Source organism: Bacillus sp. Root920, from assembly GCF_001429445.1.
Lineage (GTDB): Bacteria > Bacillota > Bacilli > Bacillales > Bacillaceae > Bacillus > Bacillus safensis.
In genome coordinates, this window is sequence record NZ_LMJV01000001.1 from 403701 (window position 1) to 461371 (window position 57671).

Annotated in this window: 60 protein-coding genes, 1 pseudogene and 1 riboswitch (2 of these 62 cut by a window edge); of the genes and pseudogenes, 47 read left to right on the top strand and 14 right to left on the bottom strand. The window is 43.0% G+C overall.

Going from position 1 to position 57671, the window contains the following annotated elements; translation table 11 throughout:
* The 15 genes from ASE42_RS01700 to cydC form a co-directional block, all read left to right on the top strand.
* A protein-coding gene (locus tag ASE42_RS01700) for a winged helix-turn-helix transcriptional regulator (RefSeq protein ID WP_025093788.1) crosses the window boundary here: on the top strand, positions 1-139 show its final stretch. 194 nt of this gene lie to the left of the window's left edge; the window shows 139 of its 333 coding nt (coding positions 195-333); its start codon lies beyond the left edge, outside the window; its stop codon occupies positions 137-139.
* A gap of 369 nt (positions 140-508) precedes the next feature.
* Complete coding sequence (locus ASE42_RS01705) at positions 509-967, top strand: NEAT domain-containing protein (RefSeq protein WP_044334343.1); 459 nt, start codon at positions 509-511, stop codon at positions 965-967.
* Positions 968-987: 20 nt separating this feature from the next.
* A complete protein-coding gene (gene isdC, locus ASE42_RS01710) occupies positions 988-1641 on the top strand; it encodes a heme uptake protein IsdC (RefSeq protein ID WP_056765390.1) in 654 nt (217 codons plus the stop codon).
* A gap of 19 nt (positions 1642-1660) precedes the next feature.
* Positions 1661-3478 (top strand): NEAT domain-containing protein, encoded by a 1818-nt coding sequence (locus ASE42_RS01715; protein WP_056765393.1) that lies wholly within the window; start codon positions 1661-1663, stop codon positions 3476-3478.
* Between the two features lie 76 nt (positions 3479-3554).
* A complete protein-coding gene (isdE, locus tag ASE42_RS01720) occupies positions 3555-4442 on the top strand; it encodes a heme ABC transporter substrate-binding protein IsdE (RefSeq protein WP_056765396.1) in 888 nt (295 codons plus the stop codon).
* 33 nt (positions 4443-4475) lie between these two features.
* Positions 4476-5462 (top strand): FecCD family ABC transporter permease, encoded by a 987-nt coding sequence (locus tag ASE42_RS01725; RefSeq protein WP_024427509.1) that lies wholly within the window; start codon positions 4476-4478, stop codon positions 5460-5462.
* Entirely contained in the window at positions 5449-6219 is a 771-nt protein-coding gene (locus ASE42_RS01730) for an ABC transporter ATP-binding protein (protein ID WP_056765397.1), read from the top strand. The genes ASE42_RS01725 and ASE42_RS01730 overlap by 14 nt, the downstream gene beginning before the upstream one ends.
* A 26-nt stretch (positions 6220-6245) precedes the next feature.
* Positions 6246-6998, top strand: a complete 753-nt coding sequence (gene srtB, locus ASE42_RS01735; RefSeq protein ID WP_056765398.1) for a class B sortase — start codon at positions 6246-6248, stop codon at positions 6996-6998.
* 18 nt (positions 6999-7016) lie between these two features.
* Complete coding sequence (locus ASE42_RS01740; protein WP_041108371.1) at positions 7017-7955, top strand: ABC transporter substrate-binding protein; 939 nt, start codon at positions 7017-7019, stop codon at positions 7953-7955.
* Positions 7952-8965 carry a FecCD family ABC transporter permease gene (locus ASE42_RS01745; protein WP_056765399.1) on the top strand — a complete coding sequence of 338 codons (1014 nt, stop codon included), beginning with the start codon at positions 7952-7954 and terminating at the stop codon, positions 8963-8965. Before ASE42_RS01740 ends, ASE42_RS01745 begins: the two co-directional genes overlap by 4 nt.
* A gap of 7 nt (positions 8966-8972) precedes the next feature.
* Positions 8973-10088 carry a heme oxygenase gene (gene isdG, locus ASE42_RS19405; protein WP_414730817.1) on the top strand — a complete coding sequence of 372 codons (1116 nt, stop codon included), beginning with the start codon at positions 8973-8975 and terminating at the stop codon, positions 10086-10088.
* Positions 10089-10411: 323 nt separating this feature from the next.
* Positions 10412-11827, top strand: a complete 1416-nt coding sequence (locus ASE42_RS01755) for a cytochrome ubiquinol oxidase subunit I (protein ID WP_024423881.1) — start codon at positions 10412-10414, stop codon at positions 11825-11827.
* The gene (gene cydB / locus ASE42_RS01760; protein WP_041108365.1) at positions 11814-12830 is read left to right on the top strand and encodes a cytochrome d ubiquinol oxidase subunit II; all 1017 of its coding nucleotides are present in this window, start codon (positions 11814-11816) and stop codon (positions 12828-12830) included. Before ASE42_RS01755 ends, cydB begins: the two co-directional genes overlap by 14 nt.
* The gene (cydD, locus tag ASE42_RS01765) at positions 12830-14566 is read left to right on the top strand and encodes a thiol reductant ABC exporter subunit CydD (RefSeq protein ID WP_056765402.1); all 1737 of its coding nucleotides are present in this window, start codon (positions 12830-12832) and stop codon (positions 14564-14566) included. Before cydB ends, cydD begins: the two co-directional genes overlap by 1 nt.
* Positions 14556-16289: a thiol reductant ABC exporter subunit CydC gene (cydC, locus tag ASE42_RS01770; protein ID WP_056765403.1), complete on the top strand. Its 1734-nt coding sequence runs from the start codon at positions 14556-14558 to the stop codon at positions 16287-16289. The genes cydD and cydC overlap by 11 nt, the downstream gene beginning before the upstream one ends.
* A 57-nt stretch (positions 16290-16346) precedes the next feature.
* Here the strand turns inward: cydC and ASE42_RS01775 are convergent, their stop codons facing one another.
* On the bottom strand, positions 16347-17357 hold the full coding sequence (locus tag ASE42_RS01775) for a pectate lyase family protein (RefSeq protein WP_414730818.1): 1011 nt from the start codon (positions 17355-17357) through the stop codon (positions 16347-16349).
* Positions 17358-17845: 488 nt separating this feature from the next.
* Here ASE42_RS01775 and sigY point away from each other — a divergent pair, with 488 nt between their 5' ends.
* From sigY to ASE42_RS01830, 12 genes and pseudogenes are all read left to right on the top strand, one after another.
* Positions 17846-18379, top strand: coding sequence for an RNA polymerase sigma factor SigY (sigY, locus tag ASE42_RS01780; protein ID WP_056765404.1), 534 nt, complete (start codon positions 17846-17848; stop codon positions 18377-18379).
* Positions 18376-18687, top strand: a complete 312-nt coding sequence (locus ASE42_RS01785; protein WP_056765405.1) for a YxlC family protein — start codon at positions 18376-18378, stop codon at positions 18685-18687. Before sigY ends, ASE42_RS01785 begins: the two co-directional genes overlap by 4 nt.
* Positions 18684-18896: a hypothetical protein gene (locus tag ASE42_RS01790; RefSeq protein ID WP_041108354.1), complete on the top strand. Its 213-nt coding sequence runs from the start codon at positions 18684-18686 to the stop codon at positions 18894-18896. The genes ASE42_RS01785 and ASE42_RS01790 overlap by 4 nt, the downstream gene beginning before the upstream one ends.
* 311 nt (positions 18897-19207) lie before the next feature.
* Entirely contained in the window at positions 19208-20578 is a 1371-nt protein-coding gene (gene gdhA, locus ASE42_RS01795) for an NADP-specific glutamate dehydrogenase (RefSeq protein WP_056765406.1), read from the top strand.
* A gap of 82 nt (positions 20579-20660) precedes the next feature.
* Positions 20661-20774 (top strand): hypothetical protein, encoded by a 114-nt coding sequence (locus ASE42_RS19160; protein WP_226015292.1) that lies wholly within the window; start codon positions 20661-20663, stop codon positions 20772-20774.
* A gap of 125 nt (positions 20775-20899) precedes the next feature.
* Positions 20900-21370 (top strand): annotated as a pseudogene (locus tag ASE42_RS01800) (copper amine oxidase); the annotation flags it as partial.
* A 208-nt stretch (positions 21371-21578) separates the two neighbouring features.
* Complete coding sequence (locus ASE42_RS01805; protein ID WP_056765417.1) at positions 21579-23522, top strand: BglG family transcription antiterminator; 1944 nt, start codon at positions 21579-21581, stop codon at positions 23520-23522.
* 122 nt (positions 23523-23644) lie between these two features.
* The gene (locus ASE42_RS01810) at positions 23645-23950 is read left to right on the top strand and encodes a PTS sugar transporter subunit IIB (protein ID WP_003214824.1); all 306 of its coding nucleotides are present in this window, start codon (positions 23645-23647) and stop codon (positions 23948-23950) included.
* A 14-nt stretch (positions 23951-23964) separates the two neighbouring features.
* The gene (celB, locus tag ASE42_RS01815; RefSeq protein ID WP_024423868.1) at positions 23965-25314 is read left to right on the top strand and encodes a PTS cellobiose transporter subunit IIC; all 1350 of its coding nucleotides are present in this window, start codon (positions 23965-23967) and stop codon (positions 25312-25314) included.
* Between the two features lie 26 nt (positions 25315-25340).
* Entirely contained in the window at positions 25341-25667 is a 327-nt protein-coding gene (locus ASE42_RS01820; protein WP_056765419.1) for a PTS lactose/cellobiose transporter subunit IIA, read from the top strand.
* Positions 25664-26992, top strand: a complete 1329-nt coding sequence (locus ASE42_RS01825) for a 6-phospho-beta-glucosidase (protein WP_041108344.1) — start codon at positions 25664-25666, stop codon at positions 26990-26992. Before ASE42_RS01820 ends, ASE42_RS01825 begins: the two co-directional genes overlap by 4 nt.
* A gap of 118 nt (positions 26993-27110) precedes the next feature.
* Positions 27111-27509, top strand: a complete 399-nt coding sequence (locus ASE42_RS01830) for a hypothetical protein (protein WP_034281330.1) — start codon at positions 27111-27113, stop codon at positions 27507-27509.
* A 317-nt stretch (positions 27510-27826) separates the two neighbouring features.
* Here the strand turns inward: ASE42_RS01830 and ASE42_RS01840 are convergent, their stop codons facing one another.
* Positions 27827-28918, bottom strand: coding sequence for a branched-chain amino acid aminotransferase (locus ASE42_RS01840; RefSeq protein ID WP_024426445.1), 1092 nt, complete (start codon positions 28916-28918; stop codon positions 27827-27829).
* Positions 28919-29286: 368 nt separating this feature from the next.
* Between ASE42_RS01840 and ASE42_RS01845 the strand changes: the two genes are divergently transcribed.
* From ASE42_RS01845 to ASE42_RS01865, 5 genes are all read left to right on the top strand, one after another.
* Positions 29287-30714: a DUF1565 domain-containing protein gene (locus ASE42_RS01845; protein WP_056765421.1), complete on the top strand. Its 1428-nt coding sequence runs from the start codon at positions 29287-29289 to the stop codon at positions 30712-30714.
* A gap of 97 nt (positions 30715-30811) precedes the next feature.
* Positions 30812-30921: riboswitch (SAM riboswitch) on the top strand.
* A 169-nt stretch (positions 30922-31090) separates the two neighbouring features.
* Positions 31091-32209 (top strand): sugar ABC transporter substrate-binding protein, encoded by a 1119-nt coding sequence (locus tag ASE42_RS01850; protein WP_024423861.1) that lies wholly within the window; start codon positions 31091-31093, stop codon positions 32207-32209.
* A gap of 69 nt (positions 32210-32278) precedes the next feature.
* Entirely contained in the window at positions 32279-33775 is a 1497-nt protein-coding gene (locus tag ASE42_RS01855) for a sugar ABC transporter ATP-binding protein (RefSeq protein ID WP_056765426.1), read from the top strand.
* Complete coding sequence (locus ASE42_RS01860) at positions 33772-34785, top strand: ABC transporter permease (protein WP_041108333.1); 1014 nt, start codon at positions 33772-33774, stop codon at positions 34783-34785. Before ASE42_RS01855 ends, ASE42_RS01860 begins: the two co-directional genes overlap by 4 nt.
* A gap of 95 nt (positions 34786-34880) precedes the next feature.
* Positions 34881-35513, top strand: a complete 633-nt coding sequence (locus tag ASE42_RS01865) for a GTP pyrophosphokinase family protein (protein ID WP_025093809.1) — start codon at positions 34881-34883, stop codon at positions 35511-35513.
* A gap of 44 nt (positions 35514-35557) precedes the next feature.
* On the opposite strand, the gene ASE42_RS19010 is transcribed toward ASE42_RS01865, so the two are convergent.
* Both ASE42_RS19010 and ASE42_RS01870 read right to left on the bottom strand, forming a co-directional pair.
* Positions 35558-35698, bottom strand: coding sequence for a hypothetical protein (locus ASE42_RS19010; RefSeq protein WP_170871298.1), 141 nt, complete (start codon positions 35696-35698; stop codon positions 35558-35560).
* Positions 35699-35717: 19 nt separating this feature from the next.
* Entirely contained in the window at positions 35718-36803 is a 1086-nt protein-coding gene (locus ASE42_RS01870; protein WP_056765429.1) for a Rap family tetratricopeptide repeat protein, read from the bottom strand.
* 519 nt (positions 36804-37322) lie between these two features.
* Between ASE42_RS01870 and ASE42_RS01875 the strand changes: the two genes are divergently transcribed.
* The 3 genes from ASE42_RS01875 (at position 37323) to ASE42_RS01885 (ending at position 39527) form a co-directional block, all read left to right on the top strand.
* Positions 37323-38087, top strand: coding sequence for a transporter substrate-binding domain-containing protein (locus ASE42_RS01875; RefSeq protein ID WP_024423857.1), 765 nt, complete (start codon positions 37323-37325; stop codon positions 38085-38087).
* Positions 38088-38157: 70 nt separating this feature from the next.
* Positions 38158-38802, top strand: a complete 645-nt coding sequence (locus tag ASE42_RS01880) for an amino acid ABC transporter permease (RefSeq protein WP_024423856.1) — start codon at positions 38158-38160, stop codon at positions 38800-38802.
* Positions 38799-39527, top strand: coding sequence for an amino acid ABC transporter ATP-binding protein (locus tag ASE42_RS01885; RefSeq protein ID WP_024423855.1), 729 nt, complete (start codon positions 38799-38801; stop codon positions 39525-39527). The genes ASE42_RS01880 and ASE42_RS01885 overlap by 4 nt, the downstream gene beginning before the upstream one ends.
* An 84-nt stretch (positions 39528-39611) precedes the next feature.
* On the opposite strand, the gene ASE42_RS01890 is transcribed toward ASE42_RS01885, so the two are convergent.
* Positions 39612-39995, bottom strand: coding sequence for a VOC family protein (locus tag ASE42_RS01890; RefSeq protein ID WP_024423854.1), 384 nt, complete (start codon positions 39993-39995; stop codon positions 39612-39614).
* A gap of 118 nt (positions 39996-40113) precedes the next feature.
* On the opposite strand from ASE42_RS01890, the gene ASE42_RS01895 reads away from it, so the two are divergent.
* Positions 40114-41295 (top strand): class I SAM-dependent rRNA methyltransferase, encoded by a 1182-nt coding sequence (locus ASE42_RS01895; protein ID WP_056765431.1) that lies wholly within the window; start codon positions 40114-40116, stop codon positions 41293-41295.
* A 34-nt stretch (positions 41296-41329) separates the two neighbouring features.
* Here the strand turns inward: ASE42_RS01895 and ASE42_RS01900 are convergent, their stop codons facing one another.
* The gene (locus tag ASE42_RS01900) at positions 41330-42010 is read right to left on the bottom strand and encodes a CidB/LrgB family autolysis modulator (protein WP_056765434.1); all 681 of its coding nucleotides are present in this window, start codon (positions 42008-42010) and stop codon (positions 41330-41332) included.
* Positions 42004-42387: a CidA/LrgA family holin-like protein gene (locus ASE42_RS01905; protein WP_024426437.1), complete on the bottom strand. Its 384-nt coding sequence runs from the start codon at positions 42385-42387 to the stop codon at positions 42004-42006. The genes ASE42_RS01900 and ASE42_RS01905 overlap by 7 nt, the downstream gene beginning before the upstream one ends.
* 165 nt (positions 42388-42552) lie before the next feature.
* Here ASE42_RS01905 and cidR point away from each other — a divergent pair, with 165 nt between their 5' ends.
* The 4 genes from cidR to ASE42_RS01925 all read left to right on the top strand — a co-directional run bounded on the left by cidR (position 42553) and on the right by ASE42_RS01925 (position 45447).
* Entirely contained in the window at positions 42553-43440 is an 888-nt protein-coding gene (gene cidR, locus ASE42_RS01910) for a cidABC operon transcriptional activator CidR (RefSeq protein WP_024426436.1), read from the top strand.
* A gap of 17 nt (positions 43441-43457) precedes the next feature.
* Entirely contained in the window at positions 43458-44282 is an 825-nt protein-coding gene (gene thiM / locus ASE42_RS01915) for a hydroxyethylthiazole kinase (RefSeq protein WP_056765437.1), read from the top strand.
* Entirely contained in the window at positions 44269-44937 is a 669-nt protein-coding gene (thiE, locus tag ASE42_RS01920) for a thiamine phosphate synthase (protein ID WP_024426434.1), read from the top strand. The genes thiM and thiE overlap by 14 nt, the downstream gene beginning before the upstream one ends.
* A gap of 135 nt (positions 44938-45072) precedes the next feature.
* Positions 45073-45447 (top strand): nuclear transport factor 2 family protein, encoded by a 375-nt coding sequence (locus ASE42_RS01925; RefSeq protein ID WP_025093816.1) that lies wholly within the window; start codon positions 45073-45075, stop codon positions 45445-45447.
* Between the two features lie 33 nt (positions 45448-45480).
* Here ASE42_RS01925 and ASE42_RS01930 read toward each other — a convergent pair whose 3' ends face one another.
* The 6 genes from ASE42_RS01930 to ASE42_RS01955 all read right to left on the bottom strand — a co-directional run bounded on the left by ASE42_RS01930 (position 45481) and on the right by ASE42_RS01955 (position 49771).
* Positions 45481-45699, bottom strand: a complete 219-nt coding sequence (locus ASE42_RS01930; protein ID WP_056765440.1) for a DUF4288 domain-containing protein — start codon at positions 45697-45699, stop codon at positions 45481-45483.
* Positions 45700-46019: 320 nt separating this feature from the next.
* Positions 46020-47561: a cation acetate symporter gene (locus tag ASE42_RS01935; protein ID WP_024423846.1), complete on the bottom strand. Its 1542-nt coding sequence runs from the start codon at positions 47559-47561 to the stop codon at positions 46020-46022.
* Complete coding sequence (locus ASE42_RS01940; RefSeq protein ID WP_024423845.1) at positions 47558-47872, bottom strand: DUF485 domain-containing protein; 315 nt, start codon at positions 47870-47872, stop codon at positions 47558-47560. Before ASE42_RS01940 ends, ASE42_RS01935 begins: the two co-directional genes overlap by 4 nt.
* Before the next feature lie 107 nt (positions 47873-47979).
* Positions 47980-48648 carry a glycosyltransferase family protein gene (locus ASE42_RS01945; RefSeq protein ID WP_056765441.1) on the bottom strand — a complete coding sequence of 223 codons (669 nt, stop codon included), beginning with the start codon at positions 48646-48648 and terminating at the stop codon, positions 47980-47982.
* Positions 48641-49330: a class I SAM-dependent methyltransferase gene (locus ASE42_RS01950; protein WP_024426430.1), complete on the bottom strand. Its 690-nt coding sequence runs from the start codon at positions 49328-49330 to the stop codon at positions 48641-48643. The genes ASE42_RS01945 and ASE42_RS01950 overlap by 8 nt, the downstream gene beginning before the upstream one ends.
* Before the next feature lie 300 nt (positions 49331-49630).
* Positions 49631-49771, bottom strand: coding sequence for an anti-repressor SinI family protein (locus ASE42_RS01955; protein ID WP_008345506.1), 141 nt, complete (start codon positions 49769-49771; stop codon positions 49631-49633).
* 456 nt (positions 49772-50227) lie between these two features.
* On the opposite strand from ASE42_RS01955, the gene ASE42_RS01960 reads away from it, so the two are divergent.
* Positions 50228-50611: a GtrA family protein gene (locus ASE42_RS01960; protein ID WP_012011676.1), complete on the top strand. Its 384-nt coding sequence runs from the start codon at positions 50228-50230 to the stop codon at positions 50609-50611.
* Positions 50612-50638: 27 nt separating this feature from the next.
* Entirely contained in the window at positions 50639-50896 is a 258-nt protein-coding gene (locus ASE42_RS01965) for a hypothetical protein (RefSeq protein WP_056765442.1), read from the top strand.
* Between the two features lie 33 nt (positions 50897-50929).
* Here ASE42_RS01965 and ASE42_RS01970 read toward each other — a convergent pair whose 3' ends face one another.
* On the bottom strand, positions 50930-51775 hold the full coding sequence (locus tag ASE42_RS01970; RefSeq protein WP_024423841.1) for an AraC family transcriptional regulator: 846 nt from the start codon (positions 51773-51775) through the stop codon (positions 50930-50932).
* A 181-nt stretch (positions 51776-51956) separates the two neighbouring features.
* Between ASE42_RS01970 and ASE42_RS01975 the strand changes: the two genes are divergently transcribed.
* The 5 genes from ASE42_RS01975 to qoxA all read left to right on the top strand — a co-directional run.
* A complete protein-coding gene (locus ASE42_RS01975) occupies positions 51957-53138 on the top strand; it encodes a galactokinase (RefSeq protein WP_056766812.1) in 1182 nt (393 codons plus the stop codon).
* On the top strand, positions 53138-54130 hold the full coding sequence (galE, locus tag ASE42_RS01980) for a UDP-glucose 4-epimerase GalE (RefSeq protein ID WP_056765443.1): 993 nt from the start codon (positions 53138-53140) through the stop codon (positions 54128-54130). Before ASE42_RS01975 ends, galE begins: the two co-directional genes overlap by 1 nt.
* Positions 54131-54165: 35 nt before the next feature.
* The gene (gene galT, locus ASE42_RS01985) at positions 54166-55677 is read left to right on the top strand and encodes a UDP-glucose--hexose-1-phosphate uridylyltransferase (protein ID WP_056765445.1); all 1512 of its coding nucleotides are present in this window, start codon (positions 54166-54168) and stop codon (positions 55675-55677) included.
* Between the two features lie 12 nt (positions 55678-55689).
* Positions 55690-56772, top strand: a complete 1083-nt coding sequence (locus ASE42_RS01990) for a M24 family metallopeptidase (protein WP_056765446.1) — start codon at positions 55690-55692, stop codon at positions 56770-56772.
* Between the two features lie 517 nt (positions 56773-57289).
* On the top strand, positions 57290-57671 hold the beginning of the coding sequence (qoxA, locus tag ASE42_RS01995) for a cytochrome aa3 quinol oxidase subunit II (protein ID WP_087977856.1). The gene runs 575 nt beyond the window's last position; the window shows 382 of its 957 coding nt (coding positions 1-382); its start codon is at positions 57290-57292; the stop codon falls past the right edge of the window.

Consider the following 57671-nt stretch of genomic DNA (forward strand, 5'->3'; position numbering starts at 1 on the left):
AGTATATCCCGACATTCCAGTGCGGATTGAATACGAATTAACGGTGCAAGGGAAGAAAATTGAACCGATTATTCGTGAAATGTATGCTTGGTCTTTAGAGCGTAAAAACAGCAAAATGGAGGAACATGTTCCTTCTTAATCCATTTCGATCAGTGTGTCTGATCGAAATTTTTTTGTGTGATTTTCCAGAAAACTAAGACAATAGTATGAAAAATGATATTGACAATTATTTCACCCATTATATAATATCAAGGAGAAGAGGGTTCTTTTCCCTGTAATGGAATGGAGGTTATGCCATGGTATTATGAATGGGACAGATTGCCTAAAACTCTTATCAATCCATCATTTAGAAGCAGACATCTTTGACTTTAGGAAGCAAAGATTTATTTTTTCAACTCAATTGATAATGATTATCATAATCATCTATAAGTGTGTTCCAGCACTTATGAAGGTTATTTTTTTTATTGTCTATTGAGAATAATTATCAATATCATTTAGGAGGGCTCACATGAAAGTCATTCGTTCAACATCACCCGTATTATTATTCCTTAGTTTTGTTTTATTATTTGCTCTAGCTCCTGTTAGCTCAGCCTCAGCAGCTGGCTTAGCAGATGGTCAATATTCAGCGCAATATGTGGTTTGGAAGGCTGATAGCGATTCGACTTCAACAGCGAATACGTATTTCGAAAAACCAGCCAAGCTTGTCGTCAAGGATGGAAAAATCAAAGCACAAGTCACGTTAACGAATAGCTCTTGGATCACAAGCTTTAAGACGCTCGATCAAGGTGTCTACAAAGATGCGAAGGTGATTAGTACAAATACAGCTGCGAATAAGAGGACAGTAGAATTCAATGTGAACAGCCTGACTGAGGTCGTACCAGCAAAAGTGAGTGTGACTGTACCGGCCATCGGATATACAGGCAATTACGACATTCGCCTCAAGTTTGATGCGGCATCTGTTCAATAGAAAGGGAGGAAATTCGCTTGATGAAAAAAAGAATGAGGCTGTCAGTCTTCATGGCGGTTTTTTTACTGGCACTTATGCTGCCTTTTTCAAACGCACAGGCTGCCGCATTAAAGGATGGTACATACTCCGTCAATTATACAGTGCTGAAAGCTGAAGGAAATGCGGTCTCAATGGCAAATGATTACTGGCTGAAGCCAGCAAAAGTGATAGTGAAAAATGGGAACCTGACAGTGCAAATGACGATTAAAAATAGCAGCTGGGTAACGGAATTTAAAGTACCAGGAAATGGCGGCTATGTCGATACAACCGTTCTCTCAACAAATAAAAAAGCCAATACAAGGCTTGTTCAGTTCCAGGCTCAAAGCTTGTCTAAACCAATCACGTCAAAAATTCATGTCACTGTGAAATCTGCTGATTATGATCATGATTACACCATTCAGCTGAAATTTGATGAAAGCAGCATCAAGTCACTTTCGTCTAACAGTGCAGATCAATCAGCGGGTGCAGCAGAAAGTCAGCAGCCATCAAAAGAATCAACGAACAAAGCTGATTCATCCACAACGAAACAAGAAGAAAATCCCCAAACTGGTGATACAAGCCAAACAGGGTGGCTCCTTGTGCTTGTCTTATGTTCAGGCGGGTTTTTAGCAAGAAAGTGGATCATCAAGCATTAACGGAAGGAAGTGTCACCATTTGAAACGTCTTTTTCATCTAAAGGCAGCCATTCTGCTCGTTTTATTCAGTTTGTTGACTGCGTTTCAGATTCCTCAAGGAACAGCTCAAGCGGCATCATTCGTTGATGGTGAATACACAGTCGGATTCACCATTTTAAAAAATGGCAGCACAGAAGCGTCCATGATGGATACCTATACAGAAAAGCCAGCTAAGCTGATTGTGGAAAATGGCAAGAAAACAGCCTATGTCACACTGAAGCAAAGCAAAGAAATAACAGATTTCAAGGTCGAACAAAATGGTGCTCTCGTTACCACTGAAACGGTCAGTGAGGACGAAACAGCCAATACACGTGTGATCAAATTTAATGTCGACGACTTATCAGCGAAATTAAACGGCTGGGTGAAAATTTACTGGGATTTAGGCGGCTTTATTTATGACGAAGCATATGACGTACAGCTTGCATTTGATCAAAGCAGCCTAACACTCGTTACGCCTGCAAAACCAGACGATAATGAAACAAAGCCAGATGACCAAAACGGTACAAAGCCAGACGATAGCGAAACAAAGCCGGATGACCAAAACGGTACAAAGCCAGACGATAACGAAACAAAGCCGGATGACCAAAACGGTACAAAACCAGACGATCAACCGACAACACCAGGCAATAACAATGGCACAAAACCAAAACCAGATGATTCTGCGCAAAATCAATTAAAAGATGGCGTATATCGTATTAATTACAGTGTGCTAAAAGGGGATACGGATGAGGCATCTCGAATGAGTGATTACTTCTCACACCCTGCATCCTTAACTGTCAAAAATGGAAAGCAAACCATTTCCTTTACGGTGAAGGACCATAAGTCTGTCGCTTCTTTAAAAACAGAGAAAAACGGTTCTTATCAAGAAGCCAAAACAGTCAGCAAGGATGAAGCAAAGAATACAAGAGTGGTTTCATTTGATGTAGATGATTTGAAAAACGAGGTCAAAGGAATAGTACACATTGTAGTAGCAGCCGCTAACTATGACCAAACCTACGATATTCGTTTTCAATTTGATTCAAAGAGTATCGCTCCAGTGAAGGACGGGCAGGTGGTAGAGGAAGAAACACCAGCTGCACCAGAAACACCAAAACCAAACACACCAACAACAGAAACGAATAACGGCGGAGCAGATCAAGAGACGGCTCAGCTAAAAGATGGTGTATACAAGCTTCCTTTCTCAATGAAGAAAGCAGACAAGGATGAGCTTTCCCGCATGAATGATTACGTTGTGAGTCCTGCGACACTGGTTGTAAAAAATGGCCGCCACTTCGTTTCATATACAGTGAAGAACAGCTCAGCCATCACGTCATTCCAAGTAGGAACAGGTGGAAAGTTTGAAGAGACTCTTGTTGCGAAAACAGATGAAAAAGCAGATACACGCGTTATTCAATATGAAGCAAAAAGTTTAAGTGGAGCTCAGGCTGCACGCGTAAAAATTGATATTCCAGCTGCGAACTACCATGAGCAGTACGATGTCAAAATTGTCTATGACACAAAAGGAATCGCTCCTGGTGAGGGAAGCGGGATTCATGAGGTCATTGGAGACGATGAGAGTATCGGCTTTGTCAAAAATCCAAATGATCACGATTCTCAAACAAATCAACTTGAGAATGCAGCACCTGAGGAAACGGGTGCGGAGCAGATGACCTTTACGCCATCAGATGATCAAACCAAATCTGAGTCTGGACAGCTGAATCCGAAAACGGGAGATGCCTCTCTTCTTTGGGTGTATATTCTTTTATTCGGCGGTTCGTTATTCGTACTCGTCAGAAAATATCAAACACGGACAAGATAATTCGTTTTATTTTAAGTGAGATGCGCCTTTTACCTCGGCGCATCCACTCTCTTTTTTCGAAAGGAGGCTTCTGTTTTTGAAGCATCGAATGTTATGTACCTTGATTGCTGCTCTCAGTGTGTGCGTGATCTTATCGGGCTGCTCACAGTCAGCTGAAAGCTCAGCAAAAGGCAAAAAAAGCGCTGAATCAAGTGAGCGCATTGTAGCAACGACTGTAGCTGCTGCGGAGATCATGGATGCTTTAGAGGTGGATCTTGTCGGGGTGCCAACAAGTCAAAAATCCTTGCCAGCTCGTTACAAAGGACTGCCGGAAGTCGGTAACCCAATGAGCCCGGACATGGAAATCATCCAATCACTTCAACCGACAGATGTCCTGTCTGTCACAACCCTTCAATATGATTTAGAGACACCCTTTCAGCAAGCAGGTGTCCCTGCCACATACCTAAATCTCGAGAGCATGGCTAACATGGAGAAGGCCATCACGAAGCTTGGAGATCAGTATGACAGAAAGAAGCAGGCTGAACGCATTGTGTCTGAGTTTGAGCAAAAAAAGAAAGACATTCAAGAGAGGACGAAAGGAAAACGCAAGCCGTCCGTTCTGATTTTACTTGGTGTGCCAGGCAGTTATTTGGTGGCGACAGAGAATTCATATATTGGTGATCTTGTGCGTATCGCAGGAGGAAAGAATATTGTCAAAGGCGAGAAAATGGAGTATTTGGCATCCAATACGGAATATTTACAAAAAGCCAATCCAGATATCATTCTCCGGGCCGCACATGGGATGCCAGACGAAGTCGTCCAAATGTTTGATCAAGAATTCAAAACAAATGACATCTGGAAACATTTCAATGCGGTCAAACAAGACCGGGTGTATGACCTCGAAGAAAGCTTATTCGGGACAACAGGCAATTTAAAGGCAGCAGAAGCATTAGATGAATTGACTCGTATGTTGTATCCGTCATAAGCGGCGAATCTTAATGATAAAAGGACGTTCAAGATGAAAAAAACAGGGATTTTATTTCTGATAGTCAGTCTCTTACTGGTCTGCGTGTTTATTTATTCAGCCATTACTGGGAGCATTCATGTCACCCCAATTGAATTATTAGAAGGGCTCATCACCGGTCAACATGCACAGGTAGAAATCATTAAAGATTTGAGAATTCCCCGCATGCTTATCGCGATGTTTACAGGGGCCGCCTTATCTGTCTCCGGTGTACTGCTGCAGTCGGTCATGAGGAATCCGTTAGCTGATGCCGGCGTCATTGGCATTTCATCAGGAGCCAGCTTCTTTTCATTAATGGCGATTACAGCGCTTCCTCAATTTTATTTCTACTCTCCTTTATTTTCGGTATTAGGCGGAGCTATTGCGTGTTTCCTCGTGTACGTTCTGTCTTGGAAGGGTGGTTTAAGCCCGATCCGCATGATCTTGGTTGGGATCGCCATCAATGCCATGTTTACTGGGATGGCTGAAGCATTTGTGACCATTTGCAGCTATTTCAATATCACGATTAATCAGTCGGGACAGTCGAATCTCACGATGAAAACGTGGGGAGATGTCCGTTTAATCGGTGTCTATGGTGTCGCCGGCCTTGTCGTTGCACTCTTCTTCAGCAGATGGTGCAACCTCCTGGCTCTTCAGGACAAGACAGCGAAAAATTTAGGATTGCGTGTGACCAGAATGCGCCTTTTGATTTCCATCACAGCCGTTTTACTTGCGGCGGTGACAGCTGCAGTAGCGGGCGTGATAGCCTTTGTCGGCTTGCTCATTCCGCACATTTCAAGAAGGCTTGTCGGCTCGGATCACCGGGTACTGATTCCATTTTCTGCGTTAAGCGGGGCTTTGCTTATTTTGACGGCTGATACGCTTGGCAGGACGCTTGTGGCGCCAAATGAGATTCCTGCTTCTACGATCATGGCCGTGATTGGCGGGCCGTTTCTGATCTTTTTATTAAGAAGGGGGGACCGTCTCCATGGACATTCGTGAGGTGTCATTCTCATATGACCAGCAGAAGGACATCGTTCAATCAGTCACAACAAAGATTGAAAAGGGAAAAATCACAACCATTATCGGTCCAAATGGCTCGGGAAAATCCACACTGCTTTCCTTAATGGCGAATAATCATTGTCCAAATAAAGGGCAAATTCACTTAGACGGGCAAACGCTGAATACGTTCAAGCCAAAGGAGCTGGCAAAAAAGCTCGCTGTCGTCCATCAGCAAAATGAAGCGCCGCTTGATTTAACGATCGAACGGCTCGTGGCATTCGGCAGAACGCCGTACCAGACGATGCGCGGAGGAGACAAGGAAGAGGATGAGAGAGCGATAGAGTCGGCGCTGTCCAGTACAAAGCTAACGGACAAACGAAAGGTGCCGCTCGCCTCACTGTCAGGTGGAGAGCGGCAGCGTGTATGGATTGCGATGGCACTTGCGCAAAAAACACCGATCCTTTTCTTAGATGAACCGACAACTTATTTGGATATTTACTATCAATTTGACATTCTTGAGCTGATCCGTGAACTGAATGCCGTGCATGGATTAACGATTGTCATGGTGCTGCACGACATGAATCAGGCTGTCCGCTACAGCGATATCATCATAGCGATGAAGGATGGACAGATTATCAGTGAAGGACAGCCAAGCGATGTGTTAACAGAGGAAAACGTGCGGCACATTTATGATGTGTCCGTCACGATTAGACAGGATGCAGAAACAGGGATGTACATCGTGCCTGTTGGTATATAAGCTGGGCAAAAAGCAGGTGAGACAGTGTGAAACGAGGAAAACGGCTTTGGCAGCAGATGCTGACGATCGTTTGTTTAGGTGTATTTATTTATAGCGGGACAGCCATCGGCTTCGAACTTTTCGGTTATTATCAAAATCGCCAGGTGCTTGCAAAGGCTCAGACGATGTATGGACATGAAGAAGAAATGACTGAGAAAAGGGAGCCGGGAAAGATCCGTTCGTCATTTGATGAGCTGCGGAAGGTGAATGAGGACATTGTCGGCTGGATCAATATGAAGGACACGATGATTCAGTATCCGATCGTTCAATCTCACGATAATGCGTTCTACTTAACTCGCAATTATTTAAAAAACGACACCCGGGCAGGCAGTATCTTTATGGATTATCGTAATGACGTCCTGCAAGAAAGCCCCAATACAGTGGTGTACGGCCATCGGATGAGGGATGGATCCATGTTTGCTGGACTCACAAACTATCTAAAAAAAGATTTCTTCCAAGAGCACCGGACATTTCAGTACGATACGCTGTATCAAAGCTATGAAGCGGAGATTTTTGCCGTGTATGAAACGACGGTTGACTTCGATTATATTCAAACCGATTTTCAAGATCTTGGCGAATATGCGCACTACTTGCAAGCTGTGAGGAAGAAATCAATCTATCAAACGAAGACAGACGTGTCCACAGATGACCTCATCCTCACCTTATCGACCTGTGATCATGTGCTTGCACCTAAAAGCGGGCGTCTCGTGGTACAGGCAAAGCTAAAGAAAGTTTACTAGAAAAGGAGAGACAGACGGTTGAAATTTTCACATGTGATCTTAGCGGGACTCGTCTTGATGCTTCTCCTCGGGGGATGCAGTCAGGCAGCACTTGTAGAGAAAGGAAGCGGGCAAGGAGCGCTGAAGATAAAGGATTTTACCGGAAGAACGCTGTCGTTTGATGAATCCCCTCAGCGTATCGTCGCCTTGTCGACCGGGGACATGAGTATTCTGTATGCTTTAGGCGGTGAGGCGGTCGGCCGGCCAACTGCCGAGTTACCAGACAGCTTACAAAAGGCAAAGTCCGTACAAACGATTGGCACAACGCATCAATTTGATGTAGAGCTGATCACAAGCTTAAAGCCTGATGTGGTGCTTGGAAATGAACAATTAAACAGCAAGGACATCTCTACAATAGAAGGAATTGGATCACAGCTTCTATTGACAAGCGCCAATTCAGTGAGAGATATCCAGCGTCAAATCTCGTTATTTGGGGATTTGCTCGGAAAGCAGCAAAAGGCTAAAGCACTCAATGATCAAATTGATGAGCGGAAGAAGCAGGTCAAGCAGCCCAAGAAAAAAGTGAAAACACTCGTTGTGTACGGTGCACCCGGCACATATATGGCGGCACTTCCGCAATCCTTAAGCGGAGATTTGCTGCACATCGCTGGGGGTGCAAACATTGCTGAGAATGAACCGGCACTCGAAAAATTTCCTCAATACGCTCAAATCAATGCAGAAAAGGTGATCGAAGCCGATCCTGATCTCATTCTGCTCATGACACACAGCAATCCTGAAGATGTGAAAGCAGGCTTTATGAGTGAAATGAAACAGAATGCAGCATGGCACGATGTATCTGCTGTCAAGAATGGCCGCGTGGAGATTCTGCCTAGTGATTTATTCGGGACGAATCCAGGCGCAGACGTCATAAAGGCGATTGATGAACTAGAGAAGAGATTGAAGCGATTGTCATCATGAAGGTGAATGCAGAGTTAGATTTTCAAAAAAGACAGTCGAGACGAAGATGGCTGATACCGGGACTGCTTCTTTCGCTAGGTGTGGGCATCTGTTTAGGGCTTGCCTTAGGTTCTGTTCAATTATCGCTGCCAGATTTAATCGCTGCTTTGACGGGATCAGGCCAGCCAGTCCATGAAAAAATCGTTATGGATTTACGTCTGCCGCGCGTTCTCATAGGTTTCATCGTCGGGGCCTGTCTCGCAGCATCAGGAGCCATTTTACAAGGAGTCGTCCGAAATCCACTCGCTGACCCCGGGATCATCGGTGTGACCGCCGGCGGCGGGTTAGCCGCTGTACTCAGCATGATTGTGTTTCCGCAATTCACATATCTGCTTCCAGCGGCTGCCTTCCTTGGCGCTTTATTAGCGGCACTTGTTGTGTATATTTTGTCGTTCGATCAAGGGGTTTCACCACTGAAATTGATTCTGGCGGGTGTGGCAGTCAATGCCCTGCTTGGTGCAGTCATGAATGGATTTATGGTGCTTTATAGTGAGCGTGTGCAGGCCGTTCTGCCTTTTTTATCAGGAGGATTAAATGGACGGAGCTGGCATCATCTGAGCTTTGTGTCACCTTATGCGATTGCTGGATTGTGTCTTTGTTTTTTTGCGATCAAGCCGGCAAATCTTCTTTTGCTTGGTGATGAGTCAGCGCAGCTGTTCGGCCTTAGAGTCGAGCGAACCCGATTTTTCTTAATTGCACTGGCAGCGCTTTTGGCGGGTGCAGCTGTAAGCGTGAGCGGTTTAATTGGATTTGTCGGTCTTGTCGTTCCTCATTTTATCCGCCTTTTAATTGGAGATGACTACCGGTACCTGCTGCCGATCTCAATGCTTGGCGGCGGCGTACTTGTGGTCTTTGCTGATACAGCAGCACGGGTATGGTTTACACCGGTTGAACTGCCTGTTGGTATTCTGCTGGCCTGTATCGGTGCACCTTTCTTCCTCTATTTATTAAAAAAGAAAGGGAGGGGTTAAGTTGGATGTGATTGCGATGGATGACGTGAGTCTGAGTCAAGGAGGCTTTCGGCTGTCGTCTATTTCAGCAGCTGTGCCTAAAGGAAGTGTAACAGGCATTATTGGACCAAATGGGTCAGGGAAGTCGACGTTTATTAAAGCGGCCGCACGTCTTACGTCGATTGAAAGCGGCATGATTTATATTCACGATATCCCGCAAAAAGAAATGACAGCACAGGAGATTGCACAGGAAATCGCCGTTTTGATGCAGACGAGAACAGCCATCCCATCGATGACAGTACGTGAGCTGGTTGCCCTTGGACGCAGTCCGCATCGTTCGATCTGGAAAAAGAGCTCGAAGACAGATCAGGAAGCGATAGAGTGGGCGCTTGAAGTGACAAATAGCCGAGTGAATGAAAACAGGATGCTGCATACATTGTCAGGCGGAGAAAGGCAGAAGGCGTATATTGCCATGGCACTGGCTCAGAAGACAGAGACGATTATTCTGGATGAGCCTACCACTTACTTAGATATTGCGCACCAGCTTGATTTACTGGAGCTGCTCAAACAGCTGAATGAAACACATGGGATCACCATTTTAATGGTTCTTCATGACCTGCAGCAGGCAGCAAAATATTGTGACCGCCTGATTGCGATGAAGCGTGGTCAGGTTTACCAAATAGGGACACCAAAGGAAGTATTAACAGAAAACTTTTTCAAAGAGGTGTTTGGGATTCAGGCAGAGGTTCACCTAGATGGAGAGCATCCGCTCATTATCCCAATCGCTTCGATCCAACAACAAAAGGGAGATGAACCAAACATGATCATTGTAAACAACCAGGTTAGAGTAGAAAAAGGCAGTGCAGACCACCTCGTCAAGCGTTTTAACAAGCAGGGACAAGTAGAATTCATGGAAGGATTTTTAGGCATGGAAGTCTGGGTCACACAGCAGACAACCGATTACGATGAAGTGACCATTCATACCCGCTGGAATCGAAAAGAAGACTTTGTGAACTGGACAAAATCTCAGGCATTTGGTGATGCACACGCTCATGGAAAAGCGAAACCTGAAGGCCTATTAAAAAACAAAATTACGTACTATGAAGTCCAAGTCACAAGACCTGCTTTACAGAAAAAAGCTTAAAATAGAAACACAGCGCTGCGGCCCACGTGCAGCGCTATTTTTTTTGCGGTTGTTTATTTTCCGTCACATATTCTTGACAAAGTATTCAAACAACTGACACAATACCATCCAATTTTTAGGTAAAATTTACTTTATTTTTGAAGCGTATGGGTGTAAAGTACAGGTATAAATAACTAACCGAATGAAAATCAAGAGTAAAATTTCACCGAGTGAACCATTTCAAATGGACTTTTATTTGTGAAACATTGAACAAATAGTGAATATTTTGTGAAATGGTGAGCATGAATCGTTCGGCATGTGAAAGTAAGGGAGGATGTAAGGCTGTGAGTGAGCTGTTTTTAGCAAGATTTCAATTTGCTTCAACGACATTATTTCATTTTATTTTTGTTCCTATGTCAATAGGTTTGGTGTTTATCGTCGCATTGATGCAGACCCTTTATGTCGTCAAGAAAAAAGACATCTATAAAAAGATGGCGAAGTTTTGGGGTCACCTGTTCTTACTTAACTTTGCAGTAGGTGTGGTAACAGGGATTCTGCAGGAATTCCAGTTTGGGATGAACTGGTCAGATTATTCAAGGTTTGTCGGTGATGTCTTTGGTGCACCGCTTGCCATTGAAGCACTTTTGGCCTTTTTCCTTGAATCTACATTTATTGGACTTTGGATATTCGGCTGGGATCGTCTGCCGAAGAAGATTCATTTATTGTGCATTTGGCTTGTTTCTCTTGGTACGATCTTTTCGGCGTTTTGGATTTTACTCGCTAACTCATTTATGCAGGAGCCAGTTGGATTTGCCATTAAAAATGGCCGTGCAGAAATGAATGATTTTGGCGCTCTTGTGACGAACCCGCAGCTTTGGGTTGAGTTCCCGCACGTTCTATTTGGTGCACTGGCAACAGGAGCTTTCTTTATTGCAGGAGTTAGTGCCTATAAAATGATCAAAAAACAAGAAATCGCCTTTTTCAAAAAATCATTCCAGATTGCGATGGTCCTTGCTTTAATTTCTGGTTTAGGTGTGGCGTTCTCTGGACATGATCAAGCGAAGCACTTAATGAAATCACAGCCAATGAAGATGGCAGCAAGTGAAGCCCTTTGGAAGGATAGTGGAGATCCAGCGGCTTGGACACTATTTGCCAACATTGACACAGATAAAAAAGAAAACTCTGCGGAGATCAATATTCCGTTTGCCTTAAGTTATTTGGCATATTCGAAGTTCAGTGGAGATGTTCCAGGTATGCTGACACTTCAAAAAGAATATGAAGCCAAGTTTGGTCCCGGAGACTACATTCCGCCAGTGAAAACAACATTCTGGAGCTTTAGAATCATGGTCGGTGCCGGCATGCTGATGATTTTTGCTAGTATGATTGGCTTGTATTTAAGCTTTAGAAAGAAACTCGAAACAAACAAATGGTTTTTACGCTTCATGGTAGGGATGATTGCGTTCCCGTTTATTGCGAATTCAGCCGGCTGGATCATGACTGAGATCGGGCGTCAGCCGTGGACCGTCTTTGGTATGATGACGACAGCTCAATCGATTTCACCGAACGTATCGTATGGCATGCTGTTATTCTCAGTCATTAGCTTTACGGCGATGTATCTGATTCTTGCCATTTTGCTTGCCTACTTATTCATTCGAGAAATTAAAAAAGGTGCACATTCTGAAGAGGATACAGATCAAAAGGATGAAACGGACCTGTCTACAGATCCATTTGATGGAGGCGCATATCATGGCATATCTTAACGAGATTTGGTTTATTCTTGTCGCAGTATTATTTGTTGGATTTTTCTTCTTAGAAGGATTTGATTTTGGTGTCGGGATGTCCATGCAGCTGCTTGGAAAGGACGCGCACGAGCGCCGCATTTTAATCAATACGATTGGTCCTTTCTGGGATGCGAATGAGGTCTGGCTAATTACTGCCGGCGGCGCTATTTTCGCTGCATTTCCTCACTGGTATGCCACGATGTTCAGCGGATACTATATTCCGTTTGCGGTTCTCCTCTTAGCGCTCATTGGGCGCGGCGTCGCCTTTGAATTCCGAGGGAAGGTTGAGAAAGCCTCTTGGATTAAAGCGTGGGACTGGGTGATCTTCTTTGGCAGTCTGCTTCCGCCGTTTTTGCTCGGTGTGTTATTCACGAGTATTTTACGCGGGATGCCAATTGATCAAGACATGAACATGTACGCTGGATTTACGGACTTTGTTAATCTTTACTCAGTGATCGGCGGGTTAGCTGTGACGGTTCTTTGTCTGCTGCATGGCTTGATTTTCGTCACACTTCGTACAGAGGGTGACTTAAGAGACCGTGCAAGAAAACTAGGCCAGCGTGTCCTGCTCATTGCACTCCCTGTTCTTGTTATATTTGTCGGTGTGTCCATCATTGAAACAGATATTTATACTGTACGCCCGATCATCACCATTCCATTAACTGTGCTGATTGTGGTTTGTTATGTAGCTGCCCTTGTTTTGATGAGAAAAGAACGTGATGGCTGGACATTCTTATTCACAGGCGCAGGCATCATGGTGACGGTGTCTATGCTGTTCACTGCATTGTTCCCACGCGTCATGATTAGTTCAATCAGTCATTCATTTGATCTCACAATTCAAAACGCTGCCTCTGGATCTTATTCACTGACGGTCATGACGATTGTTGCTGTTTCTTTGCTGCCCTTTGTGCTTGGGTATCAAATTTGGAGCTATTACGTCTTCCGTAAACGTGTAAGCGGCAAGGAGCCAATGACCTACTAATGGATAAACGTTTGCTTCAATTAAAAGGAATGAGAGGGCTTCTTGCCCTCTTAGGTATTGTGTCACTCATCCAAGGAGCAAGTATTATTTTCCAAGCACAGTGGCTGGCACATGCCATTACAACGCTGTTTGACGGGAAAAGCCTCTCGCAGGCAACGCCTTATGTCATGCTGTTTCTTGCTGCCTTTGTTTTGCGGCACGGTCTCACCTTGATTCGGGAGAAGGTCATGTTTACCTACTCTTCCCGAATTGGAGCAGACGTCAGAAAGCAGCTGCTAGACCAACTCTTTCGATTAGGGCCTGCCTTCGCAAAGAAAAAAGGGACAGGAAAGCTTGTCACATTAGCAATGGAAGGAATTGCTCAATACCGTCAGTATTTACAGCTGTTTTTGCCGAAAATGGTGAACATGGCAGTGATTCCGGCGATGGTCCTTATCTATGTGTGGACATTAGATGAAACATCAGCCGTCATTTTAATTGTGACGCTGCCAATTTTAATTATTTTTATGATTTTGCTAGGCCTTGTTGCTCAGCGTAAAGCGGCCAAACAATGGAGATCGTATGAGAAATTATCCAATCATTTTACTGACTCTCTCCGCGGCCTTGAGACGCTTCGTTACTTAGGTATCAGCAAAAAACACTCCCGTCATATTGCGGAGGTGTCAAAGCGATATCGAAAAGCGACCATGAGCACACTGAAGGTTGCCTTTCTGTCATCGTTTGCCCTCGATTTCTTTTCCATGCTATCGATTGCAACCGTCGCTGTTTTTCTTGGCTTGCGATTAATTGAAGGAGAGCTTCTGTTATTGCCGGCTTTGACGGCGCTTATGCTGGCGCCGGAGTATTTCCTGCCGGTACGTGAAGTGGGAAATGATTATCATGCGACGTTAAATGGAAAAGAAGCGAATGAAGCCATGCAGGTCATTTTAGAAGAAAAGGGCTTTCGTACGCAGGAGACACAATCTGTGCAGCTGAATAAGTGGGATGAACAATCCGTACTCACGCTGCAGGATGTTTGTGTCCAGCATGATGAACATGCCCCTTATTCCATTCAGGATGTGGATCTCACTGTCAAAGGGAAGAAAAAAATCGGCATCATTGGTGCCAGTGGTTCAGGGAAATCGACATTAACCGATGTCCTCGGCGGTTTTGTTGAACCGTCTTCAGGTCAAATTACGCTAAACGGCCAGCCGCTTGTTCATTTACAGATGAACGAATGGCAAAAGGAAGTTGTCTATATGCCGCAGCATCCCTATTTATTTCACATGACATTAAAAGAAAACATTCGTTTTTATGAACCGAATGCAACAGACGAAGAAGTGGAAAGAGCTGTACATGAGGCTGGCTTATCTCAGCTGGTTACGCAGCTGCCAAATGGCTTGGATGAGGTCATTGGAGAACAGGGAAGAGAGCTAAGCGGAGGACAGGCGCAAAGAATTGCGCTTGCTCGAACTGTGCTGGGCCAGCGGTCCATTATGCTGTTAGATGAACCAACGGCGCATCTCGATATTGAAACAGAGTATGAACTGAAGAAAACAATGCTTCCACTGTTTGAACATAAACTTGTGTTCTTAGCGACACACAGGCTCCATTGGATGCCGGACATGGATGAAATCATTGTCATGGATCAAGGAACCGTCGCAGAAATGGGGACACATGAATCATTAATGCAAAGAAAAGGTGTGTATTATCAATTGGTACAGGAGCAAATGGGGGCGGTCACACATGGTCAGTAAAGGCTGGTTTATACCTTATATCAAGGAGAATCAAAAGCTGTTTGCCTTGGTTTTATTTTTAGGAGCCATTGCGGTATTCTCTGCTTCTATGCTGATGTACACGTCGGGATTTCTCATTTCAAAAGCTGCCACAAGACCTGAGAATATACTCATGGTCTACGTCCCAATTGTGGCTGTACGTACCTTTGGTATTTCGCGCTCTGCTGCCCGCTACGCAGAAAGGCTGGCAAGCCATCAGCTCATTTTGACAATGATTGAAAAAATGCGTGTACGCCTCTATGACATGGCTGAACGAAGTGCCAAACAGACAAAGCTTGGGACAGGTGAAATGCTTGGTCTCTTGTCAGATGATGTGGAGAGACTGCAGGACGCCTATTTAAAAACCATCTTTCCATCCATCGGTGCACTGCTTTTATATGCCGCATCCATTGGAGCACTTGGCCTTTTCTCATGGCCTTTTGCTGGACTGATGCTGCTTTATATGGCACTTCTCGTATTCGTTTTCCCATACGTCACAGTGCTTGTGAACCGGGCAAGACAAATTCAAATGAAAAAAGGCAGAAATGAACTGTACAGCCATTTAACAGATGCGGTCATGGGCGTTAGTGACTGGCTGTTCAGCGGCAGGCAGAAAGATTTTGTTGATAGTTATGAACAGAAAGAAGCACAGCTGTTAGCGCTTGAAGCAGCGAAACACCGATTTATCCGCGTGCGTCAATTTTTTGCACAGCTCTTGATTGGAGGAGCTGTCGTGCTTGTTGTGTATTGGAGCGGCTCCGTCGTTCAGTCAGGATCCATGTCACACACACTGATTGCAGCCTTTGTACTTGTGCTGTTTCCTTTAACAGAAGCTTTTCTTCCACTGTCAGATGCGGCAGGCGATATTCCCGTCTATCAGCATGCTGTCAGCAGATTACATCATTATGAAAAGCAGTCATATGAAGGAGAAACTGAAAGCGAGGCAGTGGATCAGTCAGCCATTTCTCAAGATGAAGCTGTCTGTTTTGATCAAGTGTCCTTTCGATATGACACGCATCAATATGTCCTTCAAGACCTGTCATTTTCTCTGAAGCAAGGGGAATCACTCGCGCTTTTAGGAAAAAGCGGTGCAGGAAAATCAACCATTTTGAAATTGTTAGAAGGGGCAGTTGTTCCAAATCAAGGGGCTGTCAGCATTCAAGGAAAACCGGTTCAAAGCATTCAAGAGAAGGTGTCTGCCTATGTATCTGTGCTCAATCAACAGCCATATTTATTCGATACGTCTGTTTTAAACAATATTCGTTTAGGATCTCCAGAGGCAACAGAAGAGCAGGTAAAAGAAGCAGCTAGACAAGTGCAGCTGCATGATGACGTCGAGTCTTTGCCAGAAGGGTATCACACAGGTGTTCAGGAGACAGGGGTTCGATTTTCAGGTGGAGAAAGACAGCGTATGGCGTTAGCTCGGATTTTGCTGCAGGACACGCCGGTTGTTGTATTAGATGAACCGACCGTCGGGCTTGATCCGCGGGCAGAGCGTGAATTGCTTGAAACCATTTTCCGTGTGTTAAAAGGGAAAACAGTTATTTGGATTACCCATCACCTGACTGGCTGTGAGGCATGTGACCGCATCATGTTTATTGAAGACGGGCGCATTGAGATGCAGGGGCAGCATCAGGATTTACTAAAAGAAAACAAGCGTTATCAAAAGTTGTATGAAATGGATCGTCCATTTTCTACAATATAAATGAATGAAATGACAAGAACGTTCGGACAGGAAATCTCTGCCCGAACGTTTTGTGGTTTAAGGGTTTACTTTCCCAACACCTGCATTTGATATCACTTCTGATTTCACATTGTTCACGTTAAGCAAAGAGTAGTTATAAGGAGGGTTATACGTACCTGTTGAAGACGTTGGCAGACTGCCTGTGCTGTTAATATACGAGTTGTTGATGACATGCCATGTCCCAACTTGACTGCTGTCCCAGCTTCCGATCGCATTTTTGGTGTTTTCAAATACGTTGTGTTCAATTCTCATCTTCGCGCCCATACGCGAGTTAATCGCTGTTGTGAGGATGTCTTTGTAATAGTTGTTATAGACATGTCCTTCCCCGAAGCGCATAGACGGTACACGAGAGTTTAGGTTTTCAAAGCGGTTGTTATGGAACGTAATTTTTCGATTGTAGTTATCGTTATCGGAGCTGCCCATGAGCATTGTTTTCCAGCTGTCATGTACATAGTTCCACGAGAAGGTAATGTAGTCAGAGTCATTTTTTACATCAAATAAACCATCGTAGTCATCCTTCCCAGAATTCAATGTGTTGTACAATTCATTATGATCAACCCATATGTTTTTAGCGCCGCCTTCAATCCCGATGGCATCTTTGTCACCAATTTTGCTGTGGTGGATTTTCAAGTTGCGGATGATGATGTTATTGGCACGCCATACTTTAATGCCAATCCCATTCAATTCGCCGTTCGTCCCTTTACCGACGATCGAGACATTATTTGTATCTTTCACATCGATTTTATTGGCTGATGTATTAGAAGGGGTAATGGTCCCGTCTACAACAATTTTTAATTTTTCGTTTGTTCCTTTATTTTTGAGGGCAGCCAATAGTTCATTTCCAGTTTTGACTGTGACGGTTTTACCGCCTTCACCGCCTGTTGTGCCGCCATTTAATGTGGAGAAGCCTTGTTGATTAAAGTTGGCCATAATAGAAGGGCTTTCTGGATATTTGGCTGCTGCCTTTGCCTCCCCGTTTGGTGCAAATAATGAAGTGACGAGACCAACAGCTAATACACCGGCTAACATTGGAACTTTTCTCTTCAAAGTCAACATCTCCATTCTAATTTGTTTTAATGAAAACGTTTCCAAAATAAGCTGTGATTCAACCACTCCTCCTTCCTTCACAAGCATCGCTTCATTCGGAATGTAGGATGAGCATAGCATGCAAAAAGGTATCATCGGCTAAGGATAGGCGCAGTGTATTCCATGATTTTCTAGGAAGCTAAGCCAATGATTATTTCATTTTCATCTTCATGAGATAAGGACCATTGTCGATAGGTATGAGGATGACATCTTGATTATGGAGAGGAGGCTCTCCGTTTCGTAGAAAATCAAGATGATTATAAACGCATCATTTTGTTAGAGAAGAAGGAATGCCATAATCATTACATAAGGAAAAATTGGATATAAAACGAGAATCATAGAAGATATGCTAAAAAATAAGGTCTATTTTAAACGATATTGTCATCCGTGTCGTCTCATGAGTAAGAGAAGAAAAGGAAGGAGGGGCGTGCTTGGAGCAGACAGAAGAGATATTATTGATTCAGCGGGCAAAACAGGGGGATGATGCCGCGTTTACAGCCCTTTATCGGCATCATTATTCCTTTGTTTACCGATATATGTTGAAGCTCACCCTTCAACAAGAGCTGGCAGAGGAAATCATGCAAGAAACGATGCTGAAAGCGTATATGAAACTTTCTTCATTTAGAGGAGATGCCTTATTTTCAACCTGGCTCATTTCGATTGCATCTAGGCAATTTTTAGATCACCAGAAGAAAAGAAAACGTGAACAAATGAGAGAAGGAAAAGCGAATCAGGAGGCTATACGCCGCTTTAAATGGGACGTTCAGCAAAAGGGGAACACATGGCATGACATGTGGGATGCTTTAAATGAATTAAAGGCTCAGGAGAGAGCACCGATTATTCTGCACTATTATTATGGCTTTACCTATCCAGAAATGGCTTCAATGCTCGGAATGAGAGAAGGCACTGTGAAATCGAGGGTTCATCATGGATTAAAGAAAATTCGAAAGGAGTGGGATTTATGAAGGAAGATCGTTTGACCGAACGTTTAAAAGAAGAGCTTAAGCAGCTAGACGAACAAATTGAAGTGGAAAAGCCAAGTGAGCAGGCTGTCATGGTGATGCTGAAACAGGCGAAGGAACAAGAGAAAAGGCGTTTTAAACAAGAAGTGCTGGCATACGTTTTGATCAGTTTGACTATTCTAGCACTCTTTGTAGCTGCCATTACCCATTTGCCTATCATCTTCATACTTCTCCAAATAGTGAGCGTCCCCATCTGCTTTGTTGTTGGCTACAAGGAATATCAACATATCAAAGGAGGGTCTTCCTTATGAGTCAGTCGGAAATGATCATCTTATTGTGCGTCTTGCCGTTATTGTTTGCACAGGGCTTTCTTTTATTTATGGATGCAAAGAAAAGAGGGCGTTACAAGTGGTTTTGGGGCATTGTCGGTCTCATTAACTTTCCATCGTCTTCTATTTTATATTGGCTTTGTGTCGTGTTACCTGATCGAAAAAGAGGCGGGAAGCCCCGAAAAGATTGAGTGCATCCGATCAAACTTTTGACCCTTTTTTCAATGGAAAACCAGCTAGAAATTCATCATGATTCATGTATTTGTCAAAGAAAACGGGACGAGAAACATCCGCTTGTTCGTTTCTAGCACATTAGTCATTCCTTGAGCGCTTATTTTTAAAGACAATCGCTGCGGCTGCTTGATCTATCTCAATTCGGCATCATTTTCATCTGTTATCAATATTGATCAGATTTTACAATTGGTGTTAAATTAGTCTCAATATGCGTTAGAAAATCTAACAATTAAATGTGTGAAGATATCTACAAGGAGGCAGATGCGACATGTTGACCTTAGATCGAGCAGCACAAACAGCACAAAGCTACATCCACCGTGTGTTAGAAGAGGTGGAAAAACGAAATCCCGGCGAGGAGGAGTTCCAGCAAGCCGTAAAAGAAATTCTGGAATCACTCGTCCCAGTTTTTGCAAAGCATCCAGAGTATGAAAAACAAGGCATTTTAGAACGGCTCATTGAGCCTGAGCGGCTTGTGGTATTTCGAGTGCCATGGGTAGACGATGAGGGCAAAGTACAAGTCAATCGAGGGTTTAGGGTTCAATTCAATAGTGCCATCGGTCCTTATAAAGGAGGCATTCGTTTCCATCCAACCGTCAATGCAAGCATTATCAAGTTTTTAGGGTTTGAACAAATCTTTAAAAACGCACTGACTGGTATGCCGATTGGCGGAGGGAAAGGCGGATCGGATTTTGATCCTAAAGGGAAGTCTGATGGAGAAATCATGCGTTTCGTTCAAAGCTTTATGAGTGAACTCGGCCGATATATTGGACCTGATCAAGATGTGCCAGCAGGTGATATTGGTGTAGGAGCACGCGAAATTGGCTATATGTTCGGACAGTACAAGAAAATGCGCGGTGCTTATGAAGCGGGTGTACTCACGGGGAAAAGCCCTGGATTCGGAGGCAGCTTAGCGAGAAAAGAGGCGACAGGCTACGGACTGGTGTACTTCATGGAGGAAATGCTGAAAGCACATGGGCTCCAATTTGAAGGACGTTCTGTTGTTGTGTCGGGCTCAGGAAATGTGTCTATTTATGCAATGGAAAAGGTAATCGAATTAGGCGGTAAGGTTGTGGCTTGCAGTGATTCAAGCGGAGCGATTTATGATCCTCAAGGAATTTCACTTGAGACCATCAAGCAGCTCAAGGAAGTCGAGATTCAGCGGATTGGGGCATACATAGACATTCACCCGCATGCTGAATTAATTGAAGATTGCGAACAAATTTGGTCCGTTCCTTGTGATATTGCGCTGCCATGTGCAACACAAAATGAAATATCAGAGGCGCATGCACAGCAGCTTGTGGCAAATGGTGTCATCGCTGTAGGAGAAGGAGCCAATATGCCGTCCACTCTTAAGGCGGTCAAAGTATTTGAAAAGAATCGTATTTTGTTTGCGCCGGCAAAAGCGGCGAATGCTGGCGGAGTAGGTGTCTCAGCATTGGAAATGGCACAAAACAGTGCAAGAATATCTTGGACATTTGAAGAAGTAGATGCTCAGCTGAAACAAATGATGCAGTCTATTTATCGTCAGTGTACAGAGACAGCAGACGAATATGGACACTCAGGAAACATCATGGTTGGAGCAAATATTGCAGGATTTCGTAAGGTGGCAGATGCCATGATCGCACAAGGCGTGATTTAACTCCTGCTCTCCCGCACCTGTTTATTTCATGACAAGATGGGGAATCGTCCTTTAAGAATGACAATAAGGAGGCGCGGGAGAAATGAAAAAATGGCTGAAACAAATTGTCAAATGGGCACCTGTGATTTATCCATTGGTGAGAAAAATATATAAAGAGCGAAAAGAATCTAAACGTCGTAACGTATCAGCCGGATAATCCGGCTTTTTTTATGCAAACATACAGAGCCTGTGTTGTAAGAAAAAAATAATAGAATCGAATGATCTATTTTCTCCCTCTCTCCGTTAAGTACATAACAAACGGAAAGAGGAGGAAATAAAAAGATGAACATGAAGAAAGCAATGTTAACCATTCCACTGAGCGCAGCATTATTATTCCCAGCGGCTCATATCGCAAGTGCACACGAAGGACATATGTATGGGGAGGCGAAGAAGACGTCTTCGTCACAAGAAGTGTCAAATAAAGCCACAGATCTTCGAGCAGCACTAGATCAGCTGTTTTCAGAGCATGCCTATTTAGCAGTGGTCACGATGCAAAAAGGAATTGACGGCAGTAAAGACTTCAATCAAGCAGCGGCGGCTTTAAATGAAAACACGAATGACTTATCAGATGCAATTGCCTCTGTGTATGGAAAAAAAGCAGGCAAACAATTCAAGGACATTTGGTCAAGTCATATCGGCTACTTTGTTGACTATGTACAAGCTACAGCGAAAAAAGACGATGCAGGTAAAAAGAAAGCGATAAAGAAGCTTGATCAATATCGAATGAAACAAGCCGATATGCTCGATCAAGCCTTTTTTTCGTGGTTTTCGCAAGTATCTTCAAAAAGATTCGTAGGACATTAGATGTGGTTAGTTGTATAAATAGGGGCATTTGTCATATATATGAGTTGGCAATTTTTATTTCTTTTCAGTAGAATATGAGTAATGAAGAGAACTGCAAGCGTATACAACCTGTCCAGACAAGGCAGATTCTCCACCCCTACATAAGGAGGCCGATCTGATGCTGAATAAAAGACTGGCGCACATCTTAAGTCAGCTCATGGCAGCTGAGACCCCGCTCACAAGCGCTGCACTTTCTGCCAATTTACAAGTGACAAGCCGCACCATTCGTACAGACATAAAAGAACTGAACGACCGTCTTGCCCCTTATCGAGCGGCAGTAACAGCTGTTAGAGGAGCTGGTTATGAGCTGCTGATCAACGATGAGAATGCCTTTCGCCGTTTTATGAAGGAGGAGGTCGAGCAGGAAGAGCCGCTTGCTGTGCTGCCAGAGGAGCGTGTTCGGTTTATTTTAAAAAGGCTTCTTTTGGCAGAATCCTATGTGAAGCTGGAGGATTTACAGGAGCAGCTGTTTATTAGTAAATCAACGATGAGCAACGATGTGAAATCGGTCAAACGTAAGCTGGAGCCCTTTGATCTGAAGCTGGAAGCGAAGCCGAGCAAAGGCTGCCGAATCAAGGGATCAGAGATGAAAATCCGTTATTGTATGTCAGAATATTTATTCAATGAACGTCGTTCTTATCAAACGATGCTGAACACAGCTGTTACCATTTTGCCAAAGCATGAACTCGAATTGATCCAGAAAACAATGATCAATTATATCAATGAGGAAGGTATGAATCTATCAGACATTTGCATGAATAATTTAATCGTTCATGTCGCCATTGCCTGCAAACGAATTAGACACGGAAACTATGTATCTGTTCTTCCAGAGGAAATCAGCGAAATTCCCCGGGCAAAGGAATATAAGGTCGCTAAAAAAATGGTGGAGCGTCTTGAAGGGCTGCTGGATGTCTCATTTCCACAAGAGGAAATCGTCTATATCACCATTCATTTGCTAGGAACAGCCAAAATGGTACAGTCCTTTTCCTCGAGCGGCCAAAAACAAATTGTAGATGATGACACGAGCCGGCTTGTACAGCTCATCCTGAAGGCTATTGATCAAAAACTGCAGCTTGATTTAGCAGGTGATACGGAACTAATGATTGGACTCAGTCTGCACTTAAAGCCTGCCATCAACCGATGTAAATATGGAATGAACTTAAGAAATCCGATGCTTGATGAAATAAAAGCGGGGTATCCCCTTGCATTTGAAGCGGGGATTATCGCCAGCAGGGTCCTTGAAGAAGAGGAGGGGCTGAGTATTCATGAGAATGAAATCGGATATATGGCGCTTCATTTTGGTGCGGCATTAGAGCGGAGGAAAATGGAGATCCCGCCGAAGCGGTGTCTCATTGTCTGTGCGTCTGGTGCAGGGAGTGCAAGGCTGCTGCAGGATCGTTTGCGGTCACAATTTGGGTCAAAGCTGACCATTTTAGGAACAGCAGAGCTGTATTCGCTTCCGCATGTCTCTTTGCATGCCTTGGATTTGATTATTACAACGATCCCAATTCATATGGATTTACCGGTTCCAGTCATTCAAGTGAACACCATTTTGGGAGGCGGTGATTTTTTAAAAATTGAAGAAGCCCTGACGAGTGAAACAAGGGTGACATTGGCCTCTCAATATATGAAAAAGGAATTGGTTTTTACAAAACGCGCCTTTCAAACAAAGGAAGAGATCATCACCTTTTTAACACAAAAAGTCATCGATATGGGCTTAGCGCCAGCTGAGATCACACCATCTGTCATGGAAAGAGAAGAGGCTGCGCCTACCTCTTTCGGACATTATACAGCGATTCCGCACCCGATGACGCCGCTGACAGATGAGACGTTTTGGGCGATATGTACATTAGAAAAACCAATCATTTGGGGAGAGAAAAAGGTTCAATTTGTCTGCCTGCTTTGTGTCGAAAAAGAGAATGCCAAAGATTTAAAAGGCATGTACCGCCTGCTGGGGGAGCTTGTGCATAATGTGAAATTCATTCAGCACCTGATCGCCTGTGATACATTTGAAGACATGCTTGATATCATGTATAAAAAGGCTCCTTCGTACAAGAACTAACTGTGTGATATTAACTTTTTCCGCTTCCTAAAGGAAAAAGTATGGGTGTTTATGAAAGCGGTTTCATAATATGATGAATGTGTAAAGAATAGCTTCACACTTTGAAAAGGGGGCGTTTACACATGAACATCTTATTGGTTTGCGCAGCAGGTATGTCTACCAGCTTACTTGTCACAAAAATGGAGAAAAGCGCACAAGAACAAGGAAAAGATTATCGTATTTGGGCAGTATCTGGAGATTCTGCGAAAAATCATATTGATCAAGCCGATGTGCTTTTATTAGGACCTCAGGTTCGATATTTATTACCGCAAATGAAAAAGCTCGGAGAAGAAAAAGGAATCCCAGTAGACGTGATTAATACTGTGCATTATGGCGTATGTAATGGCGCTGAGGTTTTAAAATCTGCTGAACAGTTAGTGAACGGATAAAGGGGGCGGAGGGGATGAATGGATTCAACCGATTTCTAGAAGAGAAGGTCATGCCGTTTGCAGGGAAGATTGCCGCTCAAAGACATTTACAAGCATTGCGTGACGGAATTGTTTTAACGATGCCTCTCATTATTGTCGGTTCACTGTTTCTCATTTTAGCCAACCTTCCGATCCCAGGATACAGCGATTTTATGGCAAGTATCTTCGGAGCAGAATGGGCCACGAAACTATCCTATCCTGTGAATGCAACCTTTGACATTATGGCACTTGTTGCGACCTTCGGGATTGCTTACAGGCTAGCTGAAAAGTATGCCGTTGATGCGCTATCATCTGGTGCAATCGCTGTTGCGGCTTTCCTTTTGGCTACACCATATCAAGTACCTTTCACACCTGAAGGCTCAACAGAAGCTATCCTAGTGGGCGGGGGAATTCCTGTCACACTGATGGGCAGTAAAGGTTTATTCGTTGCCATGATTATTGCCATGCTTTCAACCGAAATTTACCGCTTTATTGTACAGCGGAATATCGTCATCAAAATGCCTGATGGTGTACCGCCAGCAGTCAGTAAATCGTTTATTGCACTTATTCCAGGTTTTGTGGTCATCACGCTGATCTGGGTCGCTAGACTTGTGATTGAGATGACACCTTTTGAGAGTATTCATAATATTATCACGGTCTTAATTGGCACACCGCTTTCCATTCTTGGTGGCAGCTTAGGCGGCAGTATCGTTGCGATGGGTGTGCAAATGCTCCTTTGGGCATGTGGTATTCACGGAGCAACTATTGTCGGCGGCGTCATGGGGCCAATTTGGCTCGGTGCAATGGATGAGAATCGTCTTGCATTCCAAGCAGGAGAAGTACTGCCGAATATTTTCACAGCGCAGTTCTTTGAAATCTTCATCAACGTCGGCGGAAGCGGAGCAACGCTTGCTTTGGTGCTGACCATGATCTTACGCGCCAGAAGTAAACAAATGAAACAGCTTGGCCGCCTTGCCATTGGGCCAGCCATCTTTAACATCAACGAACCGATCATTTTTGGAATGCCGATTGTCATGAACCCAATGCTCCTCATTCCGTTTATCCTTACGCCAATCATGATGATCATCACCACATATATCGGAATGAGCACAGGGCTTGTGGCAAAACCAGCCGGGATCGCTGTCCCATGGACCATGCCGCCAATCATTTCAGGCTATCTCGCCACAGGAGGCAAAATCTCTGGTGCTGTCATGCAGCTGATTAACCTTGCGCTGTCATTTGCTCTATACTACCCATTCTTTAGAATGTGGGATAAGCAGAAATTGAAAGAAGAAAGTGAGCTAGAAACAAAAGCATCAACTGATGAAAATGTCGTCAGCATGTAATAGAGGGAACAAGGGGGATGCGGCCGATGGAAATGGAACAAATTGTGTTTCAACTCATCCTGCACGGCGGAAATGGCAGAAGCTCCGCGATGGAGGCCATTACATGTGCAAAAGAAGGAAAATTTGATGAGGCGAAGCAAAAATTGCAGGACGCACAAGACGCGTTAAATGAGGCGCATCACGCACAGACAGAGCTGATCCAGGGAGAAATCAGGGGCGAAAAGACGGATATTAGCCTCTTAATGATTCATGCGCAGGATCATCTCATGAACGCAATGACCGTCAAGGAGCTCGCAGCAGAAATCATCGAGCTCCATGAAAAAATGAAGCAACTCGGAGGTGTCAATTCATGAAAGAAGGAATCAAAATTGTCACAATAGGCGGTGGATCGAGCTATACGCCTGAGCTCGTCGAAGGGTTTATTAAACGATATCAAGAATTGCCTGTAAAGGAATTATGGCTTGTGGATATTAAAGCGGGTCAGGAAAAGTTAAACATCGTGGGCGCTTTGGCGAAACGTATGGTTGAAAAAGCGGGTCTGCCGATTGAGGTACACCTGACTCTTGATCGCCGGGAGGCCTTGAAGGACGCAGATTTTGTGACGACACAATTTCGTGTAGGACTGCTGGAAGCACGGGCAAAGGATGAGAGAATACCGCTTAAATACGGCGTCATCGGTCAGGAAACGAACGGACCAGGCGGTTTATTTAAAGGCCTTCGGACCATCCCAGTCATACTAGACATTGTGAAGGATATGGAAGAGCTTTGCCCAGACGCATGGCTTGTGAACTTTACAAATCCAGCGGGCATGGTCACAGAAGCTGTTTTACGCTACACGAATCTAAAAAAAGTGGTCGGTCTATGCAATGTGCCGATTGGGATCAAAATGGGGATTGCCAAAGCGCTTGATGTGGACGTTGAACGCATCGAAGTACAGTTTGCTGGTCTCAATCACATGGTCTATGGATTAAACGTATATTTAGACGGGGTCAGCATTATGGATCAAGTGCTTGATGAACTAGGAAATCCGAACAGCCAGTGGTCCATGAAAAACATTGAAGCGAAAAACTGGGAGCCTTCTTTTGTGAAAGGATTAGGGGTCATCCCATGTCCGTATCACCGCTATTACTATAAAACGAAAGATATGCTGGAAGAAGAGCAAAAGGCGGCTCAAGAGAAAGGAACACGAGCAGAGGTTGTACAGCAGGTCGAGCAGGAATTATTTGAGCTCTATAAAGATCCTGATTTGTCGATTAAACCACCGCAGCTCGAAAAAAGAGGCGGGGCCTATTACAGCGATGCGGCCTGTAACTTAATCAGCTCCATCTATAATGATAAGCACGACATTCAACCAGTCAATACAGTGAACAGAGGGGCGATTGCCAGCATTCCGGCTGAATCAGCGGTTGAAGTAAACTGTATCATTACGAAGGACGGACCAAAACCAATCGCGATAGGTGATCTGCCTGTAGCTGTAAGAGGACTCGTTCAACAAATCAAATCATTCGAGCGTGTGGCAGCAGAAGCGGCTGTGACTGGAGATTACGAGACGGCTCTTGTGGCGATGACCATCAACCCGCTCGTCCCATCTGACGACATTGCAAAGCAAATTTTAGACGAAATGCTCGAAGCGCATCGTGAGCATTTACCGCAATTCTTCAAATCAGTCAATGCTTAACACATAATGGCCCCTTTATGGGGTCATTTTTTATGATTGCCCCATATGGAAACTGGAGAAAGAAGTGTATGATTAGAAATAACAGCATGTATGGCTTCAAAGAAAGGACTGTTGGAATATGGTTGCAATTGGTTTAATGTTTTACGGGTTTGTCGTACAGCCTGTCATGAGTTATGGTACAGTGATCTTGTTTTTGTATGGCCTTATTGCTTCATTTGTTGGCCTCATTCGGCATAAGGAATATGTGTGGATCTATGTTCTCCGCCTGCTCGTTTGTTTTACCATTCCCGTGACCAATCTGTTGATGTATTTCGCAACGATTGGAGGAGATGCAAGAAAATTTGATTTCCAGCCAATGCCGCTTGTTTATTATCTTGTCTTTATCCTAGAAATCATGATCATCTTTTTGCCAGAGATCTTTTTACTGATCGAAAAAAAGCGGAGCATCAAAAGGAAACAGTGGATATACGCAGGGGCGATTGTTGGGGTGTCGGTCTTGTTTTGGTGCACGATTTGATGGGAAGCAGACGGGTCAACTAAGTCTATTTCGCCTTTTTTTCTGTAACTTCTTTCGTCGGACCTTTACAAAAGAGATGGAAAGAGCAAGGATAGAGATTCCAAGAGCCTTAAATAAAAACCGGGTGAGGAACGGTGAATCATCGAAACCAGTGGCGACGATCATCGATCCTATGCAGATTCCAAAGAACGCTAGTAGATAAGTAAAAAACATACCATCACTCTCCTTATTTATGTGTATTTACCATTATGAGGGATAAAAGAGAGGTAAATAAACAAAAAGGAACCCTTCATGATTGAAAGGTTCTTTTTATATGCTTATGCTTGCTTGACGACTGAGTCAACTTCAACTGTCCAGCCAAAGATGTCTGGCTGTGTCCCTTTTTGAATGCCAGTAATGGCCTCATACAATTTCTTGGATACTTCGCCTGTTTGACCATTTTGGATCACATATGGCTGATCATGATAAATTAATTCCCCGACAGGAGAGATTACGGCTGCCGTTCCAGTTCCGAAAATTTCTTCAAGCTCGCCAGATTGATGTGCTTCAATTAACTCATCAATTGAAATTTTGCGCTCTGTTACTGGAATTCCCCAATGCTTTAACAGTTCAAGTACAGAGTTACGTGTGATGCCTTCTAAAATGCTGCCGTTCAATTCAGGCGTCACGATTTCTCCATTGATTTTAAAGAAGATATTCATGCTGCCGACTTCTTCGATGTATTTTTTCTCGACCCCATCAAGCCAAAGAACCTGTGAAAATCCTTTCGTTTCAGCAACTTGCTGTGCTTTAAGGCTTGAGGCATAGTTTCCAGCTGTTTTGGCATTTCCTGTTCCACCCTTAACGGCACGGACAAACTCATTTTCAACTGCAATTTTGACCGGATGAATGCCTTCTTTATAGTATGATCCCACTGGAGATAAGATAATCAGCAGCTTATACGTGCTAGACGGTGCAACGCCTAAATACGGCTCAGTGGAAATAATGAATGGACGAATATACAAGGAAGTGCCCTCTGCATCAGGTACCCAATCCTTATCAATACGAATGAGTTCATTTAAGCCCTCTAATACTGTTTCTGTATCAATTTGCGGAATACACAGGCGGTCATTGGATCTGTTTAAGCGCTCCATGTTTTTTTCCGGACGGAATAAGAGAATTTTTTGATCCTCAGAAACATAAGCCTTCAAGCCTTCAAAAACAGATTGACCATAATGGTAGACCATCGAAGCTGGGTCCATTGGAATGGCCTGATAAGGGATAATTCTTGGATCGTACCAACCTTTATCAACTGAATAATCCATCACAAACATGTGATCAGTGAAGATTTTTCCGAATTCAAGTTGATCAGATTGAGGTTTTGGTTTTTTTGTTGAACTAAGTTCAACGCGGATGGGTTGTTTTGGCATTGTAAATCTCCTTGCTGTTTGATTATTTGAAAATTCTAATAATATGAAATAATTATGATTCTATTCTATACCTTCACAAAATATTAGCAATAGGTTTTCTGGAATTCAGACAAGAAAAATCTGTTAAAGCGCTTTCCTTTTCTCTGCTGTCAGTTTGGCTCCTGTCACCCCTTTTAAAAAAAGAAATAAAATCCAAATACATTATTAACTGATTAATCTGATAATTTAAAAACGAATGGTTTTCCTGTAAGATATTCTTTCAACCATACACCTTTTGACTAGTACATTGCAAGGGACATCTTCATATTTTAATCCTCTTTTTTTTAACCGATAAAGGAAGAAGAGAAGAGAAAGGAGCAAACAACAAGATGAAACGAGCGATACCAGGCATTTTACTCATTTTATTCATGACCGTGATCAGCTTTGGCTGTCAGGCGATGACAGATGAGGCTGGCGCTAAGCAAAGCACAGCCTATTACGTAGCGGTAAACGGAAGCGACAAAAACCCGGGAACAAAGCAAAAACCTTTCCGCACGCTGAAAAAAGCAGCAAGTATGGCGAAGGCTGGGGCAACCATTTACATGAGAGGCGGTACATACAAAGAAAAATTGATTGTCCGCCATTCAGGAACAAAGAAAGCACCCGTTGTCTTTCAAGCTTACGGAAAGGAAAAACCTGTGATTAGCGGGGCTTCCCTAAAAGGAAATCAAGCCGATGGAGGTCTTGTCACGATCGATCAAAAGAGCTACATCACCCTCAAAGGCCTGACTGTAGGACACCTTAAGACGAATAAAGAAGATTTGACACCAGTTGGTATTTTCATCAAAGGAAGCGGTAAAGGCGTCAAGCTGCTTAATAACCGAGTGTATGATATTCAGACGAAACATAAAAATGGAAATGCACATGGAATTGCTGTCTATGGGACAAAAGCTCCTGCAGCGATTGAAGACATTGAAATCAAAGGAAATACCGTTGAAAAATTAAAGCTGGGCTTCAGTGAAGCGCTCGTGCTAAATGGAAACGTCAAAAAGTTCCGTGTGACCCATAACACGGTCCGGCACACTGATAATATTGGCATTGATTTAATTGGTTTTGAGAACGTAGCACCCTCCAAAAAGTATGATCAAGTGAGAAATGGGGTCGTCTCTAGAAACAAAGTATATGAAATTACGAGTGCAGGGAACCCAGCCTATGGCAGCGACATCTCCGCTGGCGGAATTTATGTTGATGGCGGAAAAGACATTGTGATCGATCATAACATCTCACATCACAATGATCTGGGGATTGAAGTCACAAGCGAACATAAAGGAAAAATGGCAGACCGCATCCGCATCGAACACAATCAAGTATATTTAAACCGTTATACAGGCATTTCTATTGGCGGCTATGATAAGAAGCGGGGCGGTACAACCAATACGACGATTTCACATAATATTTTGTACAAAAATGACACAGCCGGCTTAGAAGGCGGTCAATTGCTAATGCAGTATCAAGCAGTGAACAATCGAATCACGAATAATATCATGTCAGCTAGTGCCTCGCATTACTTGGTCGTGAATCTTTATCAAGTGAACCAAAAGAATACCTTCCAGAAGAACGTTTATGATGACCGAAAAGGTGCGAAAGCATCACAGTGGATTTGGCGCGGGAAATGGATGGAAGGCTACAAAACGTATCTCTCTAAAAGCGGTCAAGATAAAGGATCAGCACATCTCAACCCACAATTTGTGAATGAGAAAAAATATGATTTCCGTCTGAAGAAATCATCACCTGCGAAGAAAATCATCGGAAGTTGATGGTATTTTAGAAATTTTCAAAAAAGTCATTGACATTGATGTGACATCACATTAAAGTAAAGAAGACATTTCAACGAAAACAAATTTCATAACGGATCTCTTATCAAGAGAGGCAGAGGGACTGGCCCTATGACGCCCAGCAACCGTTTCTATTTTAGAAATTGGTGCTAATTCCTGCAAAGCTGTTACAGCTTTGACAGATAAGAGAGGAAGACTTCCCGATACATGTTTCATGCAACGGTGATCAAGCCTCTCTTTCCAAGAGAGGCTTTTTTTCGTCTCTTTTTCGAATCAAATGCCTGTTTTACAGGCGTATTTCCACTTTTTACCTAGTTTTCCGATGTGAAAAATAAAAACAACTTGAGGAGGAACAGCAATGAAGCGTAAGCATTTTACATCATTTCTTGTTTTATTAACGGCATTGACCGTCCTATTAACAGGCTGCGGCACCGGATCAAGTGCAGGCTCAAAAGCAAATACGAACGAAAAGGTTTCCTTTGACAATGTACCGAAGCGATTTGCAAAGGGTCAGGGAGCAAAAATTAAAGTTATCCGCAAAATTGGAGGAGACGATCATACAGCTCAATTTTTAGCGGGGACCAAGGCAGAAGGTGAGGCACTCGGCTTTAAGGTAGATGTCTACACCGCAAATGGTGATACAGCGAAATTCCATGATGCCATCTCTCAGGCACTGGAAGAAAATTATGATGGCTTTATCATCTCTCACGGGGACGACGAGGCGACAGTCGCTGATGTGAAAAAGATCACAGCGAAAGGCATTCCAGTTGTAGCATTTGATTCGAATCCTAAGCTGAAGGACATCAAAGGGGTCACAGTGACGTCTCAAGATGACGAACAATTAGCGAAAAAATCATTAGACGCGCTCGTGTCTGATTTCAAAGGAAAAGCAAATATTGCATACCTGTGGGTAGATGGATTCCCGCCAATGGTGAGACGAAATAAGGTCTATCAAGAAACGCTTAAACAACATTCAGGGATCAAGGAGCTTGACCGCTTTGGTATTGCCTCCTCTGATACGTCTGTTCAAACGCAAAATGCAGTAGCAGCCATGCTGAATAAGTATCCAAAGGGCAAGCTGGACGCTATTTTTGCCACATGGGATGCCTTTGCCATTGGGGCAGCAAGAGCGTTAAAGGAAGCAGGAAGAACAGAAGTGAAGATTTATGGGATTGATGTGTCAAATGCGGATCTTCAAGAAATGACGGCGAAGGACAGTCCGTGGAAGTATACAGCAGCGGTTGATCCGAAGCTCATCGGTGCAGTCGACGTGAGGATTCTTGCGAAGAAAATAGCTGGTGAGAAAACACCAGCTTCCTATGACCTTGAGGCCTCTCTCATCTCGCAAAAGCAGCTTCAGCAAGCAGGAAAAGCCATTAACATGGTCAATCTTGCAGACGAAGTGAAGGGATTCGGTTCATCGACTGCTTTTGAGGAAGATTGGATGAAGACCTTGAAGAAGCATTATACAAAATAAGCGACGTGCACTCTCTTTTCATAGAGGGTGTTTCGTTTTTCAGATGATATCAAGAGAAGGAGGACACCTATGACAGCGCCGCTTGTTCGTATGAAAAATATTTCAATTGAATTCCCAGGGGTCAAAGCGTTAGATCAAGTGAATTTCACATTAAAAAAAGGGACGGTCCATGCACTGATTGGAGCAAATGGTGCTGGGAAGTCAACGTTAATGAAGGTTCTTTCTGGCGCTCATTCCCACTTCCACGGAACCATCCACATCAATGGCCAGGCGGCAACCATTCAAACTCCAAAGGATGCATCCTCATATGGTGTGCAGACGGTCCACCAAGAAGTGGATACGGCTCTTGTTCCCTATTTAACTGTTGGTGAGAATATGATGATGCATGAAATTGAGAAAAAAATATTTGTCAGCTGGAAAGAGCTGCATCGCAAGGCGGCTCAGCTATTAAAAGAAATGGACATCGACATTTCCACAAATCGACTTGTCAGCGATCTGACCCTTGCTGAAAAACAGATGGTGCTCATCGCCAAGGCTGTTTCCATTAAATGCAGCATTTTAATCTTAGATGAACCAACGGCTCCGCTTAGTCATGCAGAAACAAGCAAATTATTCTCAATGATTGATCGGTTGAAACAGCATGGGACGGGGATCGTGTTTATTTCTCACCGCATGCCTGAAATTTTCACCATCTGTGATGAACTGACTGTGATGCGAAATGGAACGGATGTCGCAGCTCACCTTGTCAAAGACACAAATCCGCAGCAGGTCATTGAAGAAATGCTAGGCGCACCATTAGAGGAGCAATTCCCGTCTCGCAGGCCACTGAAAGATGCACCTATTGTGCTTGAAGTGAAAGAGCTAAACGATCAACATAAATTAAACAACATTCACTTTTATGTCAAAAAAGGAGAAATTCTCGGGATCGCAGGACTTGTCGGTGCTGGAAAAACAGAATTGTGCAAAGCCCTTTTCGGTGCCTCAGAAAAAAAGACGGGGACCGTGCAGCTTCATGGTCAAACCATTCGCATCACATCGCCTCATCAAGCGGTGAGAGCTGGAATGGCTCTTGTGCCGGAAGAGCGGAGAAAAGAAGGAATTCTGACCGAAGAGAGCGTGGGGTGGAACTTAACGGCTGCAAGTCTTCACTCATTTTCACGGATATTCAGCTTCTTACATCGTTCGAAGGAAAAGCGGGAAGCAGGCGACATCGTCAAACGGCTTGGTGTCAAAACGCCGTCGCTTGAAGCAAAGGTGAAGCACCTATCTGGTGGAAATCAGCAAAAGGTTGCCATCGGAAAATGGCTACTGGCTGAGGCAGATGTGTATCTCTTTGATGAACCAACCAAAGGTGTAGACGTTGGAGCGAAAAAAGATATTTTTACTCTGATTGCAGAGCTTGCTGCCCGCGGAAAATCTGTCATTTATGCGTCGAGTGAGCTGTCAGAGATTGCAGGTATCGCAGACCGAGTATACGTGCTATATGATGGCAGCATTGCCCGGGAAATGACCGCACCGACGACTGAAGAGGAGCTTTTATATCATTCAACAGGAGGACAATCATGAGCGAACAACAAATTCCAGCCCCTGTGCAGCAAATCAAAAAACAGCGGCCATCCTTTCATCTGTTTGATTTCTTTTATCAATATGGCACAATCTTAACCATTGTCGTGTTGATTGTGGTATTTGCGGCATCGAATCCAGCGTTTTTGCAATCAGGAAATATCATCAATATTCTACGATCTATCTCAATAGTGACCATCATTGCGGTGGGCTTAACCATCTCATTGGCAGTAAACGGCTTTGATTTATCAGTTGGATCAGTCGCTACGCTATCTAATGCGATTGTCATTTCTATGTTCGTATGGTTCTCGCAAAACCCACTGATTGCAATCCTCTCTGCACTAGCAGCTTCTATCATTGTTGGTTTGCTAAATGCATGGATGATCGTCAAAATGAAAATTCCAGATATGCTCATGACATTAGCCATGATGTTTATCATTCAAGGGCTGGCTCAAACGTATACGAAAGGGGCGACTATTTCTGAAAATATGGTGCTTCCCGATGGCACGTTCTCAACGGGAACGATTCCTGCCTTTTTCAGCAAAATTGGACAGGTGCCATATATCATTCTGATTATGGCTGTCATTGTACTATTTGCGCATGTTTTCATGACCTACACAAAGCACGGCCGATTCATGTACATCATCGGTGGGAATAAGGAAGCGGCTCGATTGTCTGGCATACATGTGAACAAATACAAAATTGCGGCCTATCTGCTTTCTGCGTTATTTGCAGCGATCGGCGGTATCGTACTGGCATCAAGGGTCATGACAGCAGAAATTAATGCGGGTGCACCATATTTAATGGATGGAGTAGCAGCTGCTTTTATCGGCTTTTCCGTCATGGGAGCAGGTAAACCAAACGCATTTGGCACTTTTATCGGAGCTGTACTCATCGGTATCTTACAAAATGGGCTTGTGATGATGTCTGTCCCTTATTATGCAATGGATATTGTGAAAGGCTCTGTGCTGGCCCTTGCGCTGGCGCTGACATATTATAAACAACGAGGCTAACTGCGTATTTTTTAAAACCATTCGAGTCCTCTCTCCGTCTTGTAAACGGAAAGCGGTGCAGCTGCCGTTTCCCAAAAGGAGATGACAAAAAGAAAATGAATATGTCAGCAACTCATGTAGAAGATTTGAAAAATGTCATGGAAGACTGGAAAAATGAACTATTAGTATATAAATTTGCATTAGATGAAATGGATACAAAGTTTTCAATTATCAGCCAGGAGTATAATTTAATCCATGGACACAACCCAATAGAGCATACAAAATCACGAATTAAATCCTTTGAAAGCATAGTGAATAAACTAGCAAGAAAAGGATGCGACATCACGACACAATGTGCCAAGGAGCATATCCATGATATTGCAGGTGTCCGCATCATCTGTTCTTTTATTCAAGATATCTATAACATTATGGATGTATTGAGGCAAAGAGAGGATTTAAAGATCCTTGAAGTGAAGGACTACATTCAACATCCAAAACCAAATGGCTACAGAAGCCTTCATTTAATTGTTGAGATACCTGTCTACTTAACAAATCGTGTGGAGCATGTGAAGGTTGAGATTCAGGTGCGGACCATTGCGATGGATTTTTGGGCGAGTCTAGAGCATAAAATCTATTATAAACTGCAAAACGATGTTCCTCATCAGCTGACTGATGAACTGAAGGAAGCCGCAGATATTGCACATTACTTAGATGAAAAAATGCAGAATATTAAACGAGAAATTGATTAGCACATCAAAAAGCAGCTGTTTTGATCACAGCTGCTTTTTTCATATTAAGGGTTGGTTCCACGGTCTCTCTTTTGAATAATATCTTGAGATTGTGCAGATTGACTGTCTTTTTGAATGGAAGTACCAACAGAAACACCTGTTATCAAGAGGGTTAAAATCGCACTTGTGATGAGCCAATTCTTCATCATACATCACTCCATTTTCTTAACAAGTTTTCAAGGACAACGCCTTGTTTCTAAAATAAGAGGATTCTTCATGAAGCCCAAGATCCGTTAAGTAAGCTGCTGCATCCTGACAAATAGCTTCAAGGTCAACAAGGAAATTCATTGATTCTAATTGATCGCAATAATCCTTGATTTGCTCAATCATGTTGTCTGGCTGAATCATAAGTGTTTCTAAAATGGATAATTTAAGTGAAATGTTTCGTTGTTTTAAATTTTCTGCTTTTTGAAGTGAAAGCTGTACATAATAGTGGAACAAACCTGGCTTTTTCAGCTTAAATAGTGCTTTTGTGTAGGCGTACATGGCAAGTAAATAGCCGCCTGGAGAAGAAGTTTCGAATGATTCTATCATTAAAGCCTTTTCTAGGAGTGGCACAGCTTCACTGTATTCATTTCTTAGACTTTTAATAAAGGCTGCATTGCAATAGGCATGTCCAAGTAAATCTGGATCATCCATCTGTTCTAGTGAATGAATGACTTCTTCGAACAGCGATTCTGACTCATCATATTTCGACTGATCCGCATAATTCAAAGCAAGCATCATTTGACAGCTGATTGATTTTTTCACATAACATGGATCTGCGTCGTAAATAGATGAAGCCATCTTTAAGTGGTGAATGGAGAGAAGCGTGGATCTAATATTATAGTAAAGACACCCTGTTTTATAATGAAATTCGGCTTTTTCAATGTCATCGTGCACGAGATCTAATTTATCCTCGGCCAATTTTAAATGGTGAAATGCCGTATCCTGATTGCCTCTGCGCATTTCATACATCCCTTTAAAGAAATAGAAATAATAGCTGAGCATATCATCCGTACGGATGGCATTTTCATCAACAAAAAGACTATGATCTAACGAAGCTGTATCTTCTATTAGATCTTTAAAACGGTACTCTAGCAGTTGATAGTAAAGTAAGACGTCTTGATTTTCTTCCATTCGATCAAACGCTTGAAGAATGTCTTTTTTTAACTGGATAGCACCTTGTATCTCTCTTTTTTTCATCATGACATACCAATCATTGAGCATATTCGCTACATCAACGGACGACAAAACACCTGCTTCTGCCAATTCATATCCTCCTTTCTTCATCTATCAGTAACCGTTCTTCTGAATCAACTTCCCATATTCCAGTATCTTCTTATATTTTAAGCTCTCTCGTGCAGTTTGTAAAACATGTTTTTTGATGTAAATTCAACCAGTAGTGAAAGAAATAGGGGGCCACCGCTCTTTTTGTATACGCTTACATATTTTTGGGTAAAAAGAGGGTTTTGAAAAAAATATATTACAATATCAATAAAGAGAGGAAGGAAGTTGTTGAGTTTGCTTTCGTATGCAAGGGAGAAACTTCATTTATCAAGGCACTGACTCGTTTTTTGTGAGATTATCTCACATCATAATTGTGAATCACTCTTCTTTTAGAATAAAATGAGTTATTCGCAAAAAAGTAAAATTTAAAGAGACTATTGATCTAGAATTGTATGGATCTTTGGTATTGATAAAAAATATCACACACTATAGATTTAGCGTGGTATAGTATTATTGTTATTGCGAATATTTAGACAAAACTGACAATGGGGGTCGTGTTTTATGAAGAAATCGATGTTATTGATCATGGGACTAATTGTTGTGCTTGTCATGGCAGCCTGTGGATCAAAATCGGACAGTGGTTCGGGAGAAGGCAAAGGCACATATAAAATTGGGATAGATACAACTTATCCGCCATTTGAATTTGAAAAGGGCGGTAAATATGAAGGGATAGACGTTGATTTAATTAATGCAATCGCGAAAGACCAAGGTTTCAAAGTGAAGCTTGAAGCCATGGACTTCTCAGGCATCATTCCAGCGATGCAGGCAGGACAGCTTGATGTTGGAATGGGCGGAATGAGTATTACAGATGAGCGTAAGAAGAAAGTAGATTTCTCAGATCCTTACTTCGACGCTGGACTGACAGTTGTTGTGAAAAAGGACAGCAGCATCAAATCTATTAATGATTTAAAGGGGAAAAAGCTAGCTGTTAAAAACGGGACAACTGGTGCAAAATTCGCATCTGATAACGCTGATAAATATGGGTATGAAGTCGTTCAATTTAATGACAGCCCATCTATGTTCCAGGAAGTATCAAACGGAAATGCAGATGCCTTAATTGAGGATTATCCTGTCATTACGTATGCGATCGCACAACAAGATTTAAAATTGAAAACAGTTGGAGACCGCTTGAATGGAGACCAGTATGGTATCTCTGTCATGAAGGGGAAAAACCAAGACCTATTGAAGAAGATCAATAAAGGCCTTGAGAACCTAAAGAAAAACGGTGAATATGACAAAATTATTGATAAATATTTGAAGTCATAACACAAGCGAGGCGCGCTCCGAGCGCGCTTTCTTTATGTGTCAGCCGTATGTGAATTAGGGAGGGAGAAACATGGATACTATTATTAATGCATTTCCGTATTTAATGGATGGTTTGCAAACCACTTTATATATCTTTGTTGTTGCCATCATTTTAGGGTTTATCATCGGGTTAATTGTGGCATTATTCCGTCTGTCACCATTTAAAATCTTAAATTTCATTGCACTCGTTTTTGTGAATGCCATTCGAGGTACACCATTTATCGTACAGCTATTCTTCATTTATTTTGGTTTGAATACACTTGAATTCATTTCGCTTGATCGAGTGCCTGCAGGAATTATTACAGTAGCGATTAATGCAGGGGCTTATTTCTCAGAAATTATTCGTGCAGGGATTCAGTCTATTGATAAAGGACAAACAGAAGCTGCGCGCTCTTTAGGCTTTACAGGGGGGCAAAACATGCGCTTTATCGTCCTTCCGCAGGCATTCCGCCGGATGCTCCCGGCGATTACAAACCAGGCCATCATCAGCTTGAAGGATACATCTCTCTTATCTATTATCGGGATTGCCGATATTATGCAGCGAGGACAAGTTCAAGCATCGGCTACATTTGATCCTTTGAATGTCTGGCTTATTGTCGGTGTCATTTATTTCGTGATCATTTATTTACTTTCTCTACTGGCTAGCTACGCAGAAAGGAGATTTGATATCAAATGAGTATGATTACGGTGAAAAACTTAAAGAAATCTTTTGGTGATCACGAAGTGTTAAAGGATATTAACGCAGTCATCGAGGAAAAGGAAGTAGTGTGTGTCATTGGTCCTTCTGGATCAGGGAAAAGCACATTTCTAAGATGCCTCAATAAATTAGAAGATATCACGGCTGGAGAAGTCGTTGTCCACGGACACACGATTACAGACCCAAAAGTGAATATCAATAAAGTTCGACAAGAAGTAGGCATGGTGTTTCAGCACTTTAATTTATTCCCTCATAAAACCGTTTTAGAAAATATCACGATTGCACCGATAAAGGTAAAAGGCATCGAGAAGAAGGCAGCAGTCGAAAAAGCGTTAGACTTGCTTGAAAAAGTCGGCTTAAAAGACAAAGCTCAAAGCTTTCCTAATCAATTATCTGGTGGACAAAAACAGCGTGTCGCCATTGCAAGAGCCTTGGCAATGGACCCGAAAGTACTATTATTCGATGAGCCGACATCGGCTCTTGATCCTGAGGTTGTGGGGGATGTATTAGCTGTAATGAAACAATTAGCTGTCGAAGGCATGACAATGATTGTGGTCACACATGAAATGGGCTTTGCAAGAGAAGTAGGTGACCGTGTCATCTTTATGGATGGCGGATATATTGTCGAGGAAGACAAACCGGAAGCTCTCTTTGGGAACCCGCAGCATGAGCGTACAAAATCATTTCTTAGTAAAGTGTTATAAAAAAGAGTAAGGGCATGTATATGCTCTTACTCTTTTCTTTATGAATAAATGGAGAGATTTAGCGGCCCCATTTCCTAGGAAATATTAGCGCTGGAAGAATTCGATCCATTCTTGGTCTGGTCCTCTGAAAAAGAAGTAGCAATATCCATTTGGTAATGTCGTGATTTCTTCATCAATTAATTCAATTTGCAGCTTTTGAATACGATTGAATTCAGCATGAATATTGTCTGTTGTGAAAGCGAGATGATGGACCTTCCCTTCAGATGGCAGGTCACTGCTGTAGCCTTGGATGAGTTCAATTTCCGTTTCGGTTTCATCTTTAAAACCGAGAAAGGCAAGCTCAATCACTCCATTTGTATGAGTGATGCGGTCCTTTAATTTCATGCCCACCACTTTTTCATAAAAATCAATCGACTGATCAATATTTGAAACCATAATACCTGTATGATCTAAGCGTAATGTCGTCAAACGAAGTGCCTCCTCTATGTCATGTTGATATTTTTCTCCTCATCTTATCATAATAGAAGTAACGTATACATTCATATGGTAGGATAGAGAGAGTCAATTTAGGATAAGGATGACACAAATGAAAAAAATCTCATTAAAACAAACATTTGCGGAACAAGTGAAAAAAGGATATCCGCTCATTTCCAAAGATGCAGTATCGCATGTGAACGGTGTACGGGAAGGCGAGCTCATTGAATGGGTAGATGAGCGGGGCGCTTTTTTAGGAAAAGGGTATTATGGTGTACAAAATAAAGGAATCGGCTGGGTACTAACCTTTGATGCGAACGAAAAAATAGATCAAGCTTTCTTTGTCTCTAGGCTTGAGCAGGCAGCGAAAAGCAGAACGCATTTATTTCGTGATGCTCAGACGACTGCTTTCCGTGTCTTCAACGGAGAGGGTGATGGAATTGGCGGCGTCACAATTGATCATTATGACGGATTCTACCTCATCCAATGGTATAGCGAAGGAGTCTATACATTAAAGGAAGATGTATTGGCTGCACTTGAGCACGTATATCCAGACTATAAAGGCATTTATGAAAAGAAACGATTTGATACGTCTGGACAGTACATAGAAGATGATGATTTTGTGAAGGGAGAGAAAGGTGAATTTCCTCTCATCGTGAAAGAAAACGGCATGAACGTGGCGGTTTACTTAAATGATGGCGCGATGACGGGTATTTTCCTTGATCAGCGTCATGTGAGAAAAGCGATCCGAGACCGTTATGCAAAAGGAAAGACTGTGCTCAATACGTTTTCTTACACAGGCGCTTTCTCAGTAGCAGCTGCGCTTGGCGGAGCGAGCCGTACGACAAGTGTGGATGTTGCAAACCGCAGCTTGAAAAAAACATCTGAGCAGTTTGAAGTAAATGGTATTGATGTGGACGGGCAGGATATCAAAGTCATGGATGTCTTTAAATATTTTCCGTTTGCAGCGAAAAAAGGCTGGACCTATGATCTCGTCATCTTAGACCCGCCTTCCTTTGCACGAACGAAAAAGCACACATTCAGTGCGGCGAAGGATTATAAGAAGCTATTAAAAGAAGCCATCCAAATTACAGCTGAGAACGGCGTCATTGTGGCATCAACGAATAGCAGTGCATTTGGCATGAAGAAATTTAAAGGGTTTATTGCACAGGCTTTTAAAGAATCAGGGCAAACCTATCGGATACTTGAAGAATATACACTTCCTGAGGATTTCCGTACAACGAAGAATTATCCCGAAGGAAACTATTTAAAGGTTGTCTTCATACAAGCATAAGAAAAAGCCATTTCCGAAAAGGAATGGCTTTTTTCTATAAGGCAAACGACATAAGGATAGGCGCTGCACATAATGTAATAATGGCTGAAATAATCATCGATACACTTGAGATCGTCCCTGAGACGGAGCTCATTTCAAAGGCCTTCGATGTTCCTGCACCGTGTGCACCTGTTCCAAGCAGGACGCCCATGGCAATGTCATTATCGATGCGGAAGTAACGGATCACCATTGGACCGATAATCGATCCAAACAGTGCGGTTAAAATGACAAACACGGCCGTAACGGACGGCAGGCCGCCGATCATTTCTGACACACTCATTGCTACAGGTGTTGTAACCGATCTTGGGACAAGGCTCTCAATAAGGCCTGTGTCCAGATGAAACAACTTGGCGATAAATGCCGTTGATAAGATCGCAATGACAGAGCCGCAAGCCACATTCAAAATAATTTCTACTGCATGCTTCTTCAGAATATGAAAATACTTATATAAAGGAATGGCAAAAGCAACAGTCGCAGGCTGCAGCATATTCGTGAGCCATTTCCCGCCTTGATTATAAGTATCGTAAGGAATGTTGACGATTAACAGCAAGACGACAAGGACAAGCGGAGTCACAAGTAATGGGGAGACATAGACCTTCGGATGCCGTTTGTACACCGCTTTTGATCCGAGATATAAAAGAACTGTTAAAATCAGAAATAGTCCGCCAACTAACATAGTTTTTTCCGCTCCTTTCGTTTCGCAATCATTTGCGTCATGATACCAGTTGAGAGCATGACCACAAACGTACTAATTAAGACGACAAGGACAATACTTGTGCCAGATTGAGAAAGCAGTTTTCCATAATCAATGACACCAACTGCTGATGGAATAAAGAAAAGCAGCAGTTCTCCGAGCAGCCATACGGCGCCAAGTTCTATCCATTTTAATTGAATGATCTTAAAATGAAGTAATAAGAAAATGACAAGAATGCCTAAGATCGTGCCCGGAATTCTTAAATGCAAAAAGGCCGCCAGCACATTCATGAATTTCGCAAAAATAAACAAGGCCATAATCTGAAGGGCAGCAATCAGCGGCTTTTTGAGCAATTTCATTTTCTGTTCACTCCTTTTTCTATATAAATTGTTCACTATTTCACAAAAACATGACAACGTTCCAAGTGATGAGCTTACTTTAAAGTGTACAGCACGTTCAGTTATAGGTAAAATACATATATCGAATAGTAATTATTCCTTTTGTCTATAGGAAGGATGAATCAGGTGGACATCAGACATTTAACATATTTCTTAGAAGTGGCAAGGTTAAAGAGCTTCACGAAAGCATCGCAGTCCCTTTACGTATCGCAGCCGACCATTTCCAAGATGGTCAAAAACCTGGAGGATGAGCTGGGGGTGCAGTTATTTTACCGCAATGGCCGGCAGGTTGAAATGACAGATGCTGGCCAAACCATGTATACACAAGCGAGTGAAATCGCACAGTCATTTCAGAATTTAACGAACGAATTAAATGATTTAATGAATGTGAAAAAAGGGCATATTCGAATCGGACTGCCGCCGATGATTGGGTCAAGTTTCTTCCCGAATGTCATGGGGGAATTCCGCCAGCAATATCCAGATGTCACATTTCAATTGGTTGAGCACGGCTCCATTAAAGTAGAGGAAGGGGTCGAGGATGGGTCGCTTGATATTGGTGTCATTGTTCTGCCTGCAAATGATAAAATTTTTCATACGTACACCATTATTAAAGAGAACATGAAGCTCGTGACGCATCCATCCCATCCGATGGCTGGTCGTGAGGAGGTACATTTAGCTGATTTAAGGGAAGAGTCTTTTATTTTCTTTAGAGAAGATTTTGTTCTGCACAGCCGGATTTTGAATGAATGTATGAATGCGGGATTCCGGCCAAATGTCATTTATGAAACGTCTCAGTGGGATTTCATTAGTGAAATGGTAGCTGAAAACTTAGGGATTGGACTCCTGCCAGAACGAATCTGCCGTGATCTTGATCCTGAAAAGGTAAAGGTCATTTCCCTAAACCCGTCGATCCCGTGGCATTTAGGTGTCATTTGGCGTAAAGACCGCTATTTGTCGTTTGCGGCAAGAGAATGGTTAAAGCATACGAAATCCTATGTGTGGGATGCAGAGTAAAAGGGAGGACGATACGGATGAAAACAAGCTGCGCGTCTCATTTATTGGAGAAGGTTCGAGAAAAAAATCCACTCGTTCATAATATCACCAATCAAGTCGTGACGAATTTTACAGCGAATGGACTGCTTGCTTTAGGTGCTTCGCCAGTCATGGCAAACGCCAAAGAAGAAGTGGCTGAAATGGCGCAATTAGCGGATGCACTTGTGCTTAATATTGGCACACTGACAAGAGAGACGGTGGAAGCTATGATACTCGCTGGACAAGCCGCCAATGAAAAAGGTGTACCTGTTTTGTTAGATCCTGTCGGCGTCGGTGCGACAACGTTTCGAGCGAATGCCGCTAAACAGCTGTTAAAGAAAGTGAAAATGACCGTTGTCAGAGGAAATGCTGCTGAAGTGGCTCATTTACTTGGAGTGAATGGCTGGGAGTCAAAAGGCGTTGATGCGAAAGCGGCGAATGGAGATGTATCGGCATTAGCCAAACAAGCGTCCATTGCACTTCAGACAATAGTGGTAATCACAGGGAAAGTCGATGTGGTGTCAGATGGAGATGAGGTACTGTCCATTCATAATGGACATGAATGGCTCACCAAGGTGACGGGAACCGGCTGTTTGCTGACGTCTGTCATCGGGGCATTTTGTGCAGCAGGTGAACAGCCGCTTCATGCGTCGGCCGCTGCATTGTTGTTTTATGGTGTCGCCGCTGAAAGGGCAGCTCTGAGCGCAAAGGATAAAGGACCGGGAACTTTTCAAATTGAATTGTTAAACGCACTATCACACACAACCGGAGATGAAGTGCTGACGTTAGGGAAAATAGGGGGAGTTTCACATGACAAAGGCTGATCAACAGCAAATCAAACAGCAATTATCGGTTTATTTTATTATGGGCACAGCGAATACAACGAGGCAGCCGCTTAATGTTGTGAAAGAGGCCATTCAAGGCGGAATCACCATGTTTCAATTTCGTGAAAAGGGTGAAAAAGCCTTGCAAGGTGAAGAGAAGAAACAATTGGCTCGTCAAATTCAAGCGCTTTGCCAAGAAGCAAATGTTCCTTTTATTGTGAATGATGATGTACAGCTAGCGATTGATCTTGATGCAGATGGCGTTCATGTTGGACAGGAAGACACAAATGCAAAAGACGTCAGAGAAAGGATCGGGAATAAAATATTAGGCGTGTCGACGCATAACCTAGACGAAGTAAAACAAGCCATGAAGGACGGAGCAGATTATGTCGGTATGGGCCCAGTCTATCCAACAGAAACGAAAAAAGATACACGCAGTGTCCAGGGTGTGTCTTTGATCACTGAAGTCCGGCGTCATGGCCTTCAGATTCCGATTGTGGGTATCGGAGGGATCACATACGATAACGCTGCACCAGTGATACAAGCTGGGGCAGACGGTATAAGCATCATTAGTGCTATTAGCCAGAGCGCCGATCCAAAAAAAGCAGCAGAAGAGCTGAAATCACTTGTTGTAGCAGAAAAAGCATCCCTTTAACCTGATTGGAGACATGGATTGGATCAATTCATGTCTTTTCTTATGTCTGGAAAAATAGACAGGAGAGAAACAATTGTGTACAATCACATTAGTTCGATTATTTTCGAAATGACAGGTAAATAAAGGAGAATGAACATGGAAGTGCTCGATACGTATTTTCGCCGGTATGATGAAGCAGGAAAAGGGAAGGAGCAACTGGATGAATTGCTGGCATTGTTTTCTGACGATGTCATGATTGTCTTAAATGGCGCCCAAAAGCCTGGAATCCAAGCGTTCACCCAGTTTTTGAACACATTTTTCCACGTACATGATGACATTAAGCATATGTGGGATGGGTGGATGAAAAGAGAAGATGGAAAGTATGAAACAAACTGGGCCGTTTGCGGAAAGCTTTCGGATGGCCGTGTCTATACAGCAGAAGGAATTGATATCGCAGAGCTGGACGACCAAGGGAAGATCGTTTATTTAGAAAACGTTCCGAAAAACCCAGAGTTATTCCAGCGCTATTAAAAAGCCGGCTGAGCAGCCGGCTTTTTTATTTATCTATAGAATATGCTTCAATGGCTTCTTGAGCAGATGTTTCTTTATCAAAAATGCATTATCATAGGTTTCGTCTGGAAAGCCTTGTTCGACTTTTTCCTTCACTTTACGGCGGTTTTTAGCTTTTACCAAGACAATTCGTTCTTCAAAGATTTTATCAGGTATACTGCTTGGCGTTGAGATGGATTCAAATAATAATTTTGCAGAATAAATCCTTTGCATATGTCATCCCACTTCTTTCATGTCGTTTTAAATAATTTCCAGTATGTGTATAACATGATAACATAGGAATGACATCTTGCAGGGGATACATAACTATAAATAGATTCATTACGGGGAGGGATAGGAATGAAGAGTGTGGTGGATAACAGAGGGGAAGTTCATGAAATTCTGTTAATCATTATTACATGCTGCTCTCTAATCACGTTTAGAAGGATGGCCAGATTAGAGAAGTATAAAAATAAATTAAAAAGCCAATTTATACCTTACTGAGACTTGAACAGAAGATCACAAATACAGCCGGCTGAGCAGCCGGCTTTTCCTTATGAATCAGTATCCATATGCATGCCTGTATGTGCCTTTACTTGAATTTCCGTAAAGGTGTCTTCATCTGCTTTTTCAGAAGAGAATATCGTGCCTAAGTAGGCGGCAAGGAATCCGAGTGGAATCGAGATAATCCCAGGGTTCGACAGCGGGATGAGCGGCTCTCCTGTGAAGATGGCTGCTCCTGACGGGTCCCAGACGCTTGGGCTGAGCGAGACAATGATCAGTGCGCTCAGAAGGCCTGTTAAGCTTCCTGCGATGGCACCCGTAGAGTTAAATCGTTTCCAAAAAACAGTGAAGATAATCAAAGGTAAGTTCGCACTTGCCGCCACTGCGAAGGCAAGAGACACAAGAAAAGCGACGTTTAAGGACTGGGCAAATAATGCAAGAATGATAGAGAGGATCGCCACGCCGATTGAAGCAAAGCGCGCCGCCTTCACCTGCTCCCGTTCACTCGCTTTTCCTTTGCGGATAATCTGACTATAAAAATCATGCGCAAAGGCAGACGCGGCGGATAGGACGAGACCAGTTACCACCGCCAAAATAGTCGCAAAGGCAATAGCGGAAACAAAGGCAAATAACAAATCTCCTCCAAGAGCTTGGGCGAGCAGTGGAGCGGCCATATTCCCTGCTGCATCTGCTGCCGTGATCGCTTCTGTTCCCACAAAGGCAGCAGCACCGAAGCCAAGGAAAACCGTCATTAAATAAAAAATCCCGATGATCCAAGTAGCAGAAAGAACCGATTTTCGCGCAGAAATCGCATCCTTTACCGTATAAAAACGGATCAAAATGTGCGGCAAACCTGCTGTCCCAAGCACTAAGGCGAGGTTAAGAGACAGGGTTTCTAAAGGCACATCATATTTATTTCCCGGGTGAAGAAACGATTCACCAAGCGGGGTTGCAGTTTTCATCTGTTCAAACATCTTCAGCAGGCTAAAATCAAATTTTGCAAACACAAGCAGAGAAATAATTAATGTCCCAAGCATGAGAAGCACAGCCTTTGTGATCTGTACCCAGCTGGTCGCAATCATGCCACCAAACACGACATAAATGGTCATCAGGACACCTACGATCAGCACAGCGATCCAGTAATCAATGCCAAGAAGCAGCTTGATTAATGCACCTGCTCCAACGAGCTGTGCAATCATATAAAAAGTGGAAACTGTAATGGTATTAAAGGCGGCAACCCCTCGAATAGCAGGGCGCTTAAATCGTGCAGCGATCATATCGGCCATCGTATATTTCCCCAGATTTCGAAGCGGTTCAGCCACAACGTAAAGAACGACAAGATATGCTACTAGAAAACCAATGCTATAGAAAAAGCCGTCAAATCCGTTTAACGCGATCATTCCAGCAATCCCTAAAAATGATGCAGCAGACATATAGTCTCCAGCAATGGCAAGGCCGTTTTGAAACCCAGTCAGACCTCCGCCTGCTGTGTAAAAATCACTCGCATTGCTTGTTTTTTTCGCAGCAAAATATGTGATGACCAATGTGAGTCCTACGATCGCTACGAACAAAATAAAAGCGGTCATGCTCATTCGTCATCACCTCTTGATTCAGTTTTTAAAGCGCTTACATAATTGTCGAACTTAGCTGCTTTTTTCGCATAAAGTCCACATAAAACCCAGGTCATGACAAATTGTGTGAGGGCGAATAACCAAGCCCATGAGATCGCGCCAATTGCCGGCGTGTTCAAAAAGGTGAAGTAGGATGTAGCAACCGGAAGTGAAAAGTAAAAGAGAAAAAAGAAAATCGTCATCGGTACGATAAATCTGCGTTTTTCCTCAAGAAGTTTTCGAAAATCCTCTGAAGCGGCAACCTTCTTATAATGAACTTTTTTGTCTGCCATTGTTTCCTCCTTTGTACGAATTAGGGACAAGGTACTCCAATGCATATGAGACGATCTGGCTGTTTATGACAGTATATCATAAAAAAGGCACCCGAAAAGGGTGCTTTCTATCGATAATTTGCAAGAAATGTTTGTCTCGCTTTTTCATACGCTTCTGCGTCAAAATGATCTCCGCATTTATGAATACACCAAGGCTCTTCTTGATTTGCAATCCCAACTTCATAGCCCTTCTGAGTGAATTCAAAGGACTGCGAGACATCATAAAAATGAAAGCCGTCAAAGAGGTCCTCACGCCACCTCACATCGTATTGTGTTGCCATGAATAGACCATCAATGGCCGCAGCTTTGATATAATCTTGCGCTTCGGGCTGCTGACGGTCTCTTTCAAACGAAAGCAGCTGATAGGTGTCGTGACGATATTCAATGACTTTTCCCCTGCAATCAGAACTCTCCCACCAAATTCCATTGTCAGGCACGTTTTCTGCTCCAATCACGCCAACCATGCCAAGTGATGGATTTTGTAAAAAAAGTGGGATGATTTCAAGCAGCATATGCTGTTTAACAATCAAGGTATCCTGATGAAGATAAATTTTAAACTGAGCTGGATGAGTGATGGCTTCATTGTATGCAGAGGTCATACTTGATGCATGTCTGATTGGTAAGACCTCCACATGGTATCCATGAGGAGCCGGAAGTGAAGCCAGCTGCCGGAAGCAAGCTTGAAACATCGATTCATCATTCACACATAAAACAAACAGAATCGTCGGATTACTCATGAAATGGAACCGCCTCGACCACATATTGATAGGCTGTAGCAGACTCGTGAAAATCAGAACGAATGCCGTGTTTCATGAGTAATTCATGTAGATCATTCAACACGCTTGCATAGGAAGGATGCTGTACGCGAATGGCCTCGAATTCGCGAATGCGAAAACCCGCTGAATGAAAGAGTGCATGTATTTCGTGAAGGGTGAAGAAACGTAAATGTGTTTGATCCATTAACCCTGCATCTGTATAAGTAAATCTGCCGGCCAGTAATTCTAAAACCGTTGAAATGTGGCCGATATTTGGAATAGATGACAGGATGGCACCCTCTTTTTTAAGGAAGGGTTTCACCTTTTTTAAAACGGCCCAAGGGTCCAATAAATGCTCGAGGACGTCTCCGAAAATAATGCAGTCAAATTGTTCATGTTGATAAGGGAGAGCCATCTGTTCAATATTTCCGCAGAGAACATGATCCAGCTCTTGCTTAGCCTCTTTTGCTGCATCTTCAAATGACTCAATGCCATAAATGGTCCGGCCCTTTTGTTTCAGGACTTTTCCAAGCTTGCCTGTGCCGCATCCGATATCCAATAAAGACGTCCATTCCGCGCGAATACGGCTGACGATGACCGGGTTTACCCCATGATAATACTGATCCTTTTTTTGGTGATAATACGAAAGGGAATCTGAACTCACGCTCTACCCACCTTTCTCTTTCTCGTTGTTTTCATGCTTAATATATGGGAGAGCAGCTTGGTTTTATAACGAGAGAAGGACAATTTTCATGAATGGCGGCTAAAAAGGGATCATATAAAGAACAGGAAATGGACTGTCCTCCTAATATAGAAAGACAGAACCCCATTGAGTGAAGGGATTGGTATGGAGAGGTGTTCAATTATTGTAGCGTATCGTCATGAAAGGATTTTCAAAAGGTCAATTGACAGGTCAGAACTTATAGCCAAAGCAGTCTGAAAGACAAAGGATAACGGCGTTGATTTACGGTTTGTTTATCATCTTCTGATCACCGTTGGATGTTAAAAAAGCTTGTATTTCTTCGATGCCTAGTCCAATTTTTTTCGCTTCCTGAATCAAATAAACCCACTCTTCGTCAACTCTTCTTTTCACTTGCGTATCCATAATATCCTCCAGTTCAATAAGACATATTCACTGCAACCAATGACTTGAACAAACCGTCTAGTAACTGTACGTGTGGTTGAAAACAGCGCAAAATAAATTTTTGTCGAAAAATGATGACATTTAACCTATTTTGTAAAATCTATCACCTACCACGTCCCTAAAAAAATGACTAAAAAACCCATAAATATTGAAATCTTATTTCTAATAATAAACAATTGTAAAGTCAGTTGAAAGATTATAAATTAAAATAATGATAAAGACCTAAAACATTTGACTCATATAAACCAATTGCTTTGACATTTGCCATCGAGTAGAACAAATTTCATCTTTGCAGGACATACATATTGTTCGTTTGGGAAGTTCTTCTCAAGATGGTATTCTAAAAGAAACAGAAACCACCAAGAAGGAATGAAGAAAGACATGTATAGCCTTTTTCAAAAGTATCAAGAAGTTGTCATGTATCTTGTTATGGGTGTGTGTACAACCATTGTCAATATCGTCAGCTTCTATTTATTCGTTGAGATGTTTTCCATGGATTACAAAACAGCTACGGTTGTTTCATGGGTATTTGCTGTTCTCTTTGCTTATATCACCAATAAGAAGTATGTCTTCAAGCAAAAGGCTCGTGACACAAAAAGCCTCATGCGTGAGCTTTCTTCATTTTTTAGTGTCCGTCTCATGTCTCTAGGTGTAGATCTGGGGCTGATGATTTTATTTGTGAGCCAAATGGCGCTCAATGAAACCGTCGCAAAAATTCTCGTCAACTTTGTGATTGTGGTGGTCAATTATGTCGCCAGTAAGTGGTTCGTCTTCAAGAAAACAAAAGAAGATGCGATTTAACACATAAAAAAAGATAGGTGATGTGAAATGAGCAGCAGGCCAGACGACTTATATGATGCCATATATCAACAAACAGAAAAGCAGCATGAACAAGTGCTGAGGCTAGTCAAAGAAATGACCGCACATCCAGAAGCGTTTTCGGAACAAGAACAGGAAAAGGTCAACCGAATGGACATTGCGCTTCAAACGGCAACGGACATTTTAGAAAATTTAATGACCCCTGATACGCAAATGACCATTGTTTTAAGACAAGGGAGAATTCATGTTGACCTGTCAAAAGCGTAAAAGAAGCAGCCAATATGCAGCGGCTGCTTTTTATTATGCATCGCTTGTTTCCCGCAGTTGCTTTGGAGACATGCCGATTTTCTTTCGAAAGACTTTATTCAAGTAATTCGCATTTCGGTAGCCGCACTGTATGGCGATTTCTTCAATTGAGTATTTCGTTGTTTTTAGTAATGTTTCCGCCTTTTCTAACCGGATATTGGTTAAGTAGTGAATAGGTGTGAAGCCAGTGGCCTTTTTGAATTCTCTCGTAAAATGACTTTTGGATAAACGTGCCGCAGCTGCCATATCGTCTGGGCCAATTTCCTCGTGAAAATGATGGCTGGCAAACAAGGCCGCTTGGACGATGGGCTCAGGCCATTTCTCCATTTGTCCCTCAAGCTTTGGCAAATATGAATACAGTTCCATGACAAATTGATAAGCAAGGCTAGACCCCTCAAATGGATTGGTAATCCGTCTTTCACTGGCTTCATCATAAATTTTCTTCAGCAGGCGGATCGGTTTGGAATGAGGATGAAAACGCATGACCTGCTTTCCTTGATCTATAAATTGGTCAAAGCAAAGATCACAGGCTTCCCCATAAAGCGTCAAATAGAGAAATTCCCAATGCTCACTGTCTTCTGGAAAATAATATTGATAGGCACTTGGACTTTTCACAAGAAAGGCCTGCCCCGGCAAGACTTTAAACCGCTTCTGGCCGATTTCAATCATGCCATGTCCAGACAGTGTGAGCTGAAAGATGCACTTGCCCTGATCCTTCCGCTCCACGCCATTCCAGCTGTATAACGAAGATGATTGAACCTCCCAGCCAACAGACCATATTTGTGCCGGCAATGTAACATCAGAATGGTGAAAACGAAATGCAAATGCTTCCTTCTTCAAATTGGAAAACCTCCTTCACAGCAAAAAACAACCATTTTCTATTTTGAATCATGGTACACCTCATATCACATCGTACCATTCACAGCAAAAAAAGGGTATTTTTTAACGATTTTTTTACCATTGAACATACGCATTTCAGGCAACTAAAATAAGAGTATAAGAAGAGAAAAGGGGAATGGATATGATCGATATGTTACGCACGGCATTTCACCAGCAATTTGGGGATAGAGAAGAAGAACTTCGCTATTTTTTTGCCCCGGGAAGAGTGAACTTGATTGGTGAACATACAGATTACAATGGAGGTCATGTATTCCCTTGTGCGCTCACTCTCGGTACATATGCAGCATGTGCAAAGCGGACAGATGGCCGCGTGAGAATGTATTCCTTGAACTTTGATGGCGATGGTGTGAAAGAATTCGACCTTTTTGAAATCGCTTACTTAGAATCGGATGGCTGGGCGAATTATCCGAAGGGTGTGTTCCATCAGTTTATCGAAGCAGGGATGAAGATAGAAGAAGGCTTTGACATTGTATACGGCGGCAATATTCCCAATGGCGCAGGCCTGTCTTCCTCTGCCTCGATTGAGCTTGTCACCGCCGTCTTCATCAATGAATGGCATTCATTCGGCGTTTCAAATGCCCGTCTTGCCCTCCTTTCGCAGCGTGCAGAAAATGAATTCATTGGCGTCAATTGCGGCATCATGGATCAGTTTTCAATTGCTCTTGGAAAAGAAGATCACGCCATTTTGCTCAATTGCGATACCCTTGATTTTCAATACAGTCCGTTTCGGCAAGAGGGACTGGCGCTTGTCATTGCCAATACAAACAAAAAGCGGACACTGGCAGACTCCAAATACAATGAACGCCGGTCAGAGTGTCAATCAGCTTTAAACGATTTACGAAAAGAAATCGATCTTGCCCACTTATGTGAGCTCACGGCAGATGAATTTGCCGAACATGCCCATTTGATTCAGGATGAAACATGCCGCAAACGTGCAAGACACGTAGTGACAGAAAACGAGCGGACGATGAGAGCGATAAATTTTTTGAAAGATGATAAAATTGAAAAGCTAGGCGCCCTCATGAAGGCATCTCATCTTTCTTTAAAGAATGATTATGAAGTGACTGGATTTGAACTAGATACACTTGCAGAAGCCGCTTGGCTCCATCCTGGAACGATTGGCTCTCGTATGACAGGCGCGGGTTTTGGCGGCTGCACGATCAGTATTGTGAAAGAAAAGCAGATGGCATCATTTATAAAAGAAACGGGTGCGATTTATCAAGAGAAGACAGGCATTCAAGCCTCTTTTTACACAGCTGGAATTGGAGGCGGCGCAAGAGAACTCACGAAGGAGGAAGTGTAATGACAATTTTAGTGTGCGGGGGAGCAGGGTACATTGGCAGCCATGCGGTAGCTGCTCTTTTAGCGAAAGGTGAACAAGTGGTGGTAGTGGATAATTTGCAGACAGGCCACAAAGAAGCTGTTTTGGAGGGAGCTGTTTTAGAAGAGGGAGATTTACGAGATCAAGATTTTTTAAGACAGGTTTTCAAAACACATCAAATAGAAGCGGTGATGCACTTTGCTGCAGATTCACTTGTCGGCGAGAGTGTAACAGACCCGCTAAAGTACTATGACAACAACGTTGGAGGAGCGACAGCCTTACTTCAGGTGATGAATGAATTTGATGTGAAACACATCGTTTTCTCTTCAACCGCTGCCACATATGGTGAACCAAAGCGAGTGCCGATCGTTGAAACGGATGAGACGAATCCAACCAATCCTTATGGAGAAACAAAACTAGCCATTGAAAAAATGCTGAAGTGGTCTGAGCAGGCATATGGAGTGAAATACGTTGTGCTTCGCTACTTTAATGTAGCTGGCGCTCATACAGAAGGACTTGTCGGAGAGGATCATCAGCCTGAGACACATCTCATTCCGATTATTCTGCAAGTGGCTTTAGGAAAACGAGATCAGATCATGATTTACGGTGATGATTATGAGACAGAGGATGGCACGTGTATTAGGGATTACATTCATGTCATGGATTTAGTAGACGCGCACATCTTAGCTGTTGATCGTCTGCGCGCTGGAAAAGAAAGTGCAACATATAACTTAGGGAATGGCACTGGTTTCTCCGTGAAGCAGGTAGTAGATGCTGTTAGAAACGTCACGGGGCATGCGATCCCAGCACAGGTGGCTGACAGACGTGCGGGGGATCCAGCAAAGCTGATAGCTTCTTCTGAAAAAGCGCTGCAAGAATTAGGGTGGACACCTCAATATGCTGACCTTCACACCATCATTCAAAGTGCGTGGGATTGGTTTCAGAAGCATCCAGACGGCTACCAGAGTAAATAACGCATAACAGGCAGGCAAGAGAGGGGACAGAGAGAATGGCGGTTGATATTTTTGAAAAACTGGAACAGCTGATTCAATACGGGATCAATCATGAGCTGATCACACGACTAGATATCGATTATACGAGAAATCGGCTGCTAGAGGTGCTTGGGCTGGATGAAGCTGAGCCAAGAACAGTCTCAGGGGAGGCGGAGCTTGAAGACATCTTAATGCCGATGCTGGATTGGGCAGTTGAGACTGGCCTTATCCCTGAGGGGACGGATACGTATCGCGATTTACTAGATGCGAAAATCATGGGATGCTTGGTGGCGCCTCCAAGTGTCATCTACGCAAAGTTTGAAGAGAAACGCCAGCATGAAGGGCCAGAGGCGGCTACAAGCTGGTTCTATGAAATGCAGCAGCACGCACACTATATTCATACAGGGAGAATCGCCAAAAATGTGCAGTGGTTTACACCAACAGATGATGGCGTGCTGGAGATCACAATTAATCTATCAAAGCCGGAAAAGGACCCAAAAGCAATCGCTGAAGCCAAAAAGCTTAGTCAAAAGCAATATCCTCTTTGTCTCCTTTGTAAAGAAAATGTTGGGTTTGGGGGGCGGATCAACCATCCAGCGAGACAGAATCACCGGATTATTCCTGTGACACTCACAGATGAATCTTGGTTTCTACAATTTTCACCTTATGTGTATTACAACGAGCACTGCATTGTGTTCAAAGGCGAACATGAGCCGATGAGCATCACCAAAAAGACCTTTGAACGACTGCTTTCTTTCATATATATATACCCGCACTATTTCATCGGATCGAACGCCGACCTTCCGATTGTCGGGGGCAGTATATTAAGTCATGACCATTTTCAAGGCGGTGCGCATGAATTTCCGATGGCGAAAGCGGAGGTGGAAGAGGTCTTTTCTCTGAATGCCTTTCCGAATGTGAGGGCTGGCATTGTGAAATGGCCGATGTCTGTCATTCGGCTTCGAAGCAGCGACCGGCAGACGCTTGCAGACGCCGCAGACTTTATCTTAACCAAGTGGAAAATGTATTCAGATCAAGAAGTGGAGCTGCTAGCTCATACTGGAGAGACGCCGCATAATACCATTACACCCATTGCACGCCGCCATGGCGATGACTATGAATTAGATCTAGTGCTGCGCAATAATCGTACAAACAAGCGGCACCCGGATGGAATTTTCCACCCGCACGAAGAAGTCCATCATATTAAAAAAGAGAATATCGGATTAATTGAAGTGATGGGTCTTGCAGTTCTTCCTGGTAGATTAGCAGAGGAATTAAGCCAATTAAAAGAAGCGCTCTTATCCAAAAACCCCCTTGAAGAAATCAAAGCCCGCCCTGCTATCACGAAACACGAAACATGGGCAAAGCGCCTGCTTGAAGAGAACACCTTTACAGAGGACAATACAGAAGCCATTTTACAAAAAGAAGTCGGTATGATTTTTTCTCGTATTCTCTCACAGGCGGGTGTGTTTAAAAGAACTGAGCAAGGGAAAACAGCTTTTAAACGTTTCATTCATACACTCATATAGGCAGGTGATTAGATGATTGAACAAGTAAGAACATTAATGGAAGAAAAACAGCTCGACGGTGTCTTGATTCAAAAGCGTAATAACTTCTCCTGGCTGACAGGAGGAAGAAGAAATCACATCGTATTAAATACACCAGAGGGCGTGTGCAAGCTGCTTGTGTTAAAAGACGACATCGTCCTCATTGTGAATCAAATGGAAGAAAAGCGGATCATTGAAGAAGAGATGGCCTATATCGATCACCCATTTCAAGTGGTAACGATGGATTGGTTTGAGGATGATACGGCACACATTCAAACACTCACAAAAGACAAACGGATCGGGTCAGACATTCAAATGGATGGATTTGAATGGATCGAGCCGGATTTGTCGCAAGTCCGATCCATTCTTTCTGCATCACAGCTCCGCCAATATGAAACGCTTTGTCATGAAACAGCAGTCATTGTAGAGAGTGTCTGTAAAGAAATCGTTCCAGGACAGACGGAGCACGAAATCGCTTCGCTTGCGGCTCAAAAAGCGATCGCGCATGGAATGACGATAGAAGTACTGCTTGTGGCAACAGATGACCGGATTCATCAATACCGTCATCCAATTCCGACAGACAAAAAACTTCAAAAGCATGCGCTTGTTGTTCTTTGCGCTGAACGGCATGGACTCGTGGCGAATGTCACAAGGTCTGTTTACTTCGGTCAGCTTCCAAAGGAGCTTGAAGAGAACAAAGAGCGGCTTGCCCGAATTGACACGGTCATGAATGCCGCCACGCGCCCTGGTAAGACATTGGGAGATGTATTGAAAGCAGGTATTGCTCAGTATGAAAAAGAAGGCTTCCCTGATAGCTGGAAAAAGCTTCATCAAGGGGGAAAAACGGGCTTTGTATCTAGAGAAATCATTGCAGTTCCCTCATCGAAGGAAGAAATTCAGCAGCAACAAGTGTTTACTTGGAACCCTTCATTGCCTGGATTGAAGTCAGAGGATACGATGGTCGTAGAGAAAGAGGGGAACCGCTTTTTAACCTATACAGGCAAGTGGACATACATTGAGGTTAAGCATGAAGGGGACATCTATAGACGCCCTGATATTTTAGTGAGAGAAGAATAACTGCAGAATGCCGGCGCTGAGCCGGTTTTTTGCTGGAAGTCATTTAGCGGGATTCCACATATTCATCATGATTGCCAATTCTTACACCGCATAGTCAGAGGATCGATACTTTCTTTTCTTGTCAACTTGCGTTAAAATAAGTAAGGTTTTTGTTAAATGTGGGGATACCTATTTTGAAATTGTTTACCTAGATAAAATTTCATTAAGTTAAATTGAAATTTGACCAAACTTTTTTATTGTGGTAAACCTAAATTTGACAAAGTTCTTGATTGTTTGTCCTTTGCCTTCAACTCTCAACTTTTCAAAATCCTAGAAATTTATTGTGTGTGCAATAATATAAATTTATGTCGAATTTATGACATTTTGAGAGAAATCTGTTGAAAAATAAATGAACTTTTGAAAAAAGGGAAGCTAACTCTAACAGATTTTGATAGCATTACAAAGGGAAGAAAAGTTTTCGAAGGCAGATGGCTTTTCACAATTATTCAGCAATTTATACATTATTTAAGGAAGGATGGTGATCTTCTTGTTCAGAGCCATTAAACCTATGCTTTTATTAGCGATGCTCGTGAGTGTTTTTGTATTAGGAGGTTGCAGCAATATCGCTGTTTTAGATCCTAAAGGACCAGTCGCAGCACAACAAAAAGACTTAATCCTTTTATCTATTGGATTCATGCTCTTTATCGTTGGTGCGGTATTTGTACTGTTTACCATCATTTTGGTTAAATACCGTGAGCGTAAGGACGTTGGAAACGCCTCTTATAACCCAGAAATACACGGGAATACGCTTCTAGAAGTTGTCTGGACAGTGATCCCAATATTAATCGTTGCTGCTCTTTCGATTCCAACTGTAAAAACAATTTACTCTTTGGAAGAGGCACCTCAAGCAACAAGCCATA

Coding starts and splice junctions, on each gene's coding strand:
- ASE42_RS01925 (WP_025093816.1), top strand. CDS start 45,073: ATGGAAGTGCTCGATACGTATTTTCGCCGGTATGATGAAGCAGGAAAA.
- cydC (WP_056765403.1), top strand. CDS start 14,556: ATGGTCAGTAAAGGCTGGTTTATACCTTATATCAAGGAGAATCAAAAG.
- ASE42_RS01855 (WP_056765426.1), top strand. CDS start 32,279: ATGACAGCGCCGCTTGTTCGTATGAAAAATATTTCAATTGAATTCCCA.
- ASE42_RS19010 (WP_170871298.1), bottom strand. CDS start 35,698: ATGAAGAATTGGCTCATCACAAGTGCGATTTTAACCCTCTTGATAACA.
- ASE42_RS01860 (WP_041108333.1), top strand. CDS start 33,772: ATGAGCGAACAACAAATTCCAGCCCCTGTGCAGCAAATCAAAAAACAG.
- ASE42_RS01885 (WP_024423855.1), top strand. CDS start 38,799: ATGAGTATGATTACGGTGAAAAACTTAAAGAAATCTTTTGGTGATCAC.
- thiE (WP_024426434.1), top strand. CDS start 44,269: ATGACAAAGGCTGATCAACAGCAAATCAAACAGCAATTATCGGTTTAT.
- ASE42_RS01965 (WP_056765442.1), top strand. CDS start 50,639: ATGAGCAGCAGGCCAGACGACTTATATGATGCCATATATCAACAAACA.
- ASE42_RS01975 (WP_056766812.1), top strand. CDS start 51,957: ATGATCGATATGTTACGCACGGCATTTCACCAGCAATTTGGGGATAGA.
- ASE42_RS01895 (WP_056765431.1), top strand. CDS start 40,114: ATGAAAAAAATCTCATTAAAACAAACATTTGCGGAACAAGTGAAAAAA.
- ASE42_RS19160 (WP_226015292.1), top strand. CDS start 20,661: ATGAAAAAATGGCTGAAACAAATTGTCAAATGGGCACCTGTGATTTAT.
- ASE42_RS01905 (WP_024426437.1), bottom strand. CDS start 42,387: ATGAAATTGCTCAAAAAGCCGCTGATTGCTGCCCTTCAGATTATGGCC.
- celB (WP_024423868.1), top strand. CDS start 23,965: ATGAATGGATTCAACCGATTTCTAGAAGAGAAGGTCATGCCGTTTGCA.
- ASE42_RS01935 (WP_024423846.1), bottom strand. CDS start 47,561: ATGAGCATGACCGCTTTTATTTTGTTCGTAGCGATCGTAGGACTCACA.
- ASE42_RS01960 (WP_012011676.1), top strand. CDS start 50,228: ATGTATCTTGTTATGGGTGTGTGTACAACCATTGTCAATATCGTCAGC.
- ASE42_RS01940 (WP_024423845.1), bottom strand. CDS start 47,872: ATGGCAGACAAAAAAGTTCATTATAAGAAGGTTGCCGCTTCAGAGGAT.
- ASE42_RS01745 (WP_056765399.1), top strand. CDS start 7,952: ATGAAGGTGAATGCAGAGTTAGATTTTCAAAAAAGACAGTCGAGACGA.
- ASE42_RS01705 (WP_044334343.1), top strand. CDS start 509: ATGAAAGTCATTCGTTCAACATCACCCGTATTATTATTCCTTAGTTTT.
- ASE42_RS01785 (WP_056765405.1), top strand. CDS start 18,376: ATGAAGGAAGATCGTTTGACCGAACGTTTAAAAGAAGAGCTTAAGCAG.
- ASE42_RS01865 (WP_025093809.1), top strand. CDS start 34,881: ATGAATATGTCAGCAACTCATGTAGAAGATTTGAAAAATGTCATGGAA.
- ASE42_RS01930 (WP_056765440.1), bottom strand. CDS start 45,699: ATGCAAAGGATTTATTCTGCAAAATTATTATTTGAATCCATCTCAACG.
- ASE42_RS01850 (WP_024423861.1), top strand. CDS start 31,091: ATGAAGCGTAAGCATTTTACATCATTTCTTGTTTTATTAACGGCATTG.
- cydD (WP_056765402.1), top strand. CDS start 12,830: ATGGATAAACGTTTGCTTCAATTAAAAGGAATGAGAGGGCTTCTTGCC.
- ASE42_RS01990 (WP_056765446.1), top strand. CDS start 55,690: ATGATTGAACAAGTAAGAACATTAATGGAAGAAAAACAGCTCGACGGT.
- ASE42_RS01775 (WP_414730818.1), bottom strand. CDS start 17,357: ATGTTAGCCGGTGTATTAGCTGTTGGTCTCGTCACTTCATTATTTGCA.
- ASE42_RS01825 (WP_041108344.1), top strand. CDS start 25,664: ATGAAAGAAGGAATCAAAATTGTCACAATAGGCGGTGGATCGAGCTAT.
- isdC (WP_056765390.1), top strand. CDS start 988: ATGAAAAAAAGAATGAGGCTGTCAGTCTTCATGGCGGTTTTTTTACTG.
- ASE42_RS01955 (WP_008345506.1), bottom strand. CDS start 49,771: ATGGATACGCAAGTGAAAAGAAGAGTTGACGAAGAGTGGGTTTATTTG.
- ASE42_RS01880 (WP_024423856.1), top strand. CDS start 38,158: ATGGATACTATTATTAATGCATTTCCGTATTTAATGGATGGTTTGCAA.
- galE (WP_056765443.1), top strand. CDS start 53,138: ATGACAATTTTAGTGTGCGGGGGAGCAGGGTACATTGGCAGCCATGCG.
- ASE42_RS01840 (WP_024426445.1), bottom strand. CDS start 28,918: ATGCCAAAACAACCCATCCGCGTTGAACTTAGTTCAACAAAAAAACCA.
- ASE42_RS01790 (WP_041108354.1), top strand. CDS start 18,684: ATGAGTCAGTCGGAAATGATCATCTTATTGTGCGTCTTGCCGTTATTG.
- thiM (WP_056765437.1), top strand. CDS start 43,458: ATGAAAACAAGCTGCGCGTCTCATTTATTGGAGAAGGTTCGAGAAAAA.
- ASE42_RS01810 (WP_003214824.1), top strand. CDS start 23,645: ATGAACATCTTATTGGTTTGCGCAGCAGGTATGTCTACCAGCTTACTT.
- gdhA (WP_056765406.1), top strand. CDS start 19,208: ATGTTGACCTTAGATCGAGCAGCACAAACAGCACAAAGCTACATCCAC.
- galT (WP_056765445.1), top strand. CDS start 54,166: ATGGCGGTTGATATTTTTGAAAAACTGGAACAGCTGATTCAATACGGG.
- ASE42_RS01945 (WP_056765441.1), bottom strand. CDS start 48,648: ATGAGTAATCCGACGATTCTGTTTGTTTTATGTGTGAATGATGAATCG.
- ASE42_RS01875 (WP_024423857.1), top strand. CDS start 37,323: ATGAAGAAATCGATGTTATTGATCATGGGACTAATTGTTGTGCTTGTC.
- ASE42_RS01725 (WP_024427509.1), top strand. CDS start 4,476: ATGAAAAAAACAGGGATTTTATTTCTGATAGTCAGTCTCTTACTGGTC.
- ASE42_RS01845 (WP_056765421.1), top strand. CDS start 29,287: ATGAAACGAGCGATACCAGGCATTTTACTCATTTTATTCATGACCGTG.
- cydB (WP_041108365.1), top strand. CDS start 11,814: ATGGCATATCTTAACGAGATTTGGTTTATTCTTGTCGCAGTATTATTT.
- ASE42_RS01730 (WP_056765397.1), top strand. CDS start 5,449: ATGGACATTCGTGAGGTGTCATTCTCATATGACCAGCAGAAGGACATC.
- ASE42_RS01830 (WP_034281330.1), top strand. CDS start 27,111: ATGGTTGCAATTGGTTTAATGTTTTACGGGTTTGTCGTACAGCCTGTC.
- ASE42_RS01805 (WP_056765417.1), top strand. CDS start 21,579: ATGCTGAATAAAAGACTGGCGCACATCTTAAGTCAGCTCATGGCAGCT.
- ASE42_RS01820 (WP_056765419.1), top strand. CDS start 25,341: ATGGAAATGGAACAAATTGTGTTTCAACTCATCCTGCACGGCGGAAAT.
- ASE42_RS01900 (WP_056765434.1), bottom strand. CDS start 42,010: ATGTTAGTTGGCGGACTATTTCTGATTTTAACAGTTCTTTTATATCTC.